At 55.9% G+C, this 57,671-nt stretch carries 49 protein-coding genes (2 of these 49 cut by a window edge); 22 read left to right on the top strand and 27 right to left on the bottom strand.

What is annotated here, in order from left to right; translation table 11 throughout:
• A protein-coding gene (locus P9J57_RS18940; RefSeq protein WP_105077056.1) for an acyltransferase family protein crosses the window boundary here: on the top strand, nt 1-435 show its end. The gene continues 639 nt to the left of window position 1, outside the view; only the last 435 of its 1,074 coding nucleotides appear in the window; the start codon falls outside the window, past its left edge; its stop codon occupies nt 433-435.
• Between the two features lie 43 nt (nt 436-478).
• Here P9J57_RS18940 and P9J57_RS18945 read toward each other — a convergent pair whose 3' ends face one another.
• The 6 genes from P9J57_RS18945 to iucA form a co-directional block, all read right to left on the bottom strand.
• A complete protein-coding gene (locus P9J57_RS18945) occupies nt 479-2,140 on the bottom strand; it encodes a methyl-accepting chemotaxis protein (RefSeq protein WP_133344669.1) in 1,662 nt (553 codons plus the stop codon).
• 209 nt (nt 2,141-2,349) lie between these two features.
• Entirely contained in the window at nt 2,350-4,545 is a 2,196-nt protein-coding gene (locus P9J57_RS18950) for a TonB-dependent siderophore receptor (RefSeq protein ID WP_014595119.1), read from the bottom strand.
• A gap of 27 nt (nt 4,546-4,572) precedes the next feature.
• The gene (iucD, locus tag P9J57_RS18955; protein WP_133344667.1) at nt 4,573-5,907 is read right to left on the bottom strand and encodes an NADPH-dependent L-lysine N(6)-monooxygenase; all 1,335 of its coding nucleotides are present in this window, start codon (nt 5,905-5,907) and stop codon (nt 4,573-4,575) included.
• Nucleotides 5,908-5,910: 3 nt separating this feature from the next.
• Nucleotides 5,911-7,644 carry an aerobactin synthase IucC gene (iucC, locus tag P9J57_RS18960; RefSeq protein ID WP_015701216.1) on the bottom strand — a complete coding sequence of 578 codons (1,734 nt, stop codon included), beginning with the start codon at nt 7,642-7,644 and terminating at the stop codon, nt 5,911-5,913.
• Nucleotides 7,644-8,591 (bottom strand): GNAT family N-acetyltransferase, encoded by a 948-nt coding sequence (iucB, locus tag P9J57_RS18965; RefSeq protein WP_014606886.1) that lies wholly within the window; start codon nt 8,589-8,591, stop codon nt 7,644-7,646. The genes iucC and iucB overlap by 1 nt, the downstream gene beginning before the upstream one ends.
• Nucleotides 8,592-10,316: an aerobactin synthase IucA gene (gene iucA, locus P9J57_RS18970; RefSeq protein ID WP_014606887.1), complete on the bottom strand. Its 1,725-nt coding sequence runs from the start codon at nt 10,314-10,316 to the stop codon at nt 8,592-8,594.
• A gap of 132 nt (nt 10,317-10,448) precedes the next feature.
• Here iucA and P9J57_RS18975 point away from each other — a divergent pair, with 132 nt between their 5' ends.
• From P9J57_RS18975 to P9J57_RS18985, 3 genes are read left to right on the top strand one after another with little or no spacing between them, the layout of a single operon-like run.
• Nucleotides 10,449-11,660 carry an MFS transporter gene (locus tag P9J57_RS18975; RefSeq protein ID WP_015701218.1) on the top strand — a complete coding sequence of 404 codons (1,212 nt, stop codon included), beginning with the start codon at nt 10,449-10,451 and terminating at the stop codon, nt 11,658-11,660.
• Between the two features lie 15 nt (nt 11,661-11,675).
• Complete coding sequence (locus P9J57_RS18980) at nt 11,676-12,566, top strand: siderophore-interacting protein (protein ID WP_210510081.1); 891 nt, start codon at nt 11,676-11,678, stop codon at nt 12,564-12,566.
• A 37-nt stretch (nt 12,567-12,603) separates the two neighbouring features.
• On the top strand, nt 12,604-13,035 hold the full coding sequence (locus P9J57_RS18985) for a GFA family protein (RefSeq protein ID WP_042676987.1): 432 nt from the start codon (nt 12,604-12,606) through the stop codon (nt 13,033-13,035).
• Nucleotides 13,036-13,070: 35 nt separating this feature from the next.
• Here P9J57_RS18985 and P9J57_RS18990 read toward each other — a convergent pair whose 3' ends face one another.
• Nucleotides 13,071-13,940, bottom strand: a complete 870-nt coding sequence (locus P9J57_RS18990; protein WP_013024245.1) for a LysR family transcriptional regulator — start codon at nt 13,938-13,940, stop codon at nt 13,071-13,073.
• 98 nt (nt 13,941-14,038) lie between these two features.
• On the opposite strand from P9J57_RS18990, the gene P9J57_RS18995 reads away from it, so the two are divergent.
• A complete protein-coding gene (locus P9J57_RS18995; protein WP_015701223.1) occupies nt 14,039-14,548 on the top strand; it encodes a phenolic acid decarboxylase in 510 nt (169 codons plus the stop codon).
• Nucleotides 14,549-14,753: 205 nt separating this feature from the next.
• Complete coding sequence (locus P9J57_RS19000) at nt 14,754-15,074, top strand: DsrE family protein (protein WP_013024243.1); 321 nt, start codon at nt 14,754-14,756, stop codon at nt 15,072-15,074.
• Between the two features lie 10 nt (nt 15,075-15,084).
• Here P9J57_RS19000 and P9J57_RS19005 read toward each other — a convergent pair whose 3' ends face one another.
• Nucleotides 15,085-16,320 carry an NAD(P)/FAD-dependent oxidoreductase gene (locus tag P9J57_RS19005; protein ID WP_483279348.1) on the bottom strand — a complete coding sequence of 412 codons (1,236 nt, stop codon included), beginning with the start codon at nt 16,318-16,320 and terminating at the stop codon, nt 15,085-15,087.
• A gap of 185 nt (nt 16,321-16,505) precedes the next feature.
• Between P9J57_RS19005 and P9J57_RS19010 the strand changes: the two genes are divergently transcribed.
• Genes P9J57_RS19010 through dsbG form a run of 5 tightly spaced genes read left to right on the top strand, consistent with a single transcriptional unit; the run spans nt 16,506 to nt 20,276 of the window.
• The gene (locus tag P9J57_RS19010; RefSeq protein WP_483279349.1) at nt 16,506-17,297 is read left to right on the top strand and encodes a sulfite exporter TauE/SafE family protein; all 792 of its coding nucleotides are present in this window, start codon (nt 16,506-16,508) and stop codon (nt 17,295-17,297) included.
• Nucleotides 17,298-17,314: 17 nt separating this feature from the next.
• Nucleotides 17,315-18,610 (top strand): bifunctional sulfur transferase/dioxygenase Blh, encoded by a 1,296-nt coding sequence (blh, locus tag P9J57_RS19015; protein ID WP_483279350.1) that lies wholly within the window; start codon nt 17,315-17,317, stop codon nt 18,608-18,610.
• A gap of 24 nt (nt 18,611-18,634) precedes the next feature.
• Nucleotides 18,635-19,060: a YeeE/YedE family protein gene (locus tag P9J57_RS19020; protein ID WP_210510087.1), complete on the top strand. Its 426-nt coding sequence runs from the start codon at nt 18,635-18,637 to the stop codon at nt 19,058-19,060.
• A 15-nt stretch (nt 19,061-19,075) separates the two neighbouring features.
• Nucleotides 19,076-19,510, top strand: a complete 435-nt coding sequence (locus P9J57_RS19025) for a DUF6691 family protein (protein ID WP_013024238.1) — start codon at nt 19,076-19,078, stop codon at nt 19,508-19,510.
• A 13-nt stretch (nt 19,511-19,523) separates the two neighbouring features.
• A complete protein-coding gene (gene dsbG, locus P9J57_RS19030) occupies nt 19,524-20,276 on the top strand; it encodes a thiol:disulfide interchange protein DsbG (protein WP_013024237.1) in 753 nt (250 codons plus the stop codon).
• Between the two features lie 6 nt (nt 20,277-20,282).
• Here the strand turns inward: dsbG and P9J57_RS19035 are convergent, their stop codons facing one another.
• The 7 genes from P9J57_RS19035 to P9J57_RS19065 form a co-directional block, all read right to left on the bottom strand.
• Nucleotides 20,283-21,299, bottom strand: a complete 1,017-nt coding sequence (locus P9J57_RS19035; protein ID WP_014606898.1) for a substrate-binding domain-containing protein — start codon at nt 21,297-21,299, stop codon at nt 20,283-20,285.
• A 29-nt stretch (nt 21,300-21,328) separates the two neighbouring features.
• On the bottom strand, nt 21,329-22,738 hold the full coding sequence (locus P9J57_RS19040) for a sucrose-6-phosphate hydrolase (RefSeq protein WP_014606899.1): 1,410 nt from the start codon (nt 22,736-22,738) through the stop codon (nt 21,329-21,331).
• Complete coding sequence (locus P9J57_RS19045; RefSeq protein ID WP_013024234.1) at nt 22,738-24,108, bottom strand: sucrose-specific PTS transporter subunit IIBC; 1,371 nt, start codon at nt 24,106-24,108, stop codon at nt 22,738-22,740. The genes P9J57_RS19040 and P9J57_RS19045 overlap by 1 nt, the downstream gene beginning before the upstream one ends.
• A gap of 66 nt (nt 24,109-24,174) precedes the next feature.
• A complete protein-coding gene (locus tag P9J57_RS19050; RefSeq protein WP_483279351.1) occupies nt 24,175-25,692 on the bottom strand; it encodes a carbohydrate porin in 1,518 nt (505 codons plus the stop codon).
• A gap of 250 nt (nt 25,693-25,942) precedes the next feature.
• On the bottom strand, nt 25,943-27,187 hold the full coding sequence (locus P9J57_RS19055; protein ID WP_014606902.1) for an MFS transporter: 1,245 nt from the start codon (nt 27,185-27,187) through the stop codon (nt 25,943-25,945).
• 49 nt (nt 27,188-27,236) lie between these two features.
• On the bottom strand, nt 27,237-30,323 hold the full coding sequence (locus tag P9J57_RS19060) for a beta-galactosidase (RefSeq protein WP_014606903.1): 3,087 nt from the start codon (nt 30,321-30,323) through the stop codon (nt 27,237-27,239).
• A 504-nt stretch (nt 30,324-30,827) separates the two neighbouring features.
• The gene (locus P9J57_RS19065) at nt 30,828-31,745 is read right to left on the bottom strand and encodes an aminoimidazole riboside kinase (protein WP_013024230.1); all 918 of its coding nucleotides are present in this window, start codon (nt 31,743-31,745) and stop codon (nt 30,828-30,830) included.
• Nucleotides 31,746-31,973: 228 nt separating this feature from the next.
• Between P9J57_RS19065 and yghU the strand changes: the two genes are divergently transcribed.
• Nucleotides 31,974-32,837, top strand: coding sequence for a glutathione-dependent disulfide-bond oxidoreductase (yghU, locus tag P9J57_RS19070; protein ID WP_013024229.1), 864 nt, complete (start codon nt 31,974-31,976; stop codon nt 32,835-32,837).
• An 11-nt stretch (nt 32,838-32,848) separates the two neighbouring features.
• Complete coding sequence (locus P9J57_RS19075; RefSeq protein ID WP_483279352.1) at nt 32,849-33,139, top strand: DUF1330 domain-containing protein; 291 nt, start codon at nt 32,849-32,851, stop codon at nt 33,137-33,139.
• Between the two features lie 158 nt (nt 33,140-33,297).
• On the opposite strand, the gene P9J57_RS19080 is transcribed toward P9J57_RS19075, so the two are convergent.
• Together P9J57_RS19080 and P9J57_RS19085 are read right to left on the bottom strand one after the other, a co-directional pair.
• Complete coding sequence (locus tag P9J57_RS19080) at nt 33,298-34,734, bottom strand: methyl-accepting chemotaxis protein (RefSeq protein WP_013024227.1); 1,437 nt, start codon at nt 34,732-34,734, stop codon at nt 33,298-33,300.
• Between the two features lie 154 nt (nt 34,735-34,888).
• A complete protein-coding gene (locus P9J57_RS19085) occupies nt 34,889-35,821 on the bottom strand; it encodes a LysR family transcriptional regulator (protein ID WP_013024226.1) in 933 nt (310 codons plus the stop codon).
• Nucleotides 35,822-35,956: 135 nt separating this feature from the next.
• On the opposite strand from P9J57_RS19085, the gene P9J57_RS19090 reads away from it, so the two are divergent.
• The gene (locus P9J57_RS19090) at nt 35,957-37,027 is read left to right on the top strand and encodes a tartrate dehydrogenase (protein ID WP_014606905.1); all 1,071 of its coding nucleotides are present in this window, start codon (nt 35,957-35,959) and stop codon (nt 37,025-37,027) included.
• Between the two features lies 1 nt (nt 37,028).
• Here P9J57_RS19090 and P9J57_RS19095 read toward each other — a convergent pair whose 3' ends face one another.
• From P9J57_RS19095 to P9J57_RS19110, 4 genes are all read right to left on the bottom strand, one after another.
• Nucleotides 37,029-38,360, bottom strand: a complete 1,332-nt coding sequence (locus P9J57_RS19095; RefSeq protein ID WP_013024224.1) for a glycoside hydrolase family 28 protein — start codon at nt 38,358-38,360, stop codon at nt 37,029-37,031.
• Between the two features lie 37 nt (nt 38,361-38,397).
• Nucleotides 38,398-39,213 carry a carbohydrate ABC transporter permease gene (locus P9J57_RS19100; protein WP_014595099.1) on the bottom strand — a complete coding sequence of 272 codons (816 nt, stop codon included), beginning with the start codon at nt 39,211-39,213 and terminating at the stop codon, nt 38,398-38,400.
• A complete protein-coding gene (locus P9J57_RS19105) occupies nt 39,213-40,085 on the bottom strand; it encodes a carbohydrate ABC transporter permease (RefSeq protein ID WP_013024220.1) in 873 nt (290 codons plus the stop codon). Before P9J57_RS19105 ends, P9J57_RS19100 begins: the two co-directional genes overlap by 1 nt.
• A 63-nt stretch (nt 40,086-40,148) precedes the next feature.
• Complete coding sequence (locus P9J57_RS19110) at nt 40,149-41,480, bottom strand: ABC transporter substrate-binding protein (RefSeq protein ID WP_041457931.1); 1,332 nt, start codon at nt 41,478-41,480, stop codon at nt 40,149-40,151.
• A gap of 526 nt (nt 41,481-42,006) precedes the next feature.
• Between P9J57_RS19110 and P9J57_RS19115 the strand changes: the two genes are divergently transcribed.
• The gene (locus P9J57_RS19115) at nt 42,007-42,606 is read left to right on the top strand and encodes a GNAT family N-acetyltransferase (RefSeq protein ID WP_015701236.1); all 600 of its coding nucleotides are present in this window, start codon (nt 42,007-42,009) and stop codon (nt 42,604-42,606) included.
• A 12-nt stretch (nt 42,607-42,618) separates the two neighbouring features.
• Entirely contained in the window at nt 42,619-43,710 is a 1,092-nt protein-coding gene (locus P9J57_RS19120) for an ABC transporter ATP-binding protein (protein ID WP_014606908.1), read from the top strand.
• A 22-nt stretch (nt 43,711-43,732) separates the two neighbouring features.
• Here the strand turns inward: P9J57_RS19120 and P9J57_RS19125 are convergent, their stop codons facing one another.
• A complete protein-coding gene (locus tag P9J57_RS19125; RefSeq protein ID WP_015701237.1) occupies nt 43,733-44,851 on the bottom strand; it encodes an ROK family transcriptional regulator in 1,119 nt (372 codons plus the stop codon).
• Nucleotides 44,848-45,723, bottom strand: coding sequence for a glucosamine kinase nucleotide-binding domain-containing protein (locus tag P9J57_RS19130; RefSeq protein ID WP_015701238.1), 876 nt, complete (start codon nt 45,721-45,723; stop codon nt 44,848-44,850). Before P9J57_RS19130 ends, P9J57_RS19125 begins: the two co-directional genes overlap by 4 nt.
• Before the next feature lie 274 nt (nt 45,724-45,997).
• Between P9J57_RS19130 and P9J57_RS19135 the strand changes: the two genes are divergently transcribed.
• The 3 genes from P9J57_RS19135 to P9J57_RS19145 all read left to right on the top strand — a co-directional run bounded on the left by P9J57_RS19135 (nt 45,998) and on the right by P9J57_RS19145 (nt 50,980).
• Nucleotides 45,998-47,158 carry a Gfo/Idh/MocA family protein gene (locus P9J57_RS19135; protein ID WP_014595093.1) on the top strand — a complete coding sequence of 387 codons (1,161 nt, stop codon included), beginning with the start codon at nt 45,998-46,000 and terminating at the stop codon, nt 47,156-47,158.
• Between the two features lie 559 nt (nt 47,159-47,717).
• Nucleotides 47,718-48,323, top strand: coding sequence for a hypothetical protein (locus P9J57_RS19140; RefSeq protein WP_013024213.1), 606 nt, complete (start codon nt 47,718-47,720; stop codon nt 48,321-48,323).
• A 266-nt stretch (nt 48,324-48,589) separates the two neighbouring features.
• Nucleotides 48,590-50,980 carry a glucose/quinate/shikimate family membrane-bound PQQ-dependent dehydrogenase gene (locus P9J57_RS19145; RefSeq protein ID WP_014606912.1) on the top strand — a complete coding sequence of 797 codons (2,391 nt, stop codon included), beginning with the start codon at nt 48,590-48,592 and terminating at the stop codon, nt 50,978-50,980.
• A 48-nt stretch (nt 50,981-51,028) separates the two neighbouring features.
• On the opposite strand, the gene P9J57_RS19150 is transcribed toward P9J57_RS19145, so the two are convergent.
• The 3 genes from P9J57_RS19150 to P9J57_RS19160 all read right to left on the bottom strand — a co-directional run bounded on the left by P9J57_RS19150 (nt 51,029) and on the right by P9J57_RS19160 (nt 53,812).
• Nucleotides 51,029-52,252: an MFS transporter gene (locus tag P9J57_RS19150; protein WP_022622131.1), complete on the bottom strand. Its 1,224-nt coding sequence runs from the start codon at nt 52,250-52,252 to the stop codon at nt 51,029-51,031.
• A 109-nt stretch (nt 52,253-52,361) separates the two neighbouring features.
• A complete protein-coding gene (locus tag P9J57_RS19155; protein ID WP_015701240.1) occupies nt 52,362-53,258 on the bottom strand; it encodes a LysR family transcriptional regulator in 897 nt (298 codons plus the stop codon).
• 185 nt (nt 53,259-53,443) lie between these two features.
• On the bottom strand, nt 53,444-53,812 hold the full coding sequence (locus P9J57_RS19160) for a helix-turn-helix domain-containing protein (protein ID WP_014606915.1): 369 nt from the start codon (nt 53,810-53,812) through the stop codon (nt 53,444-53,446).
• Nucleotides 53,813-54,036: 224 nt separating this feature from the next.
• On the opposite strand from P9J57_RS19160, the gene P9J57_RS19165 reads away from it, so the two are divergent.
• The 3 genes from P9J57_RS19165 (at nt 54,037) to P9J57_RS19175 (ending at nt 57,183) form a co-directional block, all read left to right on the top strand.
• Complete coding sequence (locus P9J57_RS19165; protein ID WP_014595088.1) at nt 54,037-54,696, top strand: response regulator; 660 nt, start codon at nt 54,037-54,039, stop codon at nt 54,694-54,696.
• Nucleotides 54,693-56,042, top strand: a complete 1,350-nt coding sequence (locus P9J57_RS19170) for a sensor histidine kinase (protein ID WP_026020989.1) — start codon at nt 54,693-54,695, stop codon at nt 56,040-56,042. Before P9J57_RS19165 ends, P9J57_RS19170 begins: the two co-directional genes overlap by 4 nt.
• Before the next feature lie 274 nt (nt 56,043-56,316).
• Entirely contained in the window at nt 56,317-57,183 is an 867-nt protein-coding gene (locus P9J57_RS19175) for a nucleoside-specific channel-forming protein Tsx (RefSeq protein ID WP_014595086.1), read from the top strand.
• 86 nt (nt 57,184-57,269) lie between these two features.
• On the opposite strand, the gene yjdN is transcribed toward P9J57_RS19175, so the two are convergent.
• Nucleotides 57,270-57,671 carry the 3' portion of a VOC family metalloprotein YjdN gene (gene yjdN, locus P9J57_RS19180; RefSeq protein WP_013024205.1) on the bottom strand. 36 nt of this gene lie beyond the right edge of the window, so only the last 402 of its 438 coding nucleotides appear in the window; its start codon lies beyond the right edge, outside the window; the stop codon is at nt 57,270-57,272.

Below are 57,671 nucleotides of genomic sequence, written 5' to 3' on the forward strand. Positions count from 1 at the left end.
CAAAAGCTCCCTGAGCTGAATTCTCAGATGCGCAGAATACTGCAGGTGGGGCTGGTACTGGCGTTTGCGACAGCGCTGATGATTGGGCCGCAGCCGTTTGGCCTGCATGGCGGTTTCTGGCTGGCGGCGGCCATTATGAGCATCACGGTGATGCTGGGTTACCGCACGGAAAGTGGTCATAACCGTACGCTGATCTTCTTTGGCGATATCTCGTATTCGCTCTATCTCATCCACTATCCGATGATGATATTGCTGATGAACAGCCTGGCGAATAAAGCCTGGACGGACAATCTGATGATTTTCATCCTCTCCATTAGCATCAGTGTGGCGCTGGCCTCCGTGATGTTTTTCTGGATTGAAAAACCCGCCATTAAGGCAGGCAAACGCGTTGCCCGCTGGTTATCAACGCCGTTGACGCTGCACAGAAGTTCGTAACCCTTTAAAAGCAGCGGCCGCCCGGGCCACTGCTTCGCCACTATCAGAAGCTCTGCCAGTTATCTTCCTGCGCACCTGCACCAGCCGCCGCAAGCTGTGGACGCTTCAGCACGGGCGCGGCCGTCACGGCGGCTAAAGGCGGCTTAGCGGCGATAACCTGAGCTGAACGGATGGTAAAGGCGGCCACCAGCTGTTGCAGCGTGGTGGACTGCTCCGTTAACGAACGCGCAGCGGCAGAAGCCTGCTCCACCAGTGCGGCGTTTTGTTGGGTTACGCTGTCCATCTGATTGACCGCTTCATGTACCTGACCAATGCCCTGCGACTGTTCGCTTGCCGCCACCGCAATCTCATCGACCAGATCGTTTACCTGACGCACGGCATCGTTCATCCGGCCCATATTTTGTCCGACTTCTTCAGCCTGAGCGGCACCGGTTTCAACGTAGCGCATGGAGGACTCGATCAGTGCTTTGATCTCACGGGCAGAAGAAGAAGAGCGCTGTGCCAGATTACGCACCTCTCCGGCGACCACGGCAAAACCGCGTCCCTGCTCACCGGCACGGGCGGCTTCAACGGCCGCATTCAGCGCCAGGATGTTGGTCTGGAAGGCAACGCCTTCAATCAATGCAATAATGTCGTTGATTTTCGCTGAACTGCTTTTGATATCGGACATGGTGCTCAGCATGGTTTTGACTTTGCCCGAGCTGTCTTCCGAGATTTCACGCGCATTTTTGGACAGCTGGCTGGCGAGGCGGGTATTTTCAGCCGTCTGACGCACGGTTTCGCTCAGTTCAGACATACTGGCCGCCGTTTCCTCCAGCGACGCTGCCTGCTCTTCGGTACGCGCCGAGAGATCGTCGTTGCCAGCTGAAATCTGGGATGAGGCAGAGCCGACAGAGTGGGATGCCTGTTCAACGGACGACAACGACTGCGCCACATTGCTGACCAGATGATTATAAGCGCTGGCCGTTAAGCCAATTTCGTCGCGACGCGACTCATCTGCGCGCAGCGTCAGATCAAGACGTTCGCTGGCGCTTTCCATGGTGGCACGAATGGCGTTGAGCTGACGACGGATGCTGAAGATGGTTTTCACCGAAAACGCGCCAAGCAGCAGGATAATCAGCAGCGAACCGCCGGACATGCCCCACAAGGTTTGTTGATAAACCTGATTGTTTTGCTGGCTGTAGGTTTTGCCAATGTCCACATTCAGCTGCAGCTGTCGCTTTAACCCCGCTATCAGATCGCGAACAGACTGACCCACACCACTGTCTCCCTGGATCGCGCCCAACGCGATAGCATCATTTTGTGCCCGTGACCCGGCAAAAAAGGTCGGCAGCCTGGCTTCCGCTTCTTTTATCTCCGCAAATGCTTTTTCGCTCAGGGCCTTGTCTTCAGCACTGGAAAGGTCGTGATCAAAGTAATACTGGTTTTGCTTTTTCAGATCCGCAATCACGCCAGCGATATCTTTCTCAAACTGGGCCTGCTTGCGTTGATCGGTCGCACTTTGATGGCGATAAAGCAGCAGTGTCAGGGCATTGCTGCTATCGACAAGCTTATTAAGATCGGTAATAGAAGGAATTGTATTTCTCTGCACGTAATCGAAGCGTGATTGAAATCCTGTTACCACCGTGATCGCCACCATAGCCAGAACAGCCAGTGAGGCGGCAAGGAGGGAGAAGGTCAGGAAAAGTCGCTGTGTAATGGTCATTTTTTGTTCCGCCTGGTCGTTAAAACGAAAATGCTTTGTGCATTAAATGTACGCACATAAAGACTATCGGCATGTACCTGACAAAACTGAGCGTATTCGTTTAGGTATTGTTTACATTATGTAACGGCACAGCGTGTTTAGCGGCGACAGGAGGAAAAAGTGAGATTGAGTGAGGCTTGCCCGGCGTCACACCGGGCAAGAATGAAGACTTAAAACAGTACCGAATAGTTCAGCCCAAAGGTGCGACCCCGGCCTTTGTACTGATACAGCGACGGCGAGCCATAGGTCGGGCTGTAGAACAGCGGCGCACGCTGTCCCCACACCGTGGTGTAGTCGCGATCCAGCAGGTTCTCGACGCTAAAGCTCAGCTTGCCCACCGGCAACTGGTAGCTGCCGATAAAATCAACGGTGGTATAACCGTCAATTTTGTTGCCGCCGTTATCGGTCAGGTCAAACGACTGCGTGCTTTGCAAGCGCAGGCTCCAGGGATCCGGCGACCAGCCAACATAGGCGGTGGCTTTCGATGGACTGGCATAAATGACATCCCACTTCTTCCAGCCGCCATCTTTTTTGGTTTCAGACTTGACCAGGTTGAAGTTGACGCCGGTGCTCCAGTTGGTATCGGGGATAAAGTAATCCACCGCACCTTCCACGCCATAAATACGGCGCTTGTCATCGTCCACGTTAATGGTCATATCGCTGCGGTTGACCGAGATCGATTTGTCTGACAGCGAATAGTAGGCTGCTAACTGCGTGCGCAGGTCATTACCGGTGTAACGCCAGCCCAGCTCGTAAGAATCGACTTTGATGCCCTGAAGCTTCGACTGATCGACATTAACGCTGTTCAACAACTGGTAGTTGCCGTTTTGCAGACGATAGGTGCCGTTGCCGTAATACTTGCCCGGATCCGGCAGTTCAACGCCTTGCGAGAAGTTGAACCATGCCTGCTGCCGCTCGGTGATATGCATCAGGATACCGGCGTTGTACAGGACGTTGTCGTAATCCGTTGAGCCGCCTGGAATCGCATCGGCCGAACGCGCCGTGCCATTAGCAATCGCCTGCTGCTGGGCATAGCCGACAAAGTCGTCCACCTTGTTTTCGGTGTACTGATAACGTACGCCGCCACTCAAGGTGAAGGTATCGTTGATGTCGTAGCTGGACTGCAGGAAAGCCGCCAGGTTAGTAATGTCATAACCCGGATAGCGTCCGGTGGTGTAAATGCTCTGGTTGTTCAGGCCACCCGAGGCGGCCGACTGTGCCAGATCAAAGAACATCTGATTGGAACTAAAACGTTCATGATCGGCATCAACACCGTAGGTCAGCTGCAGGTTGTCGAGCGGTTTACTGGTGATTGCCAGCTTGCCGCCGTACTGGTCAGTATCCTGTTTAGAGGAAGAGAGGCTGGTTACCCGCCCGCCGGACACCGTTGGGAAGGGATAAAACGCCAGAGATTCATCACGATAGTAGACCTGACCCACCAGCTCCTGACCCAGGAAATCGGTATTAGAGTACTGCAGACTGACCAGGTGGCGCTCGGTGCCGGGAATACGGTCTGAGTTCAGTCCTTTACTGGTGTAGGCGTTACCGTTACCGGTTACCGCCGAAAAGTTTCGGCCAAGATAGAGGCCATAATCGTCATCGCCCTGGCTCTTGTAATATTGCGTCACCAGCTGCAACTGCTGGTGATCGTCAATCTCAAGCGTGCCGGTGCCCATCACATCCAGACGATCGGAGTATTGCAGGCCCGTCTGGGTGTTATCGAGCAAAACAGAATCGCCGTTGCCGTCATACCAGCCGCCAAACTTCTGGTAGGCCACCGACAACCGTCCCGAGGCGCGGTCATTGCCGCCCGAGATTGCGCCCGCCACGCGCTCATCGTGATCTTTACTGTTGTTAAACCCGGTTTTGGTGCCGGTTTCAAACTCAAACTGGGTGCCCGGCTGGCCTTTTTTGGTGACGATATTGATCAGACCACCGGTGCTGCCCCCGCCGTACAGCGAGGTTGAACCGGAGATCACCTCGATGTGATCGATGTTAAAGGGATCGATCGAATCCAGCTGGCGGCTGTCTGTGCGCGAAGAATTCAGGCGAACGCCGTCCACCAGCACCACAATCGCGCGGCCGCGCATATTCATGCCGTAGTTGGTTCGGCCTTGGCTACTGACATCCAGGCCCGGCACCAGCTGCGCCAGCGCATCTTTAAACTCTTTGCCGCCCTGGACTTGTTGCTCCAGTTCGGCCCCCTCAATCACCCAGGTGGTTTGAGCCATTTCTGCCACCGTACGGTGCGTACGGCTGGCCGAAACCACCATGTCATTTTCACTGGTTTGCTGTGCGACCGCGGGCGCCATCATGGCTAACAACAGCGGATTAAGCAGCCAGATATTCTTGTTTTTAGTCTTCATTATCGTTCCTGCGTGCGAGGTTAAGGCTTACCCCAAGGACTCGGTATAGTTTTTAGTGGACGCAGCGCCATGCTGCGGTTTTTCCCGGCTGACGCTGCGCCACTGGATCAGGGCGGGCGGCGTGCTGAGATCGAACAAATCGCGCCCCAGTGCGCGATTCAGAATACGGGCGGATCGCCATGCCATCAGGCTGAGCTGAGGCTCCGCGATACCGTGGGTTTGCATACTGGCGTTCACCGCAAAGATGTTATTTTCTTTTGGCCCGTTCCACTCAAGCGTGAAGTCCTCACGCACGCTGAACGTGCACTCATCTTTCATGGTCAGGCGGCTCATCAGGGGGGAGAGCAGTTCTGGCAGCGCAGGCCGGTAGCCGGTGGCGAAAATCACCACATCGCATTCGATAAGGTCGTAGCCCTGGTCAAGCTGATGCTGCAACTGAAGCTGCCAGCACTGGTGATGACTGTTGAGTTCAATGACCGAGCGGCTCGGCAGCAGGTGCGCATTGCGCGGCTGACGCTGCACTTCAAAGCGATGATACAGCTCGCGATAAATCGTCAGCAGGGAATCTGCCGTGATGCCGTCCGAGGTCATCTTCTGTTCAGCCAGCATTTTCTGTCGGGCAGCCTCGTTCAGACCGACAAAGCTGGAAACGTATTCTGGCGTGAAGTACTCGTTGGCAAAAGCGGCCTCATCCAGGGCGTTAAAATTGTTGCGGCGCGACACCCAACTGACCTCAGCCGGTTCACCCCATTCACCCCGGAAGGCGTTGAGGAACAGATCGGCACCACTCTGACCGCCGCCAATCACCGCCACACGCTTGCCGCGCAGGTCGGGTTTACGCAGGCTCATTTCGCTGGCGTGGAAACAGGTGGCGCTGATGCGGTTTACGCAGGGCGGCAGGTAGGGCTGCTTGCCAATACCCAGACAGATGTTGCGGGCATAGCTTTCCCCGCCGTTGCTGTGAATCACAAAGCGTTTATTGGCTTCATCAAAATCGATGCGTTCCACCGTGTGATTAAAGCGCAGGTTGTTCATGCCCTCGGCAGCCCAACGCAGATAGTCGGAAAACTCATCGCGCGAGACGGTACGTAACTCGGTAGTCATAAAGCGGTAAAACTTTTTACGCTTCACCAGATAGTTCACAAAGCTGAACGGGCTGGTGGGCGCGACCGCGGAGACCAGATCTTTTAAAAACGAGGTCTGCATATGGCAGTCAGGCACCAGCATACCGGGATGCCAGGCAAAATCTGGGCGGCTGTCTAAAAACTGGCTGGTAAAGCCTTCAGCTTCGTGTGCCAGCGCCGCGATACTCAGGTTAAACGGGCCAATGCCAACGCCAATAAAATCAACAGTGTTTGTCATGATTCAGTCCTTGGTAACCAGCCACAGCGGGTTTTGCAGATTTTCCAGGTAATTGGGCAACATACGGCTTCCGCCGTCCTGATCGGGCCAGGTGAGTTTTACCGGGTTCAGCACGACACGAATGATTTGTGGCTTGAAGAGTGAGAAAAGCGCAAAACGCGCCGACAGTTGCGGATGGTCCTGCATATAGTCGCTCAACACTGCGGCAAGCAGTTGGTAAAAACGTCGTTCCGGAACGCCAAGGCGCGCCATTAACGGCGAAATAAAACGCAGGACCGTGACAAAATGGCCAGTCTGCAAATCATGAATCAAATAGTCAGCACTCAGGCGTGCCGTCACATCGCGGACGTCCTGAGGCAAAGAGTCCATCTCCGGAAAATCGTCCTTTACCAGACGCATATCGCCCTGAAAATCTTTCAGCAATACGCGCTGGGGTACGCCGTCTTTCATCGCCAGCGTAATATTTTGCCCGTGTGCGATCAGCGCCACGCCATAACGGCACAGCAGGTGATACAGCGGCACCACGGCCACGCGGAACATCTGACTTAACCAGGCCTCGGCGCTCAGGCCCGAGCGGGCAATGTAGGCGCCGATAAGCGGCTGGTTGTTTTCATCGCACTCCATCAGCGTGGCCATCAGAATTGGCGTTTCGTCCGCGTGCAGCCAGCGCGACGGATTTTCACGCCAGATCACGCCCAGCATTTCCTGGTAGCGATAGGGGGCTTCGGGCAACGCGCCGTAGCCGCGATGGGAAACATAACCGGCGGCCGGCTCGCCCAGGATCACCGCCCCGCTCTGCTGCAGCGTCGTGTCGGTGGCAAAGACGTTTTGTAGCCAGCGGGAGGCCAGCGGGCCCGCCGCGATATATTTGCCCGGAATACCGCGATAGCAGGAGGTGTTGTAAATGGTAAGCGGCAGTTTGATATCCAGCCCGCCCTGACGGCTGGCGTTGGTCAAGGTGCGCAGTGACTGTTGCGCCAGCCAGCGATCGCCAAATTCACCCAGCGACAGCATATTGCCCGTGGCCAGATCCGCGACAAAATCGAGCGCGATTTTTTGCTGCCACTGCCAGGGATGCACCGGCAAAGGCAGCCAGCTGTCGTCCAGCCCCTGCGCCTGCCAGGCCTCGGTGAAACGCGTATATTCGGCTCTGTCCATCGCGGCCTGCAACAACTGCTGGATGTCCAGCTCGCTGTCGCAGCGCCAGACCATATGATCACGCTTTACCGCCAGCCAGTGCAGGCGGAAGGTATTCATATATTCGGGTGCGTAGCGCGCCAGCGCCTCTTGTCCCCATCCGCGACGGCCTTTATTAAAGGCAAACTTGGGATGGCCGCTGAGCAGGCACTGCAGGCGGTCGGCATCCATATCAATCAGCGCATCGGCACTCATGCCCTGACGTGCCTGCATAAGCTGAAGATCGCCGCGCAGCGTGGCATAGAGATCCTGCATATGTTCCGCCACCGTGGCATCACTCATCGACAGCACCGGCTGTAGCTGGCACAGCAGCGTCTGGGCCAGTACCGGCTCATCCGCACAGCGCAGGCTTTGTGCATCTATCCATAACCAGCCCCAGATGCCCCGCTCGGCGGTGAACTGCCATTCGGCACCCGGCAGACTGATGCAGTAACGGTTGTCGCCCTGCGGCTGAGCCTGAAAGACCTGCTCGTACTCCAGCTCGGCCAGCATTTTTGCCACCAACTGACGGTTAACGGTTTCCCATGCGTGCGAATTCATCACAGGCCCACCTCGCTGAAGAAACGGGCGCGCTGGGTCATCACCAGGCGAGAGCGCTTGTGCGGAAAGTCGAACTCTTTCACGGTGGTATAGCCCGCGGGTTCAAGGTGACGAAACAGGCGCTGATTATCCGCCCGTGGTTCCAGCACCAGGCGCTGAGTTTGCGGATTATCCAGCAGCAGATAGTGGCTGATGCCGCGCAGCCAGCTCTGCACAAAGTGCGGCCCGCGCCACTGCGGCTCCCCCACCAGCAGATGCAAACCGCGATCGTACGGCTGCCAGCTGTAGTGCCGTCCGATACGATCTTCCGCCGCCCAGTAAATTTCAAAGTAGCTGAAGGGCTCGTCATCAAAACAGCCAATCAGCGGAAAGGCATAGCTGCTGCCGAGCTGGCGTTCAAGATAGGCGGTCTGAGTGGCCAGCGATCCGCTCTGCTCCCAGAAGTAATCCACGCGCGGATCGTTCATCCAGCGGGTAAACGCTTCGGCATCCCGGGCAGGATCGGCCACGCGGAAGCTCAGCGTTCGCCGTACGCGCGGATCGTAACGGCGATACACTTCGCCATCAGGTCGCGCTGGGCGCTGGGGAAAATAGATCTCACGTTCGGCATCAAATACCATCTCGCCGGAGGCCTGCTGACGAGGCGCAGACAACCACAGCGGCAGTTGCCAGAACGTCTCGCGGTGGACGATATCGCTTTTCAGTGCCGCAAACAGCGCCAGCGCCTGAGGCTCTTCACGCCACTCTGCGAAGGGCAGCACCACGGCAGAAAGCTGCGGGGCAGCGATAAACATCTGATCCAGCGCATCACGCAGCCAGCCTTCGGGCAGTGGACCGGCAAAATGCAGCACCGCACTGTTGTCCTGTCCCCAACCCAGATTCAGGGTTTTTCCTGACTTTTCGCAACGCAGGCCGTGGCCGCTGTGAACAATCGTTGCCTGAGACATTTAGCGCTCCTGAGACAGCAGTGGGTTGATGAAGTCGAAGTAGATCACCGACGGATCGACGATGGTGTTTTCATTGTGATCGTGCAGGTAACAGAAGAAGTTGCCCTTGACGTTCCAGTGCGGGCTTTCCAGCACGTAATCCAGGCAGCCCTTGTGCGTGACCTCGTTACGTAGCGCACTTAACGCATCGCGTACCCGCGCCATCAAATGGGTTTCACTGTCCATGCCCGCCGCGCCCAGTGCCGCCGTGACGGCAAAGGTAGAATTCACTAACAGGTAATAGGGGAAGTAGCGCAGCAGCTGCTCGCGACTAAAGACGTTTTCCGCCTGCGCTTCGCCAATCATGTCCAGCCAGCCTGCGGCGTGAGGCATAAAGGCGCTGCCCTGGCAGTCGCGATAAATCAGGCCAACCGGCAGGTCCTGCTCCATTTCCACCAGGATATTTTGCTGATGGGCTAACAGCACCAGGCCGTAATCGGCTTCGGCGGTGAACAGGGGCTTCAGCACCTGCTGGCAGTAGGCGTCGACCCAGGCATGCGCAGCCTGTTTTTCGCTGATGTGCAGGCGCTGGCTCAGGCGCTTTACTGCGGCAGACAGCAGTGAGTCGCCGCCGTCCGGTGCGGACTGCGTCAGGGAGACCAGCACGTTGGTCTGGCTCTGCGGCCTGTCGACAATCAGGTTTTCACGCAGTGCGAACAGGCTCTCTTCCATAATCGTGCCCTGCGCATCGCGCAGTCCGGCCCAGCCATCTTCCTGCATCACGCGAAACGCCGGGAAGCGTGCCTGCATGTCCTGCCAGCGGTCGGTCTGCGCCAGACGCGCCAACCGCATGCCGCGTTTGACCTCTTTGACCGACAGGGTGCGGACGGAGTTTGTCAGCCGCACGCTCAGGGAAAACTTGATCATGTCGCGGCTGGTCGCGCAGTACAGCGAACGCGATGAGGTGGTGGGCAGCCAGGGCGCACCGGCTTCACCCAGGTCAGTAACCAGGCCTTTTTCCACCAGTTGCTGACACCAGGTCTGCTGGAGCAGATAGTCCGCCTGCCAGGGATGGAGCGGGAACAGCCACTGCCGATCGGTTAGCGCATGCAGTAACTGCGGCGCGTTTTCTGCCGCAAAGCGCGTCAGGCGCTGCTGCAACGTCAGCTGCAGGCTATCACCCGCCAACTGGTCTTTATCCACCGCAAACCAGCGTAACGGAAAATGTGGCGCAAAATCAGGCAGGTAACGTTCGGCCTGCTGCTGCGTAAAAGGTTCATGTGATTTGGGTGCCGGATGGAAGGCGTGCCCGACCAGCAGGGCCTGCTCTGCTTCGGCAAAGTTCAGGGCTTTCTCACGCAGGCCTCGCCAGTCGTGGCGGGCAGCCGTTGCCTCAGCGGTATGCACATGGCTTTCCATCACGCGCTGGTAAAACGCCTCACAGCCGGGAGCGGGCAGCTGTTGCTGATGTTGCAGTTTATCGACAATCAGTCTGGCAACGGTGGCGAACGTCACCGTCTCGCTGCCACGGTGAGTGACCAGCCGGGCCGGGAAGGCAAAACGGTGATGCTGGGTAGGAGAAAAGTAAGCCACCTTAAAGTGTAGGGCCTTCTCTTCCGCCAACGGAATCACTAACTCGGCGGGTTCACCCTGGCTGAGTCGCCAGTCCTTGGTTTCACGGATCAGGGAATTCAGGAAGCACTGTGCGGCCACATCCCAGGATCCATTGTGCGTCGATTGAATCATTATCAAACAATTTCCAGGCGTTATGATAATGCGAATTCTGCCGATAACAGTTCTCATTATCAACGACAATTGTTAGAATTGGCGGAATAAATTTTACAAATACATACAACAAAGATACGGGCTAGCAACATTGTGACATCTCTTGAACTGACCGCTACGCCACAAAAAGCCTTACCTAACTGGCCTTTAGCATTAAGCGCCGGACTGCTGGGCGTCGGACAGAATGGTTTGCTGGTGGCTATCCCGATGCTGGTTGCGCAGACCAGTTTAAGTCTTTCGGTCTGGGCGGGATTGTTAACGCTCGGCTCTATGCTGTTTTTGCCCTCATCGCCGTGGTGGGGAAAACAGATTGCGCGTCTCGGCAGCAAACCGGTCGTGCTTTGGTCACTGGCCGGTTATGGCGCAAGTTTTTTGCTACTCGCTATGGGCTGCGCACTTCTTTCCACGCGGGCGGTCAGTGCTCCGATTGGATTAGGTATATTAATTATTGCCAGGGTGATTTATGGCCTGATGGTGTCGGCGATGGTTCCGGCGTGCCAGGTCTGGGCGCTAAACCGTGCCGGTGAAGGCAAGCGCATGACGGCGCTGGCGACCATCAGCTCCGGTCTGAGCTGCGGCAGGCTGTTTGGCCCGCTGTGCGCTGCCGGAATGTTAGTCATTCATCCGATGGCACCGCTGGTGTTACTGGTCGTTGCGCCGTTGCTGGCGCTGGCTATGTTGTTGCCGTTGCGCGGAACCGAGCCGCAGCCTGCGGTGGCGCGCAGGAATGCCCGCCTGCGCATCGATTGTCTGCCCTATCTGCTGTGCGCTCTGCTGCTGGCGGCCACGGTGAGCCTGATGCAGTTGGGCTTATCCCCGGCACTGGCCAGACAGTTTACCGGTGATACCGCCGCAATCAGCCATCAGGTTGCCTGGCTGCTGAGCGTGGCGGCCATCGCCTCACTGGGCGCCCAGTTTATGGTACTGCGACCCCAGTTACTGACGCCGCTTGCGCTGTTGCTGAGCGCAGGGCTGTTGATGTCTCTGGGTCTGGCGATGATGCTGAGCACACCGCTCTGGCTGTTTTACACCGGCTGTGCCCTGCTTTCGTTTGGTGCTGCACTGGGTACGCCGGCTTATCAGCTGCTGCTAAATGACAGGCTGGCAGACGGTGCCGGTGCCGGCTGGATAGCCACCAGCCATACCTTAGGCTACGGATTGTGCGCGCTGCTGGTTCCCCTGGTGTCGCAGTCACAGGGCGCAACGGCGCTGATCGCTGCCGCATTCAGCGCTGCCCTGCTGTTCGTGGCGATGTCAGGTGTGATCTGGCGTGCACGTCGCCGCTCAACCTTATCGGCTCATTAACCAAAAGGAACGACGATGGCTGAAGCCCATAGCTACCGCCTGTTTGACGTAAAACTGGCACGCAAGCGTCATCTTTCTCCCTCAATGCTGAGCCTGGTGTTCAACGGGCCTGACGTGGCGCAGATGAAGTCTGACGCGCCCGATCAGCGGATCAAAATTTTGCTGCCGGCGGAAGATGGCAGCATGCCTGCGCTTCCCAATGATGGCGAGTGGTACCAGACCATTCTGTCGCTGCCAAAAGAGAAGCGTCCGCTGTTGCGCACCTATACGCTGCGTCATCTCGATCCTGAGCGCCAGGAGTTGACGATTGAGTTTGTCAGCCACGGTACGGAAGGCCCGGCATCGGCCTGGGCAATCAATGCTGAACCGGGTGACGGCCTGGTGATCGTTGCGCCCAATGCGGCCTGTGAATCTGACAGCGGCGGATATGAATGGACGCCGCCGGATGCGCTGCGTAATGCGTTACTGATTGCCGATGAAACCGCATTACCCGCGGCGAAAGGCATTCTGGAAAGACTGTCCCGACAGGAAAATCCGCCTCGGGTTCAGGCCTTTTTTGAAGTCCCGGATGCGGATGATTGCGTCGATCTGCACGCCTATACCTTTGCCGACATCGTCTGGTTGCCGCGAAAACCTGCATTTGCTTCACACGGGGAATGCCTGGTTGAGGCAATAAAATCCCGGGTTAACGTTCCCGATGGCCGCCGCCAGCAGGACGTGCAGGAAGAGGCAGAAGGCGAATTGCTGTGGGACCGTGCTCAGGGCCGCAACACGGAATTTTACGGTTGGGTAGCGGCCGAATCGACCGTGGTGAAGCTATTACGCCGCCACCTGATAGGGGAGCGCGGCGTCGATCGCGACGCGATTAACTTTATGGCTTACTGGGCCAAAAAGCGGGCACACTAAACACCGCCTTAGGGTTGGCGCATTCAGGGAAACAAGGATGATTTCTGGACGTTGTTTATGCGGAACGGTCGTTTTTAAGCTGGCTCAACAACCCAGCCATTTTTACCGCTGTCACTGTTCGCTGTGCCGCCGTCAGACCGGTACCGGCCATAACCTGGCCACGCTGGTTCATGCCGATCAGTTTAGCTGGCTGGCCGGTGAAGCCGATATCAGCAGTTGGCGTCGCCCGCAGGGATACCGTAATGACTTCTGCAGGCACTGTGGCTCGACGGTGCCGAACCTGTTGCGCGGCCGCCCCCTGATCTGGCTACCGATTGGGCTGTTAGATGAAGACCTCGCGTTGCAGTGTGCAGCCGATTACTGCCTTGAGGATGCAATGTCCTGGGACGTTCAGGAGGTAAAAAACGGATATCCGCACGCGCCAGATTCGCTGGATGCCCTGCTCCTTGCGTTGAACGGTGACAAATAGCCCCTGAAGACGCGTTCCTCATCGCGATCCCTCTGTCACGAACGGGTGGCGTTTTTCAGCAGATCGAGCAGGGTAACAATTTGTGGATCCAGCGTCAGGATGTCTTTCTTAATCAGTAAGTGCAGCGGGGTGGCACGACGAACGCCGTGCTGTAAGGGCAATATTTTTAGTGTTCCCTGCGCCAGTTCATGTTCGATGCGCTCGAAGGGGATCCAGCCATAACCCACCTGGTGCACCACCGCCTCTACCGCCGCCTCAATAGTCGAAAACGACCAGTAATCGCCATTGCTGCTCTCATCCTGCACGGTGAAATGTTCCCGATCGGCAATGCGAATCAGCGGATACTGTGCCAACCGTTCTTCATCCAGAATGCCGCCATGCTGATGCAAGGGATGGTCGCAGTGCGCCACGGCGACGAAATCCACATTCATCAACCACTCTCCCCGCCCGGCCATATCCTGGCGCTGGGTCACCACCATCACGTCGGCCTCGGCGTAATCGGTGTTGGTTTCCAGCACCTCGGTCAGGTTGATCTGAGTATGAGGATGGCATTGCTGAAACGCCTTAAGGACGGAAAACAGTTGTCGACGCGGAAAGATGCTGTCAACCACCAGATCCAGCTTTGTTCTGACGCCGCTGCGTATTGATCCCGCAAACGCCTCCAGTGAATGAAAAGCTTTCAGTAGCGGGCGCACCTGCGCCAGCAGCAACTCGCCTGCGGGCGTCAGCACCGCCTTGCGCCCCTCTGCATGTAACAGCGTAATCCCTATGCGCTGCTGCAACATAGCAAGGTTATAGCTGACGGATGACTGGCTGCGGTTGGTCAGACTCGCCGCTCTGGCAAAACTGCCCTCTCGCACCACCTTGTCCAACAGGCTCCACTGCTCCAGTGTGGTTTTATGCATAACCCATCCAATTTTTAAATCAATTTCATCATAAATTAGCGTTTTTAATTCACAAAGTGAATGGGTAAGCTGGTTCCAACCACAGAGGAGAACAAATAATGAGCAAATTCGACAAACACAATCTTGACGGTTTCATCGGTAAACATCTGGTTTATACCTATGACAATGGCTGGAATTACGAGCTGTATATTAAAAACGAAGACACCGTCGATTACCGTATTCATAGCGGCATGGTGGGCAACCGCTGGGTGAAAGACCAGCATGTCTATATTGTCTGCGTCGGTGAAGACATCTATAAAGTGTCCTGGACTGAACCGACCGGCACCAGTGTCAGCCTGATTGCCAACCTGGGCGACAAGCTGTTTCATGGCACCATCTTCTTCCCGCGCTGGGTCATGAATAATCCTGAACGCACCGTCTGCTTCCAGAACGATCATCTGGACGAAATGGCGCAGTACCGCGATGCCGGCCCGACTTATCCAATAGAAGTCATTGATGAGTTCGCGACTATCACCTTTGTCCACGATGCGGGAAAAAATAACGATGACGTGATAGCCTGCGCGGCAAGTGAATTACCTGCCAATTTCCCTGAAAATCTGAAAAAATAATTAGCTATTAAAGGGGGACCCCCCCTTTTTTTAAAAAAAGACGCACACAGCAATTTCGAATTTATCAGAGCCGCTATTTTTCTTTTTTTAGAAACCATCGTCGACGACATATTTTCTTTCACTCATCACATTTATCCGATACTCACGCTGTTTTATTCTGAGCCATTCGTTTTTCGCCCGTCGCGATAACAACCTGAGGCCCAGAATGAAAATCATTTTGCATGTACCTGATAAAAATCGCATTGCTCACGCCCTGGCTAATGCTGGCAATCTGCTTAAAGAAGAGGATTTTGACGGGGATATCGCCATCGTTTTTAATGGCGACGCGGCAGGTGATGTGACTGGCAGGACGATTTCAGATGCCCTTAAGAATGCGCCGAGCGTGACGCTGTTACTCTGCAATAACGCCCTCCGGGCACAAAATATTGACGTCAGCATGCTGCCATCCCACTTTCGCGTCGTGCCCGCCGCCATAACCTACATTATTGAACAGCAGTCGCGGGGCGCTTTATACGTTCGCCCCTGAACGGCCTTCACTACAGGGGTTTACTTTTGGCCAACCACTCAATACCGCGCAGCATACCAGCCCAATAAAAGCGCGGTAAGAACCAGGCCTTTAGCCACCATGCTGCGCGGCTGGGACGGGCTGAATGGAGCGGAAAGGTCGGCAGCAGGCGGTTGCCATAACCAAACTCAGCCAGCACGACTTTGCCTTTCTCCACGGTGAGCGGACACGAACCGTAGCCATCGTAACGCGTTTGCGGGATCGCCCCGTTAACGACCTGCCTCAGGTTTTCGGCCACGACCACGATCTGTTTACGCGCCGCTGCGGCCGTCTTGGCGTTCGGCGTTGAGCAGCAATCGCCCAAAGCAAAAATATCGGGCCAGCGGCTGTGCTGCAGCGTTTCTTTATCGACATCACACCAGCCAGCAGCATCCGCCAGACCGCTTTCGGCAATAAAGTCTGGCGCAGCCTGAGGCGGGACAACATGGAGCATATCGAACGGCAGGGTGACTTCACGCGTGCTGCCGTCGGGATCGGTGAGAGTAAACGTCGCCTGCTTATTGATTCCATCAACGGCAATAAGCGTATGTCCAAAATTGACCTGCGCCTGGTATTTCTCCAGATAGGCCTTCAGCGGCGGAACAAATTCGGGCACGCCAAAAACGACCTGACCTGCCAGGCAGAACTGAATGTTGATCTGTGCCAGACGGTCCCGTCGCAGCCAGTAATCGGCGGAGAGATAGAGCGCCTTCTGCGGCGCACCCGCGCACTTTATCGGCATCCCAGGCTGGGTAAAAATGGCTTTTCCCTGCTTCAGGTTTTGCACCAGTTCCCATGTATAGCGCGCCAAATCGTATCGGTAGTTTGACGTTACGCCGTTGCGGCCCAGGGTTTCACTCAGGCCCCTGATTTTATCCCAACGCAGCATCAGACCGCTGGCGATAATAAGATAGTCGTAACCTATTTTTTGGGCTGTCGCTGTTTCAATATATTTCAGATCAGGTGAAACATGCGTCACGGCATCGTGAATCCAGTTCACGCCCGACGGAATAACGTCACTCATGCGTTTTCGGGTTTTTTCAGCGGAAAATAATCCGGCACCCACCAGTGTCCAGGCAGGTTGATAATCATGTTCTTCCTTTGGCTCAATTAGCGTTATTTTGATGTTTTTAATGCGTTTCTTAATACTTGCGATGACGCCAATTCCAGCTGAGCCACCACCAATAACAACAAGATGCGGGTGATGGGGATTATTTTTATCATTCATGCAGGCCTCCCTTTCATTTAACCGTAGTGGATAGCAGCACAGATATAAAGCAAATCAATAGACTTTAAAGTTATAAAAAAAAACCATTATAATATTTAGCTATATGATATAGCAAAAAGAAATAATGAGTTGACAGTCATTTTTACGACCTCTTTAATAGCGTAAAAATAACGCCAGGAATGAAAATGATCATTCAGGAATTCACCCATTTTTCAGCCCTCACGGTGAGCCTGTTAGTTGTAACAGGCATCGCCGTAGGCTTTTTTCTGGCGCTGACCGGCGGCGGCGGATCGGTCATGTGCGTGCCGCTGCTGCTGTATCTGGTGAAGGTGCCCGACACGCATCGGGTCATCGGCACCAGCGCCATTGCGGTGGCGGTCAGCGCCCTGATCAATCTGTTTGCCCATAGTCGTAAAGGCAATGTCAGATGGGCAACGGGTGCGAGAATTTCTCTTGTGGCGGTCTGCGGCGCACTGCTCGGAGCCGAACTAGGAAAAATCGTCAGTGGACAATACCTGCTACTGCCGTTTTCCCTTTTGATGTTCAGCGTGGCGCTGATGATGCTGAGAAAACAGTCTCCTTTGCCCGGTGCCTCCGCGCCAGACAGGCACTTTGCCCCCGCTATCGTCTGGGGAAGCGTACTGCTGCTGGGCATACTGGCCGGATTTATGGGCATCGGAGGAGGATTTTTAGTGGTGCCCGCGCTTGTCTGGTTGTTCCGCTTACCCATGGTGGAGGCGATAGCAACCTCGCTGATGGTGGTGTTCGCCATGGGGATCTCGACCAGCGCAAGCTATGCCCTGGCGGGCAAAGTCTCTGTGGTGATGACAATCTACCTCATTGCTGGCGGCCTGCTGGGCGGCTTAGTCGGTGTCGCGGTGGCCAGCCGGCTGAAACACAATGCGCGCGCGATCAATGCCGTCTTTTCAGCCATGTTGATCGTGATGGCCTGCTACATGTTGCTTAAAAATCTCTGAATAAACGGGAACAGGTTATGAATATCCGCCATTTTAATGCGCAAATCGCGTTTTCCGATGCACCACTTGCAGAGGATTTCAGCCAGTTGCACCAGTTGGGCTTTGACGTTGTGGTTAATAATCGGCCTGATGAGGAAGAAGGCCCCTTTCTGCCTCATCAGCAGGAAAAGGCGCTGGCTGAGCAACTGGGCATGGACTACGTCTATATGCCCTTCACCTTTGACACGCTGAGCTGGGAAGACGTTGAGGCTTTTCATCGTCGGGTTAAACGCGGTGCAAAAATCTTTGCACACTGTCGGAGTGGTGCGCGATCGCTTAGCCTGTTTTTACTGCATGAGTTACGCGAAGGCCGGATAGACGAGGCCGAATTTCGGGCTACCTGCCAACAGTTTGGTGCCGATGCCGATAAGCCCCTGGCCTGGTATGCAAACAGGCTGTGCCATCCGCCTCAGGCAGAGGTGTACCATTTCTATGAACCCGAGAGCGGAAGCCTGCAATATGTGATTGCTGACGGACAAACCCGGCGCTGCGCCATCATCGATCCGGTGCTGGACTTTGATCGCCGCTCGGGAGCGGTATCCTGTCAGCAGGCCCAACGCATACTGGATTTTATTCAGCAAAAAAACTGGCAGGTTGCGTGGGTTCTGGATACCCATCCTCATGCCGACCACTTCTCTGCCGCCGCCTGGCTGGCCGGGAAAACCGGTGCGCCTACCGGCATCGGTGAAAAGGTCACTGAGGTACAAAGGCTGTGGCAAACTCTCTATAACCTGCCCGGCCTGACGCCAGCTGAGAAAATCTGGGACACCTTATTCAGGGACGGCGAGGTATTTTACATCGGCAATCTGCGGGGTGAAGTCATTTTATCTCCCGGCCATACGCTGGCGTCGGTGACCTATCACATCGCCGACTGTGCTTTTATCCACGACACGTTTTTTATGCCCGACAGCGGCACAGCGCGGGCTGATTTCCCCGGCGGCAGCGCTGCCGTATTATGGGACAGCCTGCAACGCATTCTGCAGTTACCTGACGACACACGTTTATTTACCGGTCATGATTATCGCCCTGACGGGCGCGACGTGCAGTTTGAAAGCACGGTACGTGAGCAGCGGGAAAACAATCCGTGGGTGGTTGATCAACATCAACAGGATTTTATTGCCCGGCGGCAGCAGCGTGATGCCACGCTCCCGCTTCCTGAACTGATGCTGATGGCACTGCAGGTCAATATCAACGGCGGACGGTTACCTGAACCCGAGAGCGATGGCGAGCGCTATCTAAAAATCCCGTTAAACCGCTTTTCACTTAAGACGTAAGCAGGGCATAAGGAGTCGAGCGTCATGCATATTGACCTGATCCATTTTACTCCGTGGCAAAGCCTGGCGGGCGGGCTGCTGATTGGCGCGGCGGCGGGCATGCTGGTGCTGTTTTGTGGCCGCATAGCCGGTATCAGCGGCATTCTGGGCGGTCTGCTTAATCGCCGCTCATCAGACAAGCCCTGGCGGCTGGCCTTTATTGCGGGTCTGGTCCTGTCGCCGCTGGTGTTCCAGCTGTTCAGCGCCCTGCCCGCCATTGAAACTGAAGCGTCATGGGGACGTCTGGTATTCGCCGGCGTGCTGGTGGGATTGGGTGTTCGCCTGGGCTCGGGCTGCACCAGCGGTCACGGCGTATGTGGATTATCGCGGCTGTCACTGCGCTCACTGGTGGCGACGCTGGTCTTTATGTTAACCGCCATGCTGACCGTTGGCGTGATGGGCCACGGGTGAATATCAGGAGGAACAATGGCCGTTTTATTTTCTCTGCTTAGTGGGCTGTTATTTGGTACGGGCTTAATCGTCAGCGGCATGGCGAACCCGGCCAAGGTTCTGGGTTTTCTGAACATTACCCGCGCCTGGGATCCCTCTCTGGCGCTTGTGATGGGCGGCGCGATTACCGTCGGGCTGGTGGCCTTCTGGCTGGCCTCCCGACGTGAGCGTCCGGTCTTTGGCGAAACCTTTCATCTGCCCGGCCAGCGCGCGCTGGATAAAAAACTGATCGCAGGGGCTATGCTGTTCGGGATTGGCTGGGGGCTGGCTGGCATCTGCCCCGGTCCGGCGCTGGTGCTGCTCGGCGGCGGAGTGCTTAAGGGCGCAGTGTTCCTGATCGCCATGCTGGCAGGCATGCTGCTCTTTGAGTGGCTCGACAGCCGCACCGCCTCACTTTCATCACGACGTTAAGAGACAGGGATTAATGAAAACGTTCAGGATACTGCTTTCCGCACTGCTGTTGAGCAGCACGACCCAGGCGGCTACGCTGCCCGCCCCCGTCCAGCAAATTGAAAAGCAGGGCGTGGAAATCATCAAACCCTTTAAGGCACCCGGCGGGGTTCAGGGCTGGCTGGGTCAATATCAGGGAACCGGCGTCACCATTTACCTGACGCCAGATGGTCAGCATGCGATTTCGGGCTATATGTATGACGCGCAGGGCAATAACCTCAGCGAAAAAATCATCAATGATGAAATTTATTTGCCCGCCGGACGCGCCATGTGGAAGCAACTGCAGGCCATGCCGGGCATCAAGGAGGGAAGCGCTGAAGCCCGCTGTCAGGTCGTGGTCTTTGCCGATCCGTTCTGCCCCTACTGCCGGACCTTCTGGCAGCAGGTGCAGCCGCTGGTACAAAATAACTCGCTCAGCATCAAAACCCAGCTTGTCGGCATTCTCAAGCCCGAGAGCGGACGCTACGCGTCTGCCATTCTCGCGGCGGCCGATCCTGCTCAAGCCTGGCAGGATTTCGAACGCTCGCAGGGTAAAAATAAGCCGGCCTTCCCGGACAGCACGCCGCGCGCGCTGTTTGATCAGATTCAGCATAACCAGGCACAGATGCAGGCGTTAGGGGCCAACGGCACGCCCGCTATCTACTACCTGAATCATGAACAAAAGCTGCAACAGATTGTTGGCCTGCCTGATAAACAGCAGATGGCCGATCTGGCCGCCTGTCGGTAAGCGGCGTTAACGCGCCAGAGATGAACGGTAGCGAAGCCTGGCGGGCAAGATAATCTGTTTGTCCGCCGGTTCCTGCCCCTGGATCATTTGGCTAATCACGGAAAAGCACTCCTGCGCCAGGCGCGGTACGTTCTGTTCTACGGTATCGATATGCAGTGACAGTGAATCATACAGGTAGTGATCGTCGAAACTGGCTATGTGAATATCACTCTCCAGGAGATGGTGTTGGCTCATATAGCGCAGCACCCCTTCCAGCAAACCGCAGGCGGCGGTAAACAGCGCCTTAGGTGGCCTGCCAAGACGGGCACACAGGGCCGCAAACATTTCATAGCCGCTGCTGGGATGGTAGTTGCCCTGAATAATCCATTCCGGCCGGGGACTTACTCCCGCCCGCTCCAGCCCCTGCATAAAGCCGGCCAGACGATCTTTGGTCGGCGACAGTCGTGGCTGCCCGCCCAGGAAATAAACCTCATCGGGATGAGCACGCGCCAGGCGCTCTACCAGCTCGGCGGTCGGCGTAATCGAATCGGTGATCACCAGCGGCAAACTGCTGTTATTCACGTGGCGGTCAAACAGCACGACCGGCAGCTGTTCACTCAGCTTCAGATAGTCGCTGTCGCTCTGCTGACTTGAGGCGACGATCAGGCCATCAACCTGACGCGAGACCAGGTTGTTAACCACCAGCGTTTCCTGGCTGGCATTTTCATCGGTACAGGAGATCAGCAGCTGTAGCCCGGCTTCACGGCAAAGGTTCTCTAGCGCGTGAGAGAAAACGGCGAAACCGTAGTTGGTGATCTCCGGCACCACCAGCCCTAACGTATGGCTGCGGTTTTCGCGCAGCAGACGGGCATGGATACTGGGCAGATAGTGGTGCTGTTGCGCAAGAGACATCACGCGTTCGCGCGTCTCTTCTGCCACGCGCAGCTCTTTACCGCGCCCGTTGAGCACCAGGCTGGCCGTGGCTTTTGACACCCCGGCCAGCGCAGCGATATCACTGATGGTCACGCGCTTTGTTTTTTTCACGTCGGTGCTTCGTTTAAGGAAACAAGGGCTTATTCTACCATGCAGGATCGTAACGACCAGTAGCAGGCAGTGACTTCTGCGCTGCCGCTCAGGCGTAAACGGGCAGGATGCTGCGGGAAGTAGCGACTACTCATCACGCCTTCGCCGTCATTGATAAAAATCTCGACGCTGGAGTGATCGCACAGAATATGCAGTTTGCGCGCGCTGCCGCACCAGTGACGATAAAGCCATTCGCCGTTTTCCAGACTGCGGCGTGCCAGACAAAGCGTCTCCTGATGCCAGCTCAGCCGGAGCGTATCGGCAAAGTCCAGCGTGATATCGCCGCCGGACGTCAGCACCAGCTCAAGACGTCGGGCCGCCATCTCCGGTGCGCCATCCGCAGGCCCGCGATAGCGTTGCTCGTCCAGCCGCAGCGCCTGCAGCTCGGCCACCGGCTGCTGATAAAGCCGCCCGTCCCGCTCGGTCAGCTCACGTATACAGGTCATCTGATGAATCCAGCCAAACGCCACGGTGGGCTGGCGCATTTCTTCGCCGTCCGGCACGCCCATCCAGCCCACCAGCAGCCTGCGCCCGTCCTGGGTTAACGTGGTTTGCGGGGCATAAAACTCAAAGCCGGCATCCAGTTCATTAAAGGCACCGTGCGAGTAATGCGCGTTCTCATAGTCGAGCGTACCGCTGAGCCATGCGCAGGGATGGGTATTCAGATAGCGCTTATCTTCCCGGGGAATGCCCTGCGGGCAGCAGATCAGAAACGTCGAGGCTCCCAGGGTGAACATGTCAGGGCATTCCCACATATAGCCCGCCGCGCCTAATCCGCCCAGGCCACTTCCCGCTATTTCGCCCAGGTTCTCCCAGTGGCGCAGATCGCTGGCACGCAGTAACAGGACTTTGCCCTGTAACTGCGCGTCCTGCGCGCCCAGCACCATGTACCAGTACCCGCCATGCCGCCAGACTTTGGGGTCACGGACATGACCGGTGTAGCCTTCAGGCAGCGGGATAACCGGCCCCAGCTTGTCGAATCCGCCCTCACCGTTCTGCACGGCCAGGCACTGCCAGGCGGTACGTGAGCCGTCCTCAAATTTAACATTCCCCGTGTAACACAGGGTTAGCTCGCCATTGTTGTCCACCGCACTGCCGGAATAGCATCCGCTGCGGTCATACTCTTCATCGGGCAACAGCGCGACCGGCTCGTGTTCCCAGTGCAGTAAATCCGCTGAACGCCAGTGGCCCCAGCATTTGTGCTTGTGCTCGCAGGCCAGGGCATTCCACTGATAGAACAGATGGTACTGTCCGTTGAAGTGGATAAAGCCATTGGGATCGTTAAGCAGCCCGGTAACTGGCGCCAGGTGCCAGCCCGGATAGTGGCTGTCCTCCCGCGCCCTGGGCTGGCCTTTCATTACCGCCTTAAGCATGGCGGGGAGCAGGTTTTTCAGGGCCATTATTCAGAATCCGTTTTGTACTTGAGCAGGAAAGCGATGACAAAGGCGACACTAAAGGCGATCACCATACCAATAATATAATTCAGCAGCGAACTGGCCTGAACAATGGCCATGCCGGGTAAGCCAGTCAGCCCCACTGCGGTCATATAGACCTTAACGGAAACCACCCAGGCACCGCCGATGGCACCACCGATCAGTCCGGCAATAAACGGCTTCATAAAGCGCAGGTTGATACCAAAGATGGCGGCTTCGGTAATGCCCAGCAGGGCCGAAAAGGCTGAAGGCAAGGTAATGGCTTTGATTTTAGGATCCTTGGTTTTAAACCACACCGCCAGACAGGCACCGCCCTGCGCCACGTTGGCCATCGCCCAAATCGGCAACAGGAAATTGACGCCGATTGAAGGATTACCCAGCAAGCCCGCTTCAATGGCGTGGAAACTGTGATGCACGCCAGTAATCACGATAACGGAGTACAACCCGCCAAACAGTAATCCGGCCAGCCAGCCAGCATGAGCAATCAACGTGCTGAGCACGAAGGAGATGCCGTCACCCAAGGCACGCCCCGCCGGACCAATAATCAGCAGCGCCACAAAGCCAGAAATAATTACGGTCAGGAACGGCGTCAGAATCAGGTCGAGCGCGTCAGGGATGATGCGCCGTAACTGTTTTTCCAGCAGGCTCATAAACCACACGGCCAGCAACACCGGAAACACCGTGCCCTGGTAGCCGATCATCGCGACTTCAATCCCAAAGAAGTTCATGGTGTGGAACCCGGACGCCACGCCCCAGGCATTGGTCAGCGCCGGATGGGTCAGGATGCCGCCCAGCGTAGCCCCCAAAAACGGGTTACCGCCAAACTCACGTGCTGCCGTAAAGCCGATCAGGATCGGCAGAATAATAAACGCCGCCGAACTGCACATATCCAGCATGATATACAGGGCATTTTCCGGGTTCACCCAGCCATAAGTTTTGACCATGCCCAGCAGGCCCATGAGCAGGCCGGACGCGACAATGGCCGGAATAATTGGCACGAAAATATTCGAGAGCAAACGGGCGATGCGCTGGAAAGGATTGAGCTTGCGGGCCGCGATATCGGCGGCTTCAGATTTACTCGATTCACTGATCCCGGCTTCGGCGACAAAGGCGGCGTAGACTTTGTTGACCACCCCGGTGCCAAAAATCACCTGCAGCTGTCCGGCATTACGGAAACAGCCTTTTACCCCGTCGATTTTTCCGATCGCGCTGGTATCCGCTTTGGCGTCATCGACCAGCACCAGCCTGAGCCGGGTCGCGCAGTGCGCCGCGCTGGCAATATTCTCTTTGCCCCCCAGCAACGGCAGTAATGCACGGGAGATTTGTACGAAATCCATAAAAAACCTCTGTTTTATCGTGTGATAGTGTCGGCCCGGCTGAAACAGCCCCGCAGGGCCGACTGATCAGAACCAGGTTTCCATTTGTACGCCGAAGTTCCACTCACCGCCCGCTTCAAAGCCGCTGCTGCCAAAGGCATCGCCGCGCGCGTAGTTATCCAGTCGGTGGTCCCAGTCCATCCAGGTGGCAAAAAGGCGAATTTCCGGACGTTTGAGGAATTCACCCACGTTGCTGGCCTTCAGCGTAGGCGCAACGGTCAGTTTGTAGAAATTACCGTTGACCGCACTGCGCTGATTAAAGCCCTCTGGTCGCAGATCCATATACTGATAGGTAGCTTCGTACTGCATTTCAAAGTTCTCGGTCAGCCCCTGAATCAGGCGCATGTTGGCGGTGGCCCACTGATAGCTGTCGCCCTTGACGTAACGATCCTTACTGCTTTGCGCCAGCACCGCCGGGGCGATATGCCAGCCGCCGCCCAGCGGGGTAATCCCGTAGCTGGCCAGCCGCCAGGTATCGGCATCCGGTAACAGTGCCCCGTCTGAACCGATAGCTTTTACCTCTGCACCTAAGCCGTGACCGTACAGCACGGCCGTTTTCGCTGAACCCTCGCGCAGGCCATAGAAGCTGTCGTTATGCAGCCCCACCAGCGCATGTAACCCGGTGTTCGCGGCATCGCCCTTCACCTTCAGGCCGTTCACATCCAGCCGGTCGTCGTTATCTTTCGCCCGCATGCCGCTCAGCATCAGCTGGAATGGGCCGTAGAAGTTGTTAGCCGTCAGAATATAGTTCTGTGCGGTGTTGTCGTTGTTCTCGATATCGCCAAAGGTTCGTCCGTAAAGCGACAGATTGCTGTGAGCCTGATCGCTCCACTTCATGTCGTAAATACCTGCTCCGGTACCGGCGAGAAACACCACATCGGAGTCGATCCAGTGGATATCGAAATTATCCCGGGCAAAGCGTTTACCCGCCCAGACGGTCGTGTCTTTGAACGCGCCGGTAAAGGTCGGGAGCTGGCCCAGCTCGACAAAAGCCTGACGCAGATTGAGGTCGCTGCTGGATGCCGTCCAGTCGTTATAGGTGCGCTGGCCGTCGGCCAGCATCGCCTTGAAGCGGGTCGTTGCGCCGTTTTCCAGCGTTTGTTTATGTTCCAGATTCAGCTCTACGTAGGTATCAGGTTCGTTACCTAAGCGGCCGACGTGCCCGCCGGTTTCCCCGGCAGGCGTCACGGTCGGGCCGCCCTGAGTTTTGGTCGCCGAGCTGTTCATCAGTAGCCCGGAACGGGCATAGCCGTGAAATTCGAAGCCGTCTTCACTGCTCGCTTTCTGCTCCAGCTTCGCCGTGCGCTGTTCAACCTGCGTCGCGGTGGCCTGGCTTTTCTGCTGTGCGCGGGCAAGCTGCTGCGCCTGTTTTTCTGCGGCTTCTGCGCGATTCTCTGCCGCATTCGCCCGCTGCTCTGCGGCCTGTAACCGCTGCTCCAGTGCCGCCAGCCGTGCTTCAATACTGCTCATGCTTGGTTCTGCTGCCAGAACCGGCCCCGCGCTCAGTAGCAGCCCAACGGTTACGGCAAGTGCCTTTTTATTCATCGTTTTACATCCCAGAAAAGGTAAGGGTAGTGATGCTGTCTTTTGCTAAACCGTTTTAGTTTTCGGATGATATTCATCGATGTATTTTCAGGCAAAGTAATTTGCTAAACCGATTTTATGAATGTGAGACAGTTCGCAAAACGAAGCGGCGACGAGGCGAAAAGGGGGAATGACGTGATGAAAAAAACGCGGTCGGCAAGCAGACAACCGGATGCGTCATGACGCCTGTCCGGTTGTCTTGAGGAAGGGATCAGGCAGCCTGACGACGTAACAGCGTCAGCGGTCCCGGCCCGCTCAGAGTGAAAACGGAGATCAACGTAAAGGCCATCGCAATAGAGCCTAGCACCAGATAGGCGCCATGGAAGCCAATACTTTCATACATGTTACCCGCCAGAACCGACATGAATATCATCGCTAACTGTTTGAAGAAGCAGAAGCACACCAGATAAATGGTGGCGGAGAAGCGCACTTCAAACTGGCTGGTGATGTATTTAAAGCAGCCGACAATCAGGAAAGGGATTTCAAACATGTGCAGCGTTTTAAGAATCACCACTTCCACTGCCGTGGTGGCAAAGGAGGAACCGATAATACGCACGGACATGATCATGCCTGCCAGCAGCAGGGCGTTCTTGCCGCCAATGCGGTTAACGATCAGCGGAGCAAAAAACATGATGGACGCGTTCAGTAATTCACCCAGGGTGGTCACATAGCCAAATACCCGCGTACCCTGTTCGCCTGTGGCAAAGAATGAGGTAAAGAAGTTAGCAAACTGCTGGTCGAACACGTCATAGGTACAGGACACGCCGACGACATACAGGGATAAAAACCACAGTTTTGGCTGCCTGAACAACTCCAGCGCCAGCTTCAGGCTGAACGCCGAGTGATTCGCTCCCACCGCCTGCGCAACCGTCGCGGATGACGATGTGCTGGTACGGGAGAAGAACAGCAGCAGCGCCAGAATCACGGCACAGCCCGACCCCAGCCAGAACACAAACTGGTTATTGATGGTGAACATGATCCCGACGATGGAGGCGCACAAGGCCCATCCTACACAGCCAAACATGCGCGCCCGGCCAAATTCAAAATTGCTGCGGCGGCTGACTTTCTCAATGTACGCTTCAATCGCGGGTGCCCCGGCGTTGTAGATAAAACCCAGGTAAATACCGCCAACAATCGAGCCCGCCAGAATATTCACCTGTAATAGCGGCCCAAAAACGTAAATAAAGAAAGGTGCGAACATCACCAGCATACCGGTGATAACCCACAGCAGGTGTTTGCGCAGGCCGAGCTTATCGGACAACAGGCCAAACAGCGGCTGAAACAGCAGAGAAAACAACGAAATACTGGCAAAAATAATGCCGGTATCCCCTTTGCTGATATGGTTAATATCATGCAACCAGATGGGGAAGAACGGGAAATAGGCACCCATGATGAAAAAGTAAAAGAAGAAGAAAAAACCAAACAGCCAAAAATTCGTGTTTTTTAAATAGTACATATTGGACGTCCTTACGCGAGAGTCAGGCAGGCGCAAGCCTGCCCGCTCATTATTTTTGTTGCCCCCAGATAAACTGGTAGCTGTAACGTCCTGCACTGAGCAGGAATTCCGGTGATACCGACGGGCTCCAGGAATCGTCACCGCCGACGCCCATGTGGAAGCCATCAATATTGAGCCACGTGCCCGCCTCAGGCCGTAACAGGTGGCGATGGCAGGTTTCCATCAGCTGTGTCTGGCTGTAGCGACTGATGTTGAACTGGAAATCGCCACGCCACTGGTGCACACCATAGTTGAGTTCACGCGTGCCGCAGCGCAGGCCGTTTTCAGTGGGGAAAACATACGGGGTGTACATTTCACTCAGCGGTAAATCCCAGCGGTCGAAGCAGGCAGAGGTCAGGCGATCCGGGTAATTTTCATGCGGCCCCAGGCCTAACCAGTTCACTCGCTCGACGATCTGGGTGAGCTGACAGCTCATACCAATGCGTGCCGGATAAGGCGTGCCGCTCGCGATCTCCACGTTGACCGTCACCGCCATCTCGCCAAATCCATCAATACGGTACGCTTTACGGCTGATAAACAGCGTTTTGCCCTGGAACTGCCAGGCATGGACGGTGTTGATCACGACGGCGTCGGAGAGCGCTTCGGCGGTGCACTGCAGGGTGGTGACCTCAGACTGATAGTGCCCCGCCGCTTTCCAGCGCTCGACCCAGGCATTAGGGTCGATGCGCGTGACTTCGCTGACGCCGATATCGTTATCCAGCGGCGCACGGGTAAACTGATCGCGCAGCGGCGACAGGAGCTGCGGCTGATCGTCGATCCAGTACTGCGTGAGCACGCCCTGCTGACGGCTGAATGCCCAGCGTTGGTTGTTCACCGCCACGCTGAAGGTGTCTTCGCCGCGGCTGAGCTGTGGCGCACTCGCCGCCTGAGGCGGCAGGGCCACATTCAGGATCGCCTCCAGTGGCCACTGCTGCCAGGCGCTGATATGACCGGCTTCTGACCAGGCCGTCGGCTGAGGCTGTTCCACCCGCACCGTCAGCCAGAGCTGGCCTGCAGATTGAGGCAGCGGCACCTCCGGGAGTGCGATCTGCTGGCGGCCCTGTGGCGCGATATCCAGCGTGACTTCACCGGCGGCCAGCAGGTTGCCATCCTGAGCCACCGACCAGTGCAGGATTTCATTATCACTGTGGCGGAACAGGTATTCGCTGGTCACTTCCAGCGTGCGCTCGCTGCCCGGTAGCAGCCTGAACTGGAAGAACTGCTGCGCATGGCGGGCTTCGTAGAGCGAGGGATGGGGCGTCCGGTCGGCAAAGACCAGCCCGTTCATGCAGAACTGGCGATCATTAGGCGTATCACCAAAGTCGCCACCGTAGGCAGCCCAGGGTTCGCCGTTATCGTCATATTTTATGAGCGACTGATCGACCCAGTCCCAGACAAAACCGCCCTGCAGGCGAGGATACTGACGAAATGCCTGCCAGTATTTTGCGTAGCCACCAAGGCTGTTTCCCATGGCATGAGCATATTCACAGAGAATAAGCGGACGCTGCTCGCCTGGCATAGACAGCCATTTTTTAATGGACCATTTCGGCACGGCCGGGAAAGGTTGATCCTCATCGACCCGCGCATACATCGGACAGATAATATCGGTCGCTGCGGTATTGGCCCCGCCACCTTCGTACTGGACCGGGCGGGAAGGATCTTCACTTTTCAGCCAGCGGTAGAGCGCATCATGGTTAGCACCGTGGCCCGATTCGTTACCCAGTGACCAGATAATAATGCAGGGGTGATTACGATCGCGCTGCACCATGCGCGTGACGCGCTGGCTCATGGCGGGAAGCCAGACGGGATCGTCGCTCAGGCGATTCATCGGCACCATGCCATGCGTTTCGATGTTGGCTTCATCGACGACGTACAAGCCGTAGTGGTCACACAGGCTATACCACAGGGGATCGTTAGGGTAATGGGAGCAGCGCACCGCGTTGAAGTTATTCTGCTTCATCAGCAAAATATCCTGCACCATAGTGTCACGATCCATCACCTGACCGCGTTCAGGATGATGCTCGTGGCGGTTGGTGCCGCGGATGAGCAGTGGCTGACCGTTGAGCAGCAGCAGGCCATTTTCGATGCTGACGTGACGGAATCCCACGTCGCAGGCCTCCGCCTCAATCAGCGTACCGTCCGTCCGGTGTAACTGCACAACCGCCCGGTAGAGATGCGGCGTTTCCGCACTCCACAGCGCAGGGTTAGCAACGTTGATGCACAGCGTTGTCCGATCGCTCCACGCGCCGCGCTCGTCAATAATCGCGCTGCCCAAGGGCGACGTCGCTTCTCCGGTTAGCGTGTCACCCGCGAAGAGCTGCACGCTGACCCGTAAATCTTCATCCAGTGCTCCGGCAACCCGCACCTCAGCTTCCAGCCGCGCACGACTGAAATCGTCATTGAAATGCGTACGAATGCGCAGATCGCGAAGATGGCTGGCAGGCTTATGCAGCAGGGAAACATCGCGGAAAATACCACTCATGCGCCACATATCCTGATCTTCCAGATAGCTGCCATCGCTCCAGCGCAACACCATCACCGCCAGGCGATTTTCACCTTCGCGCAGAAATTCGCTCAGATCAAATTCAGACGGCAAGCGGCTGTCCTGCCCATAGCCCACCCAGCGTCCGTTGCACCAGAGATAGAAGGCCGAATTCACGCCGTCAAAAATAATTCGGGTTTGTCCATGTTGCAGCCAGTCTGCATCCACATTAAATGTGAGCGAATAACATCCCGTAGGGTTTTCAGCCGGAACGCGCGGGGGATCAACCGGAATGGGATAGGTAACATTGGTGTAAATCGGAACATCATAGCCCTGCATTTGCCAGACTGACGGCACGGTAATCGTCGCTGCCGCCTGCAAATCCTGGGTGCGCCAGCTATCCGGCACCGCCTCGGGCGCAGGGAAAAAGGCAAACGTCCATTCGCCGCTCAGGCTTTTTCGCTGCGCCGATGGCGCGTTGTTATGGGCCGCCTCAGCGCTGCGCCAGCTGTAAAACGGCGGATGGGCTTCCAGCCGGTTATGTTCGCTGACGCCGGGGTTTTCCCAGTCGCGCCGGGCGAGTACGGCCGCTAATGAATCTCTGTCCAGGGTCATGGCAGTCTCCTGCGTAAAATTGTTATCCGCTCACATTAAGATGACATTACGAGGCCGGAATGGGGATGTAAAGCAACGAAGGGCGAATGAGTGAACTGCCTCACAGCAAAGCGGGATCGGCAGTGAGATTTATGAGCGGGGTCGCTGTCTTGCCGGCCCCGGTCAGGATGCGCGAACGGGGAGCGCTGACAACGGGCAGATGGCCGCGGGAACAGATCAATGCGCGAAAAGGCTCGGCATGATGGGGCAACAGTAAAGCTTGCGTTGCGGTGACAGACAAAGCCCGACCACGCTTTATGCCGGCAGGCGGTTCATCCTGAGCGGCCGGGTCATCAGCGTGGACAGGGGCTGATCGCTCTGCCCGATCTGAGGTAACGGGCGCTGTCCCCTTTAGTGATGACAGGCCCGCTGGATGAGCGGCCGACCCCGTTCGGCGCTGCACCCGCTGACTGACCGGACACAGGCGAGGGTTGCCGGTCAGTGCGTCGTGGCGTTATCGGGATATTATCCTTCAATTTGGTGACGATAAGGCAACGCGGTCATCGCCCCTTTTGCCGTCGTCGCCAGCGCCCCACACTGCTGTGCGCTGCTGAGTCGTGCCGCCAGCTCGGCCTCATTAGCGGGCATCCCCTTTTCCGCCAGCCCCCATAGCAGCCCGGCGACAAACGCATCCCCTGCGCCGGTGGTGTCCACGCTCACCACAGGCAGCGTGGGATAGTGATAATGTTTACCCTGATGCCAGACTTTCACTCCGGCCTTGCCCTGGGTGACCATCAGCAGGCTAATCGCAAAGCGTTCCGCCAGCGCCTGCATGCTGTCAGCGTGTTGCGCCCCCGGAGTCAGAAAAGCCAGCTCTTCCTCAGACAGCTTGACCACATCGGCCAGCTGTAACGCCCGGTTCACACAGTCCCGCAGTTGGGCATCGTCGTGCCACAGATCGTGACGAATATTGGGATCAAAGCTCACAAAGCCACCGGCATCGCTGATCTGCTGCATGGCAGAAAAGGTGGTGGAGCGCGAAGGTTCTGCCGCCAGGGCAATTGAGCAGCAGTGAAGCCATTCACCTTGCTCAAACCTGGGGAGATCGCCTTGTTCCAGAAACAGATCTGCACTGGGGCGCACCATAAAGGTAAAAGTCCGCTCACCTTCCTGATCCAGCGCCACCACCACCGTTGAGGTGCGCTGGGCGCTGTCCAGCGTCATATAGCGGGTATCAACCTGTTCAGTCGCCAGCGTGTGCTGCATAAAGTGACCAAAAGGATCGTCCCCAACCCGGCCAATAAACCCGCTGCGGCCCTGTAAGCGGGCAATGCCCACCGCCACATTGGCGGGCGCCCCGCCTGCACACTGTATTAAATGCCCCGGCCCGTCCGGAAGCAGGTCCACCACGGCATCACCCAGACACCAGACTCGTGCTGACATACCTCTCTCCTACGCAGATAAAGCTAAATTTTACTAAACCGTTTTAGCTTAGCATTGCTCAGGCGTCATAAATGTGATTTGTGTGGGGAAAATCTCTTCGCACTGGCGGTAAAGCTGTCTTGAGCGCTGTAGTAAAGCGATACAAAGTCACCGCCACCAGGGTTAAACCAGCGCGCTGGCAACTGCTACACTCGTGAAAACTCCAAACACAAAAAGGCGAACCTCATCATGTCTGAACAACACTATCAGCCCGCTAAAGTCTGGAAGTGGGACCCGGAAGCGAAAGGTAATGGTGCCAAAACTAACCGCCCTACCGCTGGCCCAACCCATGAAAAAGCCCTGCCGGTTGGTAAGCATCCGCTGCAGCTTTACTCTCTGGGCACGCCTAACGGCCAGAAAGTCACTATTCTGCTGGAAGAGTTGCTGGCGCTGAACGTGAACGATGCAGAGTACGATGCCTGGTTAATCAATATTGGTGAAGGCGATCAGTTCAGCAGCGGTTTTGTTGAGATCAACCCCAACTCCAAAATCCCGGCACTGTGCGATCATTCAGCCACACCACCGATTCGCGTATTTGAATCCGGTAACATCCTGCTCTATCTGGCGGAAAAATACGGTTATTTCCTGCCGAAAGATCCGGCCAAACGCACCGAAACGCTGAACTGGCTGTTCTGGCTGCAAGGCTCTGCCCCTTACCTTGGCGGCGGCTTTGGTCACTTCTATCATTACGCGCCAGAAAAGATTGAATACGCCATCAACCGCTTCTCACTGGAAGCCAAACGTCAGTTTGACGTGCTGGACCGTCAGCTTGCCGACAACCGTTATCTGGCGGGTGACGATTACACCATCGCCGATATCGCCACCTGGCCGTGGTACGGCAGCATGGTGCTGTATAACCAGTACAATGCGGCAGAATTCCTCGATCTTCAGTCCTACAAAAATGTGGTGCGCTGGGCCGAAGAGATCGCCCTGCGTCCGGCCGTTATGCGCGGCCGCAAGGTGAACCGTGTGATGGGCGAACCCGCCGATCAGCTGCGCGAGCGCCATGACGCATCGGACTTTGATACGCAAACCCAAGACAAGCAAGCCTGAGGAGAAAAACGTTGAGCGCTTACGTCGTATTTATTCGTGACAACACCCTGGATCAGGATGAAATGGTGACTTACGCCGATAAAGCCGGCAAAGCCAATGGCAACCATCCCATCAAGCCATTAGCCTTTTACGGCGATCTGGAAACCCTGGAAGGCCCAGAGGCGGAAGGTGTGGTGATTATTGAATTTCCGAGCACCGACGCCGCCCATGCCTGGTATGACAGCCCGGAATATCAGGAGGCGAAACAGCACCGCCTGAAGGGCTCGACTTATCGCGTACTGTTGGTAAAAGGCGTCGATTAATCGCTTTGCGGGCATGCCCGCCATTGCCCCGCAGTCCATCTGGCCTGCGGGGCACTCGCGCCCATCGACGCCGCTGATACGGTATCCTCGCGACCCGGGCAATAACGCCCGTGTTTTCTCCGCCAGAACCGCCTCATAACGGATTCTGCCTGCCTCGCCTAGCTAAAACGAAACAGTGAGATAGCCTGTTGTAGCGTGCTGGCCTGCTGACGCTGGTGCTGCGCCACCTGTAGCGTTTCGGTCACGTGTTTGACGTTATGATTCACGCTGTCATCAATACTGTTAATGCTGTGCTGAATCTGTTCGATGCTCTGATTTTGCTGCACGCTCATCTCCGACAGCTCGTTCACCAGCTGTGACAGGCTGTCGATACTGACGTGAATCGCCTGCATGGTCTGGGCGGCCTGATCAACCTGCGCGGTGCCCTGCTCGGCGCTGGAACTGGACACATCCATGAGCTGGCGAATCTCACGGGCGGCATTTTCACACCGCAATGCCAGGCTGCGCACTTCGTTGGCCACCACGGCAAAACCCCGGCCTTCCTGACCCGCGCGGGCGGCTTCTACTGAGGCATTCAGGGACAAAATCGTCGTCTGGAACGCAATGCCGTCAATCAGTTCAAGAATGGTTTTAACCCGGCCAGACTCCACGTTAATCTGCGCCATGGAGGCCATCGCCCGCTGAATATTCTGTTGACCTTTATTCGCTACCTGGCGGGTTTCATGAGCCAGATCGCAGGCCGTTTGCGCCTTATCCTTCGCCTGACTGGCGGCAACGCTGATTTGTGACATCGCGGTGGTCGCCACCTCCAGCGCCTGAGCCTGTTCATCGGTGCGCTGCGACAGGGCGGCGTTACGCGACAGCATGCTGTCGGCCTCCTGCAGCAGTTCAGCGACGCCGTGGCTGACCTGGTTCAACGTACCGCGCATCGTGCTCAGCGTCTGGCTAAAGGTTTTGGCGAATGGCGTTTCACTCTGTTGATTTTCCACCGACAGCGTCAGGCAACCTGGTTCACGGTTGATGCGGGCAGCCAGTTGCGCGACCTCACTTGAAGCGCGGAGATCGGCGGCCATCTGCCGGGCGATAAGCACCAGCATCGCGGTCTGTACCACCACAAACAGCGCGTGGAAAAGCACCATATCCAGACCGGGATGGTGAAAGACCACGATGCCAAACAGATCGTGTTCCTGCAGATAGTTAAACAGGAGATGATGAACGGCGCCTGTCGCGGCGGCCACCAGCAAGGGTCGGCTGTCGCGATAGACCAGCAATACCGACAGCAAGACAAACACCGAAAAGTGGAACTCGGTTTCGCCCTGGCCCAGTTGAATCAGCAAACCCGCAAAGCCGATGAGCGTGAAGGCCAGCCATAAGCGCGAAAATAACGTGCCGTTTGCCAGCCATCCCACCAGCGTGGCGACCAGTGCCAGCCCGGTGCCGACCGTTATCGCCAGCCAGGTTGACTGGTACAGGCTTCCGACGATGGCTGAAATCACCACCATGATCCAACACAGCATGACAATCAGCCTGTCTGCCTGTTTTGCAATACGTTGAGGGGAAACGCCATCCCCGGAGCGTGTTAAATCTGTATTCATCGCCAGGCATCCACCAGAGGTTAAACCGCGCCTCAGACCAGAGGCGTGCTCACAGTCGATCTACGCAACGGGCGCAGACACATAAGATCGGTATCGACGCTGCCGGAAAATACTTTAATAGTGATAATGATTTACAGAAAAGTTGCGTGGGACATCACAGATGAGTTAACGCGCTATCGCTTTGAAGCCTTTCCTGTAGAAAGGTCACAAACGCCATGAGGCGCGAGGGCTGCTGTCGCTGCGCCTGCCAGACTGCGAAGATATCGCCGTCCGGTGACCGCCATTCGGGCAACACATGCCGCAGCTCCCCGGCTGCAATGCTGTGTTTTGCATCCCACCAGGAGCGCAGCAGGATGCCATGACCATCCAGCGCCATGCGCATCGCCACCTCGCCATCGTTCGTGACCAGGTTCCCGCGGACTTTCTGACTCAGGCTCTCCGCATCGCCGACAAAACGCCACAGGGCGAAATCGCTGTCATGCTGCCTCAGTAAAATGCAGTTATGCTGCGCCAGCGCCCGGATGCTGTCCGGCAACCCGTGTTTGGCGGCGTAGGCGGGCGAGCAGCAAAGTACACGCGGGTTGTGCACCAGTTTCCGGGCGACCAGCCGTGAGTCTGGCGGTTCGCCGACGCGAATGTCGATGTCCACATGGGCATCAAGAAAATTCAGCGGCTGACTGCTGAGCTGCAGGGAAAGCGCCAGATGAGGATGCAGGGCAGCAAAGGCAGACACGCAGGGCGCGATATGGCGGCGGCCAAAACCAAACGAGGCATTAATATTCAGCGTGCCGCGCAGCTCGGCCGTTTCCCCGCTCACCGCGTCTTCCAGCGCCACCAACTGCTCCAGCAACGGGCGAGCCCCTTCCAGGTATCGACGACCTTCGGGCGTCAGTTCCAGCTTGCGCGTGGTGCGGCGCAGCAACTGAACCCCCAGCCGCTGCTCCAGCAGGCTCAGGCGTTTGCTGACGGCCGCCAGAGAAAGCCCCAGCGCCCGCGCGGCCGCCGTCAGGCTGCCCAATGACGCCACGCGCAGGAAAAACGCCAGATCGTCACTTGACGTCCGAGATTCTCTACTTTGATTCAACATGGGATTAACTTTAAGGCCAATTGTTTACCTCAGGTGGAGAGTTATACTGCGCTAACGCCCGGTGATAAATCAAGCTGCATCAAGACAGCATACGGAAACCTGACCGACTCACCCTACCAACCTCAGAGGTGCCCAGTGACAGAGAAGATCCATCGTATTGCCGTGATTCCCGGCGACGGCATTGGCAAAGAAGTGATGCCAGAAGGCGTGCGCGTGATGAACGTGGCGGCAGAGAAGTTCAACATTCCATTGCGCTGGGAGTGGTTCGATTATGCCAGCGCAGAATACTGGCAACAGCATGGCAAAATGCTGCCGGACGACTGGTTTGCTGAGCTTAAAACGTTCGATGCGATTTATTTTGGCGCGGTTGGCTGGCCTGATGTGGTGCCGGATCATGTTTCGCTCTGGGGATCGCTGTTGCAGTTTCGCCGTGAGTTTGATCAGTACGTGAACCTGCGTCCGGTACGCCTGATGCCCGGCGTGAAAGCACCGTTAGCCAACCGTAAGCCGGGCGATATCGATTTCTACGTGGTGCGGGAAAACACCGAAGGCGAGTATTCCAGCGTGGGCGGCACCATGTTCCCCGGCACCGAGCGAGAAGTGGTCATTCAGGAAACGGTCATGACCCGCGTGGGCGTCGATCGCATTCTGAAGTTTGCCTTCGAACTGGCCCAGCGTCGGCCCAAAAAACACCTGACCTCTGCCACTAAATCGAACGGTATCGCGATTACCATGCCCTACTGGGATAACCGCGTTCAGGCGATGGGTGAGCACTATCCCGAGATCAAGGTGGATAAATATCATATTGATATTCTTACCGCCAATTTTGTGTTGCATCCCGACTGGTTTGATGTGGTGGTTGCCAGCAATTTGTTTGGCGATATCCTGTCGGATCTCGGCCCTGCCTGCACCGGCACCATTGGCATCGCGCCGTCTGCCAATATCAATCCGGAAGGCAAATTCCCCAGCTTGTTTGAACCGGTGCACGGCTCGGCGCCCGATATCGCCGGTAAAAATATCGCCAACCCGATCGGCCAGATTTGGTGTGGTGCCATGATGCTGGAGCATCTCGGCTACAAGGAAGCCGGTGATGCCGTGCTGAACGCCATTGAGCGTACCCTGGCCGCCGGTGAACATTTAACCCGCGACCTGGGCGGCAGCGCGGATACGCAGCAGTTGGGTGCCGCTATCGCGGCGGCGCTGTAACTTAGTCTGCCAGCAGTACAACGCTGTCCGGATGCCAGCCTGACGGCAGCGGCTCAGGCCGCTGAATCGTCAGGTTGTTCAATTGCAGGTTCTCAACGCCGCGCGCAAACAGTCCCGGCAGCCCACCGGGATAGCGCTCAACGCCGTAAGCCTCGCCAGTGGTTTTATCCAGCCGGTAAGCATTATCCAGCCCCATCCCGGTGGGGGAATCGGGATTACAGGGCGGCCGCACATCGTACTGTCCCTGCACGCCCTGCGCGACAGTTTGCCGCAGATGGAGTTGATTGAGTGAAATATCACGGATCCAGCCTGGCTGGGCAGCATGCAGGTTGATCGCGCCCTCTGCCACACCGCTGAGCTGACTGAACTGGACTTGCTCCACGATCCCCGGCAGCACCGCCGGATCACGGGTCCGTACGGAGATAAAAATGGGATCGGCTTTGCCCCAGTGGCAGGCGGCAACATGATGGCAGCTAAAGGCGATCGTGCTGAAGAGGACGCGCCGTATCGCCCCACCATCCCGTGACACAATGCCGATGCCGCGGTTGGAATCAAACAGGGTGCAGCCTGAAACGGTAATGTCTTCAATATCGTCCCAGGTTTCAGTGCCGATCTTCAAGGCGCAGCTGTCGCTGCGCAGCAGGCAGTTGCTCACCGCGATTCGTCGCGCCGGACGACGCAGGCCAGCGGGCTTGAAGGTGGTTTTGATGCAAATCGCATCATCTGCCGCGCTGAAATAGCTGTTGCTGATAAAAACCGCCTCGCAGCTGTCAATGTCCAGTGCGTCGGTGTTGGGCAGCGTCATGGCGTTATCAATGGTCAGACGTTCGATATGCACATGGCGGCAGCTGACAAGGTGCACCGTCCACATCGGTGCGCGGATCAGGCTGATGTCCTGCAACCTGACCTGCTCGCAATCCTCAAACACGATCATGCGTGGCCTGTCTGCTTTTGGGACCCGGTAGCCCTGTTCGTCAGGCTCCGCCGCAAACCACGCTTCGGCGTCTCCCTCAATATGGCCCTGACCAGTAATTGTCAGGTTACGCTGCCCCAGCGCATACAGCAGGACGTTATGCGATTTCTCGGCACAGCTCAGGGCTTTCCACTGTTGGTAGTCCGCCAGATGTCGGCTGGCAACCAGCACTGCGCCGGCTTCAAGGTGCAGCTCAAAATCGGAAGGAAGGTTCAGGCAGCCGCTGCGATAACGCCCCGGCGGCAGCGTAAGTCGCCCACCGCCCGCCGCCGCAATCTGGTCAATCGCCTGTTGCAGGATGCGTGTATCAGGGGTTTCGCCGTCTGCGACGGGATGAAAATCGCCAAGGGAAAGATGCATCGTCCGGCCTTAGTGAATGAGAGATGAACCGGTGCGCTTACTTCACCGCACCTTCCGTTACGCCGCTGATAAACTTGCGCTGGAAAAACAGGAAAACCACGATAAGCGGCATGATAACGATCATCGCGCCAGCCATCAGCACCGGGATATCAATGGTGTTCTTATTCTGGAAAAACATCATGCCAATGGGCAAGGTTCGCAGCTCATCTTTGTTGACCAAAATCAACGGAATAAGGAATTCGTTCCACGTCCAGATAAACAACAGCAGGGCCAGCGTGGAGATCGTGGGCCAGATGGCCGGAACTAAAATCCCCCACAGGATTTTAATGCGAGGCGCGCCATCCATCACCGCCGCCTCGACTAACTCTTTAGGCACCTGCTGGAAAGCGCTGGCAATCATCAGGGTAGTAAACGGCAGCGACAGCGCAACCTGCGGCAGAATCAGGGCCAGATAGGTGTTGGTCAGCCCCATCCAGTGCAGTTCATGATAGAGCGGAATAATAAAGGCTTCACTCGGCAGCACCATGCCCAGCGCCAGCATGGCCGCCACCACTTTCTTGCCCGGAATTTTCAGTAAGGCAAAGCCAAATCCGGCCAGAATACCCAGTAAAATACTGCTCAGCACCACCGGAAACACCACCAGCACCGAGTTCATAAAGTAAACGTTAAAGTGTCCCTGCTGCCAGGCGGTGATGTAGTTTTTGACATTCAGTGAGGCGGGTAAATGAAACACGCCCTGAAACAGCTCCATCTGCGTTTTAAACGAGGTCATCAACGCCATTAAAAACGGCATGATGGTCATCAGCGCCACAATCCAGATCAGCGCACGAGAAATGATCGGTGTGCTTTTCATCAGTAACGTTCCTTCAATGCCAGATGGATCAGATAGTTAAGTCCTAACACAATGACCATACTGAATACGGCAACCGATGAGGCATAGCCGAAGTAATGCAGATCAAAGCCCTGCTTGTACATAAAGATATTGGTCACCATGGTGGAGGTGCCAGGGCCGCCCTGCGTCATTACGTACACCAGATCGAACGCCTTCAGACTGGCGATGACCGTCAGCAACAGCGCGATGCGCAGCTCCGGACGCAGTCCCGGCAGCGTAATGCGCATAAACTTCTGGCGGCGCGAGGAGCCATCCAGGTCCGCCGCTTCAAGCAGGGACGGATCCATTCGCTGCAGTCCCGCCATAAACAGCACCAGACAGAAACCAAAAAAGTACCAGGTGGCGACCATGCCGACGGCCGGCAGTGCCCAGGTAAAATCCCCGAGCCAGGACATCGCCAACTGCGGCAATCCGATGGCGCGCAGGACCTGATCGATGGGGCCAAAGGCCGGGTTGTACAGCCAGCGCCACACTACGCCGAGAACCGCCATCGGCATGATATAAGGCAGAAAGAACAGGATGCGCAGTACGCTGCGCTCGGTATTGTTTCGGGTTTCATACAGAAAGCTGCACAGCAGCAGCCCCACGCCAATCGGCAGGAGAGTATAAAACAGCATCAGAATGGCGTTATTGCCAAGGGCAATCCAGAAGACCGGATCGCTGAACATACGCAGGTAGTTACTGATGCCCGCGAAAACTGGCCGCGAGGTGCCATCCCACTCGGTAAAGCTGATTCCCAACGACGCAAGCAGCGGTAACAGCAGAAACAGGCCATAAACCAGGACTGCGGGAAGAAGATAGAGAAAATTACGCCAACTGCTTTGATTCAACATAACCGTACTCGTCGTAGTCAGAGCGACATTCAGGCCCGGCAGGTTCGCTGCCGGGCAACCGGCTTAGTGTTTCAGGGTTTTCATGTAACGCTGATAGTTGTTATCGAAGTTAATCACCATCTGCTCAGCCGTCTGTCGGCCCGCCAGCAGCAGCTGAACGTTTTGATTCAGTTCGGCGTTCATGGTCGGGGTTGCCCAGTCGATATAATGGCCCAGACCGTCGTAGGCATTCAGGTTCAGCCACACCTGCCAGGCTTCGCCTAACAGCGGATTATCCGCCGGGATTTTTGCGTCTTTATTGGTACTGGCCGGCAGGAAGCCAACGTTCAGCCAGCGGTTTGCCATGCTGTCCGACACCATATAGTTAATAAATTTGGCGGCGGCATCCTGCTGGGCTTTGGTTTTCGCCATGCTGGTCATCGAGAAGGCCAGATCGGTTCCGCCGACCATCAACGGCTGCTTAACGCCGTCACCGGCTGGCATCCCGGTGAAGTGAATATCTTTGTTGTCTTTAAACTGGCCCAGATACCAGGTTCCGCTCACCAGGAACGCAGACTGACCGTTCTGGAATAACGTGGCGGCATCATCATGACCAATGCCCTGATAGCCCGGGAACAGATAACCTTTGTCAGCCCAGCCTTTCATTATGGTGGCCGCTTTTTTCAGCTTGTCATCTTTGAACGTGCCGCCCACGTCGTAAATCAAATCATCCAGTTTTTTGCGGTCGCTGCTTTCAATTTGCGCTTCCCACAGCGTACTGAGTAACTGCTGCCCCATGTTGCCGTCTAATAAACCCAGCATCATTGGCGGCGTGCCCTGCTGCTTGAGTTTTGCCATTGCGGCGTCAAGCTCGCTCAGGGTTTTCGGTACCGCAATACCGGCCTTATCCAGCAGCGCCTTGTTATAATAGAGGCCAACCATTTCACCGAGGCTGGCCACGCCGTACAGCTTGCCGCTGCCAAACTGGCCGCTGTCAGACCAGCGGTTACGCTTGAGAATGGAATCCGGGAATTTTTGGGTCCAACCGTATTCGGCCGCATAGCTATCCAGCGGCAGCAGCAGTTTGTCTTTGACCAGCGATCCCATATCGCCGCCGCCCTGATTCACCTGGGCAATCTGCGGACCTTCACCTGCGGTCAGAGCCAACTTAAGAGGAATGCGCGTGTCTTCAAAGGAGTGCACGGACCGGTTGATAACGATACCGGGGTTTTGCTGGGAAAAGTCTTTAATACCTTCATCGACGGCCGCCGTTTGCTGAGGATAACTGTAGATATCCCATTCATTCAGGGTAACGGTGCTGTCGGCATGCGCAACGCTGCCCATCAGCAAGCCCGCCGCCAACAGGCTACGAACCGAAGTGCGAAAACGGAACGAACGAACTGAGGAATCAGACATCATGCTCACTTTCTCCAATACAGGATGGGCATCCTTTCTTCACAGGGTCTGCAATCCCGCAGACTGTCGCCGCATAAATCACCTTCTCACTCATAGTTACTTTAATAAAAAAATAAAGTCAAACATCCCACCTTGGGAATTGCCAGGTTGTGAGCCTGCGCAAAAAAACACGCTGACAGGGCAACGCTCAGCATAAGCGGAGAGAAATCCGCACAAATCTGGCGCGTTATCGGTGTCCGTTCGCCGCGGGCCAGCACGATAAACCAGCCTCAAAATGGCGTAATAACTTGCTGATAAAAAATATGAAAATCATATGACGCTCACATTTTTAACTTTTTATTTCCTCTGACGATTGCCGCCTGCCGGTTCACCGCCTGCGACAGAAGCCCACAGGGACTGGCCTGGTCAGCTAATAAGATCCGAGCGGAGGCGACTTCAGGATAGCGGGGCAATTATTCCATCTTGAAAACTAAGTCAGCTTTCATTACCGTGAGGTTGTTCAACTACTGACCTGTGAGAGATGACGATGGCGAATCAAGGTGTCATTCGTCCGGCCACCGAGTCGGACTATTCAGCGCTTTACCGCATCTGTCTGGAAACCGCCAATGCCGGTAAGGATGCCCGTAACCACTATTCCGATCCCGAGTATCCTGGACAGCGCTTTGCGGTGCCCTACGCCCGCTTTGCACCGGATTTTGCCTTTGTGCTGGACGTGGAAGGCGAAGTGATGGGCTATGTTGTCGCTACGCCCGATACCCGCGCCTTTGAAGCGCAGCTTGAGCAGCACTGGTGGCCTCAGCTTCAGGAAAAATACCGTGACCGCACGCCCAGCGCCCCCTATGACAGCAAAATTCTCGACAGCATCCGTCAGCCTGAACGTGCCGATGCGCAGCTGGTGACACAGTGGCCCGCGCATTTACATATCAATCTGCTGCCGCCGGTGCAGCAAGGCGGCTGGGGCCGCAGGATGATTGCACAGGAACTGACTGCGCTACGCCAGGCCGGCGTGAAAGGCGTTCACCTTGGCGTCAGCCTGCAAAATGAACAGGTGTGCGCGTTCTATCAACGCATGGGATTCAGCCACATCCTGCGCAGCAACGCCATATATATGGGCCAGTTACTTTAAGTGAGAGAGTTTATGACCAGCCTGCGCTTACAGAACGTTAAGAAGTCCTATGACCATATCGATGTGATTCACGGCGTCGATCTCAGGGTAAACAGCGGCGAATTTGTGGTGTTCGTTGGGCCATCCGGCTGCGGTAAATCTACCCTGCTACGGATGATCGCCGGGCTGGAAGAAATTACTGACGGCACATTGCTGATTGACGATAAAGACATGACCCGTCAGCCCGCAACCGAACGCGGCATCGCCATGGTGTTTCAGTCTTATGCGCTTTATCCCAACATGACGGTGCGCGGTAATCTGGCCTATCCGCTTGAGGTGATGAAAAAGCCGAAAGCCGAGATAGCCCAGGCGATTGAACAAACCGCCGCGCGCTTGCACCTGACCGAACTGCTGGATCGCCTGCCACGGGCGCTTTCCGGGGGCCAGCGTCAGCGCGTGGCCATTGGCCGCGCCATTATTCGCCATCCGCGCATCTTCCTGTTTGATGAGCCGCTCTCCAACCTGGATGCCGAGCTGCGTCTGCAAATGCGCATCGAGATTGCCCGCCTGCACGCCTCGCTGGGCAATACCATGATTTATGTGACCCACGATCAGTCAGAGGCGATGACGCTTGCCGATCGTATCGTAGTGCTGCGCAAAGGGCGGATTGAACAGGTTGGCGCGCCGTTAGCGTTGTACAGCGACCCAGACAACCTGTTTGTGGCCGGTTTTATCGGCTCGCCGAAGATGAATTTCCTCCAAGCTGAAGTCACCGCCACGGGTCAGGGTGAGGTGCAGTTACGCGTGCCGGATTTGAAGATAACGCAGCTGGTGCTAAAGATTGCGGCGCCCTGCCGCGAGGGCCAGCGCGTCACCCTGGGCATTCGTCCCGAGCACATGCAGCCCGCCGCGGAAACGCCAGCCGAACGTCAGTTCAGCGGCACGCTCTCCTTTGCCGAAATGCTCGGCCACACCAATTATCTTTACCTTGATTTAGGCATTGAACAGATGCTGGTTGTTGAGGCGCGCGAGGCGCAACGGCGTGATTTAGGCGTGGAGGTCAGGCTGGGTTTATCGGCAGACCACTGCCTGCTGTTTGATGAGCAGGGGCAGCGTCTGCGTTAAACAGGATGGCGCTGCGGCGCCGTCAGGTCACGGGTTCTTCATCCGCCTGGGCAGCCAGCAGATCGAGCAGCATATTCACGGCAAAGCCTGCCGCGCCCAGCGCCCACATGCGGTTTGATTCTGTCAGAAACTGCAGCGGTGTCGTCTGTGGCGTCAGCTTCAGACGATAGGCCTGAAAACTCTGGGTAATGTGGTCCAGCAGAATACGTGAAGCCATGTGCGGTTCCATCGCCAGGAACACGACGTCAGGATCGTACGCCACCGACAGATTGGCCAGGGAGATTCCCAGTTCACGTCCCGCCTCTTCCAGTGCGCTCAGCACCTCGGCCGTGGGCCGCTGATCGAGCGCCTGCAACGTTAGCGGACCGCCCGCTTCATCCTGCTGGACACGTTGCAGGATTGCCCGAGACGAGGCCACATCCTCAAGCAGACGCAGCGAGCCATCGCCGACCAGGCCGTTACCGATCTCGCCCGCTTTGCCATGTCGCCCGCGATACAGCCGGCGGTTAAGAATAATGCCTGCGCCAATGCCTTTACCGTAAGTCGCAATAACCGCTGACTGCGCGTTGCCCAGTTGGCCAAATACCAGGGTGGCCATCGCCATCGCATTGGCATCGTTTTCGATAAATACCGGCAGGGAAAAGCGTGTTTCCAGCATCTGCGCGATAGGGACATTCTCCCAGTCGAGCACTTTCGAACGAATACAGTAGCCGTTTTCGGCATCGACTAAACCGGATAAGGCCAGGCCAATCGCGCCAACCTGTTTTTCTTCCACGCCGCGTAGAAATTTAGCCAGCGCATCGCCCAGCTGTCGTGGCGTGATGGCGCCGGAAGGCATCTGCTGTTCCCCCAGCAGATTGCCGCTGAGGTCGGTCATTACGATCAGGTTACGCTCGGCGTTAAGCTGAATGCCAATGACGCTGGCGCGATCGGGATTCAGCCCCAGCAAGGTTTTAGGCCGCCCCATTGATACGCGGCGCAGCCCCAGTTCCTGGACGATGCCCTGCGCCAGCAGTCGGTTGGTCGCCTGGGAGACGGTAGACATGCTGAGTCCGCTTCGGACCTTGAGGTCAGACTGGCTGACAGGCGCATGTTCCACGATCAGTCTCAGAATGCGCGCGGTAACGTTTGGAGCAATCATAGCGTCCTCAGATTTGCCCGGGCCATCATTAATGCCCCGTCCAGAGCATCGTGTTGTGCAGCGACCAGCCGGGCCTGACTCTCCGCGCTCAGCCAGGGCTGAATCGGTGTGGCCAGCCCGCCCATGAGGGCGACGCATCCCTGACTGATGGTAGAGAGACGGCTGACCATTAAGCCAATATCGCTTGCAGTCTGCTGCAGGAGATCCACGGCATGACGATCGTCCGCGTGCGCGGCGGCAAAAATATCAGGCACCACGCGCGCCCAGTCGGCGGGCATCGCTTCTCGCGTCCACATCAACATGGTTTCCGGGCTGTGGTTAAACTGTGCCATCAGGCCGTGGGTAAAGTCTGTGCTGTCAACGATGGCTTCATGGGCCAGTAATGCCAGCCGCAGCGCGCGTCGCCCCAGCTCAGCGCCGGAGCCGTGATCGGACAGCGCGAATCCCCAGCCGCCCAGCAGCGTAAACCGCTCGCCATCCCAGGCTGCGCCCTGGCTACCGGTGCCAATAATAAAAACCGCACCGGGTGCCGCCGCATGGGCGCCGGTGCAGGCGATCTCAACATCGCTGACCACCTGCACGGTCGCGCAGGCAGGCTGCCATTGCGTCAGGCGCGCCTTAACCGAGGCCACATTCGCACCGGCTAATCCTGCCACCAGCGAGGTCTGCGCCAGCGCCTGTGGCGTCAGCCCTGCCTGAGACAGCACGGCTGCCATGAGCTGCTCAACGCAGTTCAGAGCCGCATCAAACTGTGACCAGACGTTGGCGGGGCCGCCCACCGCCTGAGCCAGCACGTTGCCATTCGCGTCGGTCAACCGCGCGCGACACTGCGTACCGCCGCCATCAATACCAAGGAGATAGTGTGATTGCACGCGCTTCCTCCCGCCGTAAACGCATCTCGATTCTGTAATCTGCGAACGATAGGTGAAAAAAACTTAAATCGCAATAACAAATAAATATAGGCAAAAAACAATAACTATTTATTATTTAAAATCAATGAAATATCCAAAAATACGTATGCAAATCACACAACGCGTTATTGACATTAGTTTTTCTGTCGTAATAAGTTGGTAGCCAGTCTTTCCATCATTGCGTCCCGTCAGCGGCGTACTCACCGTTGTCAGAATTCAGGATCAGGGGTTTACCATGAAAGTAGGCATTATTGGTCTCGGCTTTCGTCTTTCTCATGTCGTTAAAGAGTTTCACAAGGCTGATACCGAATTTTCGCTGGTAGGTTATTACGATCCAGCACCGGCCGGTTTGCCGAATCTGCACAGTTTCGGCATCGATCCCGGCAAAGCGTTCGATTCCGTTGAGGCGCTGCTGCAACAGGGTGGTTTTGATTTGCTGCTGGTGGGCTCGCCTAACTTTATGCATCTTGAGCATGTCACACAGGCGCTGGCAGCAGGCTATACTGTGTTTACTGAAAAGCCTGTCGTGATTAACGAAGAACAAACGATGGCGATGGCAAAACTGGTTCAGCAGTATGGCGAAGACCGTATTCTGGTAGGGCTGGTGCTGCGTTACTCGCCGCTCTATCACGATCTGCTGGCAGCACGTGACGATCGTCGCCTGGGTGAAATCACCTCTATTGAAGCGACAGAACATATTAAGCCTTATCATGGCGCGTTCTTCCAGCGCGACTGGCGCAGGCTCGAAAAGTATGCCGGTCCTTATATTCTGGAAAAATGCTGTCACGACATCGATCTCTACCAGGGATTAATGCAGGAGCGCCCCCTTCGGGTAGCCAGCTTTGGCGGACGCAAGTCGTTCACGCCTCAGCATGCACCACAAGGTGCGATCACCGAGCAGTCTGAGATTTATCACACTAAGCCCAGCGGCTGGTCGAGTACCGACGCGGTGTTTAGCAGCGATGCCGATATTGTCGATTACCAGACCGCCCTGATTGAGTACGCCAGCGGCGCAACGCTGTCTTTTCACGCTAACCTCAACGTCCCGGACGAATTCCGCCGGTTCTGCGTGATAGGCACTGACGGCATGGCTGAAGGCGATTTTGTCCGTAACTATTTTCGCGTGCACAACGCACGCACCGGCGAAAAAGAAGTGGAAACCGCCTACAGCGGCAACGCCTATGACGGTCATTACGGTGCCGATGCCTTAATGGCGGAAGAGATCGTTAAGCACGTCAAGCAGGGAACGCCGCTAAAAGTTTCTGTTGTTGACGCACTGGAAGCCGGCCTGACGGCCATTAAGATTGATGAAGCGCGCAAAACCCGCAGCGTCATCGATCTGACCGAAAGCTGGACACGTTTTGACGCCAACCTGGGAAAAACGGGAACGCACTAGTTCCCTCCTGATAGCTCACTCCCCCGAGCCCATCAGGTTAAACATAGCTCGACGACTGGTACCCTACTTAAACCGGCCTCAGGCCGGTTTTTTTATTCCTCCACACCTGTACTTCTCCCGCCCTGCGGGCAAGCGTCGCGCGGCATCAGGCGTTTCCGCCTGCGTTTTCCATGAGGATTGACCTGTGCGGATGATTATTAAAAAAAACCGCCTGCTCTGCTGATAACTTAACTCAGGATAAGATAAAGCAGTAAACGAAGCGGCCGTTGTGACATCATAACGACACTTTCTGCTGATAATCAGATGACGTTTATTACGCGTTTTACAAAACAACGTGCAGGGTGAATTAACGCTTTCGACGAGTAGTCACGCCAGAAAAGACCATTTAACGTTATCATTAGAGTGCATATAAATTTAAATAACGGATAACAAAAAAGTGCTGATTAATATATAAAAAACGTGTGTTGCCAGGAGAATCGCGTATATTAATCGCCGTACTTCCCTCTCGTTATGCAAAAAATAAAATTCACAGCAAACGTTAAATAGTTTCGATGAGATAATGAAAAATAGCGGATATAACCCTTATATTACTGAGCCTATTCATCACGTCACGAGTCAGGTGGCCGGTATTTGTTACCACCTCCCGAATTCGGACTGCACACAACCGACGAAAAGGATACTTAACGATGACAACATTATTTCATTGCACAACCATCTTGCAACTGAAGAAGCATTAATCATTATCCCCCTGTGTGATGCACAGTTAAAAGAATGGATTCAGCATCCCGAACGTTATTTACACCTACAGGATGCGCGGGTGCGTATTGGTATTAATTATCGCAACCTCAGGGCCCATCAGGAAAAATTACTGGAATTAATTAACGCTTATCGTTTCTGGCTTTTTGATTTTGCACCGCCTGGCGCAGACTGGCATTTAGTCGAATCCTTTCCTTTTTCCGCCATTGTCTTAAGTTATTCATTCTTTAATGACAACTATCGGAAATTTACATTTCCTTTTTTTCTTGAGTCATTAAAAGGGAAAGGCGCCGAGATTATCGTGCGCGGTTACGAACCGACGTTATCAGCAGAACAACTCGCGGCACTTAACATTAGCGGCTGGCAATTACAACGCGCGTCTGGCGATCTCATTCCCTTTACGCTTTAACCTTTCTTATCTCCTGGCACTATTGAATCATATCGGCAAGCCCCATTAACACCGTCTAAAGTATTGCCTTAGATGCGTTGTTAAGAGCTTTAAGCCAAAAAAATCAAAACTCATACCAATTTTGCTATAACATTTAACAGATATGGATCATCACGCTTCAGGGAAGAGCGAAATAAGAATGCCTTTCATCTTTTGTACTTTATGACTGACAACAATCTATCTGATTGTTTTCCTGAGTTTTCTGGCAACGAAATGAGGTCAACATTATGGGGAAAAACTCCTCATCCTTTAGCGTGGTCCGTTTTTTAACGGTGCTGTTCGCCGTGCTAACGGGTGCGTTCATGTTAATTGGTGGTATCTGGCTGGCCACGATCGGTGGTTCCTGGTACTACATCATCGGCGGTGCAGCCATGCTGCTTACCGCTTTCCTGCTGTGGCGACGTAACAGCGCTGCCCTGGTTGTCTATGCGCTCTTACTGCTGGCTACGCTGGCCTGGGGCGTTTGGGAAGTCGGCACCGACTTCTGGGCACTGGCACCGCGTACCGACGTACTGGTGATCTTTGGCGTCTGGCTGGTGTTGCCCTTTGTCTATCGCGGCTTATACCAGCCGGGTAAAGGCGCACTGGGTGCCATGGGCGTAGCGCTGGTTGCCAGTGCAGCGGTGTTAACCTATTCCGTCTTTAATGATCCGCAAGTGGTTAACGGTGCATTACCGGCAACAGCGGATAATGCGCCTCAGGCACAGCCGTTGAGCAATATTGCTGATGGCGACTGGCCGGCCTATGCGCGCGATCAGCAAGGTACGCGCTTCTCGCCGCTCAAGCAGATCAACCACGACAATGTGAAAGAACTGCAGGTTGCCTGGCAATTCCAGACCGGTGATATGAAACGCCCAAGCGATCCGGGCGAAATTACCGATGAAGTGACGCCAATCAAGATTCGCGACACGCTGTATCTTTGCACGCCACATCAGATTTTATTTGCTCTGGATGCGGCCACCGGCAAGCAAAAGTGGAAGTTTGATCCCGGCCTGAAAACCAACCCAACCTTCCAGCACGTGACCTGTCGTGGTGTGTCATACCACGAATTCCCTGCAGCGAAGGATGCGTCCAATACCCAGCCTGCGCTGTGCTCGCGTCGTATCTACCTGCCAGTCAATGACGGGCGTTTGTTCGCGCTGGATGCGGAAACCGGTGAACGCTGCCCGGCCTTTGGTAACAACGGTGAGCTGGATCTGCAGCACAAGCAGCCGGTTACAACGCCAGGCATGTATGAGCCAACCTCGCCACCGGTGATTACTGACACCACCATTGTGATGGCCGGCGCGGTAACCGATAACTTTTCAACCCGTGAACCTTCAGGCGCCATCCGTGGCTTTGATGTGAACACCGGTAAACTGTTGTGGGTGTTCGATCCGGGCGCGAAAGATCCTAACGCGATTCCGGCGGATGAACACACGTTCACCATGAACTCCCCTAACTCGTGGGCACCTGCGGTTTACGATCCGAAGCTGGATATCGTTTACCTGCCAATGGGGGTGACCACGCCGGATATCTGGGGCGGCAACCGCACACCTGAGCAGGAACGTTATGCCAGCAGCGTGCTGGCGCTGAACGCGACGACCGGTAAGCTGGTGTGGTCATATCAGACTGTGCATCACGATCTGTGGGATATGGACCTGCCTTCGCAGCCGACGCTGGCGGATATTACCGATAAAGACGGTAATACCGTGCCGGTTATCTATGCCCCTGCCAAAACCGGGAACATCTTTGTTCTGGATCGCCGCACAGGTAAAACTGTGGTTCCGGCCCCGGAAACCCCTGTTCCGCAGGGCGCGGCTAAGGGCGACCATGTCTCAGCTACACAGCCTTACTCTGAACTGACCTTCCGTCCGAAACAGAACCTGACGGATAAGGACATGTGGGGCGCGACGATGTATGACCAACTGGTGTGCCGCGTGATTTTCAAACGTCTGCGCTACGAAGGTCCGTTCACGCCACCTTCTGAGCAGGGCACCCTGGTCTTCCCGGGTAACCTGGGCATGTTTGAATGGGGCGGCATTTCCGTTGATCCGCATCGTCAGATTGCGATTGCTAACCCAATGGCGCTGCCGTTCGTGTCTAAGCTGATCCCACGCGGTCCGGGTAATCCGGAAGAGCCACCAAAAGGCGCAACGGGCGGTTCAGGTACTGAAACCGGTATTCAGCCGCAGTACGGCGTGCCGTATGGCGTTGAACTGAATCCGTTCCTGTCACCTTTTGGTCTGCCGTGTAAACAACCTGCATGGGGTTATGTTTCTGCTGTTGACCTGAAAACCAACGAAGTGGTGTGGAAACAACGTATTGGTACCGTTCGTGACAGCTCACCTGTACCGCTGCCCTTTAAAATGGGTATGCCAATGCTGGGCGGACCGGTTGCCACCGCAGGCAAAGTGTTCTTTATTGGCGCAACGGCTGATAACTACCTGCGCGCTTACAGCACCGACACCGGTGAACTCTTGTGGCAGGCGCGCCTGCCAGCCGGTGGTCAGGCAACGCCAATGACCTATGAAGTTAACGGCAAGCAATACGTTGTGATTGCTGCCGGTGGCCATGGTTCATTCGGCACCAAGCTGGGCGATTACGTGATTGCCTATGCGCTGCCCGACCAGAAGTAATTAACACCTGAACAGAGGCGGACTCCGGTCCGCCTTTTTTTATGCCTGCTATCTGCCCTGTGCTTTTGCGCGTGGGGAGCGCCAGCTTAACCAGGCGCACAGCCCCATGACCATGCAGGTGGCCAGAAATACTGGCCGCATTCCCCACGCGCCACCAATCACCCCACCAAAAAGGGGACCACTGACCTGGCCGATATACTGCGCCGACGTCGAATAGCCGAGCATGCGCCCCACCTGCACGGCGGGAACGTGGTGACGGATAATGGCGGTAATGCAGGGCATCAGACCGCCCAGCGACATGCCCATCAGGAAACGTAACGGCAGCAGCTGCCAGGCATCGGTAATAAAAGCCTGAGGGATCAGTAACAGCGCGCAGCCAAACAGGCCAGCGCTCAGGACCCGCCAGTGCCCCACGCGGTCGGCCAGCTTGCCGACAAAGGGTGCTGAAAGAATACTGCCCAGCGCGGCTGCGGCCATCACCAGGCCGGACATCAGGGTGATGGCATGCTCCTGATGTAAAAACTGGCCGATATACAGCGTGATGACAGGCTCTATCGACATATTGGCAAACACCAGCAGCATGGCCGTTAACCACATCAGCCTGACTATCGCCCGGTCAAAGGGAGCAGCAGCCTCGCCCGGCTGAGGACAAACGCTCTGCACCTTCTTACGCGCCACGGCTGGCTCCTTCAGCAAAAAGGTGGTCGCCAGGAATGCCACAAAAATGACCGCCCCCGTCAGCCAGAACGTAGCCCGAATGCCGATCAGCGGCGGGAGTACACCGCCCAGTATGGGGCCTATAACATTACCGGCCATCATGCCGGATGCCAGCACGCCTAACGCCCATCCGGTATGCGCTTTAGGGGTTTGCGCAGCAATCAGAATGGTGGAGCCGGAAGAATAGCCCCCGAGTAATCCCGCCAGTAAACGCAGCGCCACCAGTTGCCACACAGCGGTTGCCATGCCGATCAGTGCCATGGCAAGGGCCATTCCCAGGCTCGCCCGGATCAGCATCAGCTTACGGCCGTAGCGATCGCCCAGCCTGCCCCACAGCGGCGCGGTTAACGCGGCGCTGAGAAAGGTTGCGCCATAGGCCACGCCGGACCAGCGCGCAATGGCCGCCGGGTGCTGTACGCCCAGCTGTTGAACATACAAGGGTAAAAAAGGCAGCAGCAAGGTCATGGCGACCAGGGTCGTAAACGAGCCAAAGACGCAAACCCATAAGTTACGTTTCCAGTGGTGGAATACAGGTGCCTCAGACGTGATTTCCATGCGATATCCCCATCGTGTTTAGGGACTCAGGCTAACAATGGTGACGAGACAACAACAGTCGGCGCGCGATATTTGCTGACTGGCCTGTTTTGTTGCTGTACTGCAACAATCAGTGCGCGCCCAGTTGGTCGATCAGCGTATCGCACAGCAGGTTGATGGGAGAGGCCGATGCGATGTCCTGATGCCTCAGCAGGTAGCTCTGTGAGCGATCCATCTGCCACTCCGGCAGCACCTGGACAATTTGCCCCTGCGTCAGCGCCTCCTGCACCATATAGGAAGGCAGATAGGCGATGCCGTTGCCCGCCAGTGCAGCGTTCAGCAGCGCCATACTGTTATTGGCCCGAAAGCGGCTACGCACGTCTACCGCCAGACGCAGCTTATCGCGACGAAAAGGCAGTGCCGCCGTGTGCGCCGGACCGTGAAACATCAAGAGATCATGGCGGGGTAACAGGCGCGGATGCGAAATGGCAGGATGCTGCGCCAGGTAGTCAGGCGCGGCGTACAGGCCCCAGTGGATGTCGCTCAAAACACGAAAGTTGCCCTGGCGGGGCGCATGAGCACGGATAACTATCGCGATGTCTACCCCGTCGCCAAGGGTCTCATCGTTGTTATCCGTAAGGCTGAGATCGACATTGATGTGCAGATGACCGCGCAGAAACCGATTCAGCAGCGGCACGATGCACTGGCAGCCATAGGTGACGGGCGCCTGTAAGCGGACATTACCGGCAGGATTTTGGTGAGCCTGCTGCACAAAATCTTCGGCCCGGTGCATTTCGTCCAGCATACGCACGCAAAAGGGATAGTAAGCCTGGCCGAGTTCCGTCAGCGTCATCCGGCGAGTCGTACGCTGGAGCAGCCGAATGCCCAGCCGCTGTTCCAGCCCGGCAATTTCCCGGCTGATGTGGGACTTTGACACGCCGAGTACGCGTGCGGCTTCCGTAAAGCTTTTGAGTTCCACCACGCGCGCAAACAACATCATGGCGATCAGGTTATCGCTGTTAGTCATCGGGTTCCTGGGACAAATCGGCCTGCTGAAGGTTATTGCACAGCCACGACGCCGTGCCTCAGGCAGTCAGAATAAAGCAACGGAAGGAAAGCGGACAGCGTGGGAGCAGGAAAAAGGACGCGAGGCAGCCCTGACGATGCATGGACATTCCCACAAGTTCGCGGATGGGAATGTCCATACAGAGACTAACTTGCCATGGCATAAGGGAATAATAAACGATCTGGCTCTACCCGGCGCTGACGGCGCAGTTGACCCGGCGTGACCATAAAATAGTTTTTAAACGTTCGGGTGTAGGCCTGTTGGGTATCAAACCCATAGCTCATCGCCACCTGTAAAATCGCTTCGTTGCTGTTAAGCAGCGTCAGGGCCGACTCGGTCAGACGGCGCTGACGGATATACTCGGCCAGTGAGAAGCCGGTATGCTGGCGAAATAACCGTTGCAGGTGCCAACGGGAATAGCCCGCGCGGCGAGCAACTTCGTCCAGATGCAGATCGTGTCCTAAATTGCTTTCTATCCATTCCAGCAAACTACGAATAAACTCGCGCTGATTCATGGTGTTCTCCTGGTTAAAGCAGATGTGCAGGGAACACACTGTAGCGCGTTAAATTTATCCCTTAATTAGCGAAAAATTAGCGCAGAATTAGCAAAGCGGTAAAATCGCCTCTTTAGGTACAGGCATCCGGCGCGCCCCGGCCTTTTAGCAGGCTGAGCGCCCCAATAATTCTGCGCTAATAATCCAGCGCTACACTGTTGCCATTTTTCGGGAGGGCATCATCCATGCGCGTTTTGTTGGTCGAAGATGATGAAATGATCGGCGCGAATTTGCAGCAGGCGCTGGAAGCGGCAGGCTGGTCAGTTGACTGGGTACGCGATGGCGTGTATGCGCAAAACGCCTGGAGCGAAGGCGGCTACAGCTGCGTCCTGCTTGATCTTGGCTTACCCCGGGACGATGGATTGCAGGTGCTGAGACGGGCACGCGGGCGCGGGGATGCCACACCGGTCTTGATCCTTACCGCCCGCGATACGGTCGCTCAGCGCGTACAGGGCCTGGATTATGGTGCGGATGACTACCTGCTTAAGCCTTTTGATCTTCAGGAGGTCATGGCCCGCATGCGTGCGATTACCCGGCGCCATCACGGTTCCGCCGATTCGGTGCTGGGCAGCGGGGATGTTCAACTGGATATGCTGACGCGCGAAGTCCTGTACAAAGGGCAACGTGAGCAGTTAACCGCCCGGGAATATGCCCTGCTCTATGCGCTGCTGGAGCGGCCCGGTGCCATCCTGTCACGCGAGCAGTTAGAGAACCGCATCTATGGCTGGGGCGAAGAAGTCAGCAGCAATGCGGTAGACGTATTAATCCACGGCATGCGGCGCAAGCTGGATAATGATGTGATCCGCAACGTGCGCGGACTGGGTTGGCGAGTACCGGCAATATGAAAATCTTTATGCGATCGTTACGGAATAAATTACTCAGTACGTTACTGGTCATTCATTTGCTGATGATTGGCGGCGTGGCCTGGTATTTCTTTAGCTGCTACGGTGAAATGGTGGGCGTCATCAAGGATGAGCAGCTCGCCAAGCTGGCCGATGCCTGGTCAGTGAATCGCGAAATCCCTCCGCTGATGCCGCTTATTGCGCCAGCGCACAAGATCAAAAGCGCCTTCGTCATTCAGCTGTGGGATGCCAAAGGTCAGCTACGCTCCAGCTCCTGGCCTGAGTTGCACGCGCCGTTACAGGCCGAAAACGGCTACAAAGATGTGCAGATCGGCGGCTGCCACGACTGCGAATGGCGAATTTATACCCGCTCCGGCCAGCCCGGCAGCGAGATAAAGACCATTCAGGTGATGCTCAATCTCAGCTACATGAAAGAAATGATGGTGAGGCGGGCGCTGTCGGCGATTATTCCGCTGATTTTAATGATGCCGCTGTCATTACTGGTTATCTGGCTGGTCGTGCGCAAAATCACCCGGGATTTGCGCGTTGCCTCCCGGGAGATTGCCGCGCAGGATGCCCATCACCCACACAGCGTTTCACCGGGAAGCCTGCCTGATGAAATTCAGCCGCTGGTCGCCGCCTATAATTCGCTGCTGGATAAACTTCGTGCGGCCTGGTCTTCACAGCGCCAGTTTATGGAAGATGCCGCGCACGAATTGCGGACGCCGGTCACGGCGGTTACGTTGCAGTTGGAGAACCTGCGGCAGCATATTCAGCCTGGCGAGGCCAGTCGTCAGTTTGCACAACTGGAATCGGGCGTGACCCGCACCCGCCATCTGGTGACCCAATTGCTGAATATGTCACGCTGGGAAGATCAGTCGGTTGTCGCCAGCCTCGAAACTATCGCGCTGGAAGATGTGCTGAAAGAGAGCATTGAGCAGCTCATGGTGGTGGCAGATAAACGCGGTATCGACATTGGCTTTAGCGGCACCACGCACTACCAGTTGCAGGCCGGACGATCGGAGCTGCGAAGCCTGTTTGATAACCTGATTGGCAATGCCATGCTTCATACGCCTGAAGGCAGCCTGGTGGATGTCCTGCTGCACCGTGTTGACGGGCAAACCGTGGTAGATATCGTCGATAACGGCCCTGGCATGCCGGAGTCGTTTATTGAACGCGCGTTTGATCGCTTTGCCCGCGCCCCGGATGTTAAAGCCCAGGGGAGCGGGTTAGGCTTGTCTATTGTACGAAGCGTGGCGCACAAACATCATATCCGCGTTGCCCTGTCCAATTGCCTGAATCCGCACGGTGTGCGTTGCGGTTTTCAGGTCCGCGTCACTTTTCCCTGATCCTCGCTGTTTGATTCGGAACCAGACAACGTAAACGGTTGCCTGGTTCCGTTCGCCTGAGACAATATTGTGACAAACATCACAATATTGATGAATTGTTATGCAACACATTTTGACAAATGTGACCAAAAGCTATTTTCTATCTCTCTGTTACAGGCACGCTACGCTAACTAAAACAGGCGGCCTGAGTACATTACTGCCCAACCTTTGGGATTGATTTCCAAACAGCGCGCAAACGATTGTCTTGCGCATAAAAACCAGTGGTCAAAATATAATGAAATTTAAAACGTTAATGGCAGGCGCCCTGCTGGCAGGTTCCTTAAACGGTGCAGTGCAGGCTGCTGACAATGCTCCCCAGTACGTTTCCGACTGGTGGCATCAGAGCGTAAACGTGGTGGGCAGTTACCATACTCGCTTCGGACCGCAGTTCAATAATGACGTCTATCTGGAATATGAAGCGTTTGCGAAAAAAGACTGGTTTGATTTTTACGGCTACGTTGATCTGCCGAACTTCTTTGGCGTGGGCAACAGCAATGCTAACGGCATTTTCGACCACGGTTCGCCGCTGTTCATGGAAATTGAGCCGCGTTTCTCCATTGATAAACTGACCGGCACCAGCCTGGCCTTTGGTCCGTTTAAAGAGTGGTACTTCGCGAACAACTATATCTACGATATGGGCCGCAACAGCGCCAACCGTCAGAATACCTGGTATATGGGCCTGGGCACCGACATCGATACGCACAGCGATATCGGTCTGTCGCTTAACGTCTATGCCAAATACCAGTGGGAAAACTACGGTGCAGCGAATGAAAACAGCTGGGATGGCTATCGCTTCAAAGTGAAATATTTTGTGCCAATCACCACTCTTTGGGGCGGTAACCTTGGCTACGTAGGCTTTACCAACTTCGACTGGGGTTCAGACTTACGCGAAAAGAGTGGCCCGATTCGCACCAGCAATTCAATCGCCTCCAGCCATATCCTGTCGCTGGGTTACGATCACTGGCACTTCTCGGCCGTCGCCCGTTATTTTCATAACGGCGGTCAGTGGGGAGCGGGTCAGGAGTTAGGATTTGGTGAAAGCGCGTCTGAAATCAAGTCCACAGGCTGGGGTTACTACCTGGTCGCTGGCTATAACTTCTGATTGCTGTCGCACCGCGAAAAGAGGTGGCGGCAAACGTTGAGGCCTTCCCATGGGGAAGGCCTCGCGTCTTTACAGACTGCAGCGTATTACGCGTCGGGTTTTACCACGTTGATGCGCCATGGAATATTGAATTTATCGATAAACATGGCGAAGCCGTTAGACCAGAACGTCTCCTGCCATGGCGTAGTGACTTTCCCGCCTGCAGACAGCTTTTCAAACCATGCCTTACCCTGCTCTGCATCATTGGTTGCCAGACTCACGGCATAGCCCGCGTGTTCTGAGGCCGGAGGCTGATGGGGATTGCCATCACTCATCATCAGCTCACCCTGACCAATGCGGAGGTGCGCATGCATAATTTTCTCAGGGGGCAACGGCGGAGCGGACCGATCGCCCACCTGTTCACCCTGCTCCGGCATATCGCCAAACGTCATTTTTTGCAGCAGTTTTCCACCCGTTGCCTGCAAATAGAATTCTATCGCTTCTTCACA

The organism is Pantoea sp. nfd-35 (assembly GCF_056892255.1).

Excerpts from the sequence above, each read along its gene's own strand:
- P9J57_RS18945 (WP_133344669.1), bottom strand. The coding sequence starts at position 2,140 with ATGACCATTACACAGCGACTTTTCCTGACCTTCTCCCTCCTTGCCGCC.
- P9J57_RS18950 (WP_014595119.1), bottom strand. The coding sequence starts at position 4,545 with ATGAAGACTAAAAACAAGAATATCTGGCTGCTTAATCCGCTGTTGTTA.
- iucD (WP_133344667.1), bottom strand. The coding sequence starts at position 5,907 with ATGACAAACACTGTTGATTTTATTGGCGTTGGCATTGGCCCGTTTAAC.
- iucC (WP_015701216.1), bottom strand. The coding sequence starts at position 7,644 with ATGAATTCGCACGCATGGGAAACCGTTAACCGTCAGTTGGTGGCAAAA.
- iucB (WP_014606886.1), bottom strand. The coding sequence starts at position 8,591 with ATGTCTCAGGCAACGATTGTTCACAGCGGCCACGGCCTGCGTTGCGAA.
- iucA (WP_014606887.1), bottom strand. The coding sequence starts at position 10,316 with ATGATTCAATCGACGCACAATGGATCCTGGGATGTGGCCGCACAGTGC.
- P9J57_RS18980 (WP_210510081.1), top strand. The coding sequence starts at position 11,676 with ATGGCTGAAGCCCATAGCTACCGCCTGTTTGACGTAAAACTGGCACGC.
- P9J57_RS18985 (WP_042676987.1), top strand. The coding sequence starts at position 12,604 with ATGATTTCTGGACGTTGTTTATGCGGAACGGTCGTTTTTAAGCTGGCT.
- P9J57_RS18990 (WP_013024245.1), bottom strand. The coding sequence starts at position 13,940 with ATGCATAAAACCACACTGGAGCAGTGGAGCCTGTTGGACAAGGTGGTG.
- P9J57_RS18995 (WP_015701223.1), top strand. The coding sequence starts at position 14,039 with ATGAGCAAATTCGACAAACACAATCTTGACGGTTTCATCGGTAAACAT.
- P9J57_RS19000 (WP_013024243.1), top strand. The coding sequence starts at position 14,754 with ATGAAAATCATTTTGCATGTACCTGATAAAAATCGCATTGCTCACGCC.
- P9J57_RS19005 (WP_483279348.1), bottom strand. The coding sequence starts at position 16,320 with ATGAATGATAAAAATAATCCCCATCACCCGCATCTTGTTGTTATTGGT.
- P9J57_RS19010 (WP_483279349.1), top strand. The coding sequence starts at position 16,506 with ATGATCATTCAGGAATTCACCCATTTTTCAGCCCTCACGGTGAGCCTG.
- blh (WP_483279350.1), top strand. The coding sequence starts at position 17,315 with ATGAATATCCGCCATTTTAATGCGCAAATCGCGTTTTCCGATGCACCA.
- P9J57_RS19020 (WP_210510087.1), top strand. The coding sequence starts at position 18,635 with ATGCATATTGACCTGATCCATTTTACTCCGTGGCAAAGCCTGGCGGGC.
- P9J57_RS19025 (WP_013024238.1), top strand. The coding sequence starts at position 19,076 with ATGGCCGTTTTATTTTCTCTGCTTAGTGGGCTGTTATTTGGTACGGGC.
- dsbG (WP_013024237.1), top strand. The coding sequence starts at position 19,524 with ATGAAAACGTTCAGGATACTGCTTTCCGCACTGCTGTTGAGCAGCACG.
- P9J57_RS19040 (WP_014606899.1), bottom strand. The coding sequence starts at position 22,738 with ATGGCCCTGAAAAACCTGCTCCCCGCCATGCTTAAGGCGGTAATGAAA.
- P9J57_RS19045 (WP_013024234.1), bottom strand. The coding sequence starts at position 24,108 with ATGGATTTCGTACAAATCTCCCGTGCATTACTGCCGTTGCTGGGGGGC.
- P9J57_RS19050 (WP_483279351.1), bottom strand. The coding sequence starts at position 25,692 with ATGAATAAAAAGGCACTTGCCGTAACCGTTGGGCTGCTACTGAGCGCG.
- P9J57_RS19055 (WP_014606902.1), bottom strand. The coding sequence starts at position 27,187 with ATGTACTATTTAAAAAACACGAATTTTTGGCTGTTTGGTTTTTTCTTC.
- P9J57_RS19060 (WP_014606903.1), bottom strand. The coding sequence starts at position 30,323 with ATGACCCTGGACAGAGATTCATTAGCGGCCGTACTCGCCCGGCGCGAC.
- P9J57_RS19065 (WP_013024230.1), bottom strand. The coding sequence starts at position 31,745 with ATGTCAGCACGAGTCTGGTGTCTGGGTGATGCCGTGGTGGACCTGCTT.
- yghU (WP_013024229.1), top strand. The coding sequence starts at position 31,974 with ATGTCTGAACAACACTATCAGCCCGCTAAAGTCTGGAAGTGGGACCCG.
- P9J57_RS19080 (WP_013024227.1), bottom strand. The coding sequence starts at position 34,734 with ATGAATACAGATTTAACACGCTCCGGGGATGGCGTTTCCCCTCAACGT.
- P9J57_RS19085 (WP_013024226.1), bottom strand. The coding sequence starts at position 35,821 with ATGTTGAATCAAAGTAGAGAATCTCGGACGTCAAGTGACGATCTGGCG.
- P9J57_RS19095 (WP_013024224.1), bottom strand. The coding sequence starts at position 38,360 with ATGCATCTTTCCCTTGGCGATTTTCATCCCGTCGCAGACGGCGAAACC.
- P9J57_RS19100 (WP_014595099.1), bottom strand. The coding sequence starts at position 39,213 with ATGAAAAGCACACCGATCATTTCTCGTGCGCTGATCTGGATTGTGGCG.
- P9J57_RS19105 (WP_013024220.1), bottom strand. The coding sequence starts at position 40,085 with ATGTTGAATCAAAGCAGTTGGCGTAATTTTCTCTATCTTCTTCCCGCA.
- P9J57_RS19110 (WP_041457931.1), bottom strand. The coding sequence starts at position 41,480 with ATGTCTGATTCCTCAGTTCGTTCGTTCCGTTTTCGCACTTCGGTTCGT.
- P9J57_RS19115 (WP_015701236.1), top strand. The coding sequence starts at position 42,007 with ATGGCGAATCAAGGTGTCATTCGTCCGGCCACCGAGTCGGACTATTCA.
- P9J57_RS19120 (WP_014606908.1), top strand. The coding sequence starts at position 42,619 with ATGACCAGCCTGCGCTTACAGAACGTTAAGAAGTCCTATGACCATATC.
- P9J57_RS19125 (WP_015701237.1), bottom strand. The coding sequence starts at position 44,851 with ATGATTGCTCCAAACGTTACCGCGCGCATTCTGAGACTGATCGTGGAA.
- P9J57_RS19135 (WP_014595093.1), top strand. The coding sequence starts at position 45,998 with ATGAAAGTAGGCATTATTGGTCTCGGCTTTCGTCTTTCTCATGTCGTT.
- P9J57_RS19140 (WP_013024213.1), top strand. The coding sequence starts at position 47,718 with ATGAAAAATAGCGGATATAACCCTTATATTACTGAGCCTATTCATCAC.
- P9J57_RS19145 (WP_014606912.1), top strand. The coding sequence starts at position 48,590 with ATGGGGAAAAACTCCTCATCCTTTAGCGTGGTCCGTTTTTTAACGGTG.
- P9J57_RS19150 (WP_022622131.1), bottom strand. The coding sequence starts at position 52,252 with ATGGAAATCACGTCTGAGGCACCTGTATTCCACCACTGGAAACGTAAC.
- P9J57_RS19155 (WP_015701240.1), bottom strand. The coding sequence starts at position 53,258 with ATGACTAACAGCGATAACCTGATCGCCATGATGTTGTTTGCGCGCGTG.
- P9J57_RS19160 (WP_014606915.1), bottom strand. The coding sequence starts at position 53,812 with ATGAATCAGCGCGAGTTTATTCGTAGTTTGCTGGAATGGATAGAAAGC.
- P9J57_RS19165 (WP_014595088.1), top strand. The coding sequence starts at position 54,037 with ATGCGCGTTTTGTTGGTCGAAGATGATGAAATGATCGGCGCGAATTTG.
- P9J57_RS19170 (WP_026020989.1), top strand. The coding sequence starts at position 54,693 with ATGAAAATCTTTATGCGATCGTTACGGAATAAATTACTCAGTACGTTA.
- P9J57_RS19175 (WP_014595086.1), top strand. The coding sequence starts at position 56,317 with ATGAAATTTAAAACGTTAATGGCAGGCGCCCTGCTGGCAGGTTCCTTA.